A 52,326-nucleotide genomic window follows, 5' to 3' on the forward strand; every position below is an offset into this window, starting at 1 on the left:
TACAAGCGCCCGGGCGATTTCCATCCGCCGCCGGTGGCCGCCATTCAGCGCGCGAACCTTTTCCCCCGCACGTTCGCGCATCTGCAGCCGGTCGAGCGCCGCGTCGATCCGCCGCCCGGCATCCCGCCCCGACAGCCCGTGCAGCGCCGCGAAATAGCGCATGTTCCGCATCACGCTCATGTCCAGATCCAGCGTCGGCTGCTGGAACACCACACCGATGGAGGCCAGCGCCGCAAGCGGTGCCCGGGCAATGTCGTGCCCGGCGACCTCGATCCGGCCCTCCCGCGCCACGCGCAGACGGGTCAGCAGGGAAAAGAGAGTCGACTTGCCCGCACCGTTCGGCCCCAGCAGGGCCGAAAACCCCGGCTCCAACGCGAAGGACACGCCATCAAGCGCCTTCTTGGGCCCGTAGGACATGTTCAGATCGGTGACGCGCAGGGTGGTGGTCATGGCTTACTGAATCGTGATCTCGACCCGCTGGCTTTCACCGGTGGAGCCGGGAATGCGCAGCACGTAGCGGCCCGGCTTGATCGCGATGAACTCGATCTCCATCGTGCCCGCATCGTCGAATTCGACGCTTTCGATACCGAAGGGGCGCACTTCCAGATCGTTGATGACGATCTCGTTGATCCAGATGGCCCGGAAAAACCCCGCCCCTTCAAGGCCAAGCTCGCCGGTGCCGTCCGAGGTGATTTCAAGCTCATACCCGGTGCCGGATTTCAGGGTGATGGGACCATCGGCCAGCGGCTTGCCGACGCTCAGGGTGATCTCGGGCATCTCCTCCATATTGGTCGAAGACAGGATCCCGGCAAAGCCGAAGTCATGGGCTGTGGCGGGCGCCGCCTGCATTGCGGCCAACAGGGCGGCAAGGGCGAGGTGTTTCATCGGTCATTCCTTCCATTCGAGGTCAGGGTGGCGGGCTGGCCGTCCAGATACAGGATGCGCGTGGCAAGGCGCTCAGCCTCGGCCCGCGCATGGGTCACGAACAGCGTGGCGGGCCGGGTGTCGGCAATCAGCCGCTCGGTCAGCGTCAGCATGGTTTCCGCCGTCTCGGCGTCGAGAGAGACGAACGGTTCATCGAGGATCAGGAGGTCGGGCTGCCCGGCAAACGCCCGGGCCAGCGCAAGGCGGCGCTGTTGACCCAGCGACAACTGCCCCGGAAACGCATCGGCCTTGTCGGTCAACCCAACACGGCTCAACATCAGCCGCGCGTCACCCTCCGACAGGCCGGGATGAACAAGGGTCAGGTTCCGGACCGCGCTGCGCCAAGGCAGAAGCGTCGGCTCCTGAAACACCATCCCGATGCGGTCGGGGCGGACAACCTGCCCCTCGAAATCCTGATCCAGCCCCGCCACGATCCGCAACAGCGTCGATTTCCCGATGCCGGAGGGACCGAAGATCGCCAGCGTCTCCCCCGGCGCGATGTCGAAGCCGACCCGCCCCAGAACGGGGACGCCACCATAGGCCTTTTCCCGGATGTCCACACGGATCATGCGGTGCGCCAGCGCCGGACCCGGCGTTCCCACGGTTGCAGCAGAAGCCATTCGACCGCCAGCATCACCGCGATAAAGGACAGCGCATAGACCAGAACCATGCCGACGTCGAACAACTGGAAATACAGGTGGATCTGAAAGCCCACCCCACTCGACCGGCCCAGAAATTCCACCACCAGCACGATCTTCCAGATCACGGCCACTCCCGACCGCGCCGCCGCCGCGATGAACGGCGCCAGTTGCGGCATCAGCACATGCCGCAGCCGCGCCGTCCACGACATCCGATAGACCGCGGACATCGCGTCCAGATCGCGGGAGAACGCCCTCGCCCCCTCCCGGATCATCGTCGTGACCTGCGGTACCTTGTTCAGCGTCACGGCGGCAATCGCCGCCGTCTCGTTCAATCCGATCCACAGATAGCACAGAACGATCAGAACCAGCGCCGGAAGGTTCAGGAACACCACCAGCCACGGGTCCAGCCACCGATCGATCCGCGGGAACCGCCCCATGACCAGCCCAAGCGCCAGACCCAGCGTCATCGCCAGCCCAAAGGCCCAGACCACACGCAGCAGCGTGTGGCCCAGGTGATAAGGCAGTTCGCCCGACAGCATCTCGCGCCAGAACGGCCCGATCAGGGCGAAAGGTTGCGGCAGGATCTGCGGATCCGCCGTCAGTGCCGCCGCCCCGATCCACAGGGCCAGCAACCCCAAAAGGGAAATCGCCGGTACGCCGATCCGTTCTGGCATGCGCGCTCACTCGACCGCCACGAAGGTGCCCTCTGGCAGGGTCGTGGCCTCGCCGACGAGTTCCGCCCCGCCAAGCTCTGCCATCAGGGCGAGAAAGGCGTTCGCGTCGTCGGGGTCGACATTGCCCGCACCCGGGATCCCCGCGCGCCAGTCCGCGCGCAGCGCCTGGAACTGGGCGTCGGTCTTGGCATTCATGATCGGGCGGATCGCATCCCACGCGGTATCGTCATCGCGCAGCAATTCCTTAGCCTCGCGCGAGGCCGCGTACATCGCCTTGGCAATGCCGGGATGCGCGTCCACGAACCCTTCCTTCAGGATGTAGCTTAGCAGCGGGACATCGGGGTTCAGCCCCAGCGCAACCGACGCCGTCTCGGTCGAGATCAGTTCGCGCATGCCCGACGCCTTCATCTTGGCAAGGAAGTGCCAGAAGTTGATCGCGCCATCGGTCTCCCCCGACAGCCCGGTCTTGAACACCAGCGGCGGCGCGCCGAAGACCTGCTCGGTCTCTGCCTTCAGATCCATCCCGTATTCCTGTTCGGCATAGGCCCGCAGGATCAGCCAGCTCTTGTCCAGCGGCCCGCCCGCGATCCCGATCTTGCCGCCCGCCAGATCCGCCAACGTCTCGGCATTGCTGCCGCCGGGCACGACCAGTCCGCCCACCGCCTTGGAATAGGGGATGGCGACGTAGTCCTTGCCCGCCGCCCGCTGCCGCGCGACCCAGATCCAGTCGGCCACGGCCATGTCGGCCTCGTCCCCCTCAAGGGCCACGCGCGTCGCACCGTTATCGGCAAAGGGCTGCACCACCAGGTCGAAGCCGTGCTTGGCATCCAGCCCGTTGGCCTTGATCGTCTGCAATTCCCAGTTCACCGTGCCGATCTTCAGCACAGCGGCGCGGATCACCGGCAGATCGGCGGCCCAGCAGCCTGTGGCCAGCATCAGGCCCAGCATGGCCGCGATCGGGCCGGTCAGTCGTTTCAGCATGTCTTTCCTCCCAAGACTTGCGCGCGTCTCCGAATTTCAGTCTGGCGCCACCACGACGCCCCAGGGCTGTTGCCCCACCGGGATCGACCGGATCGCCTTTTGCGCGGCCACGTCGATCACCGTGATGTCGTTGGAATTGCCGTTGGTGGTCAGCAGGTATTTCTCATCCGGGGTAAAGGCCATCTGCCAGACCCGTTGGCCGACGATTATGTATTTCACCACCTCGTGGCTTTCGGCATCCACCACCGCCACCCGGTTCGCCGGCCCGAGCGCCACGAACATCCATTTCCCGTCCGCGGTCACCTTGACCCCCACCGGCTGCAACCATTCCGGCAGCACGCCGGGCACCGCGAACTCGACCTTGTAGCTGAGCGAGGGCGTGCCATCCTCGGCGATGTCGATCACCGAAACGGTTCCACCGATCTCGGCACTGACGAACAGCTTGCGCCCGTCGGGGGTATATTCGGCATAGCGCGGGCGCTGATCGACCAGCACGTTGTGCTTGATCTGGTAGTCGTCGGTCGAGATGAAATGCGCCATGTTCGTCGTCTCGGACGTGTTGACCACGAAGGCCCCATCGGGGCTTATCGCCATGCCTTCGGGTTCTACCCCAACGGCGATCTCGGCCAGAACCGTATGCGCCTGCGTGTCGACCACGGTGACAAGGTTGTCGTCCTCATTGGCGATGTAAAGCGGATTGCCGGTGTGATCGAGGACGAAGAGTTCCGGATCAGGGCCGGAGGGCAGCGTGTAAAGCTCCCGATAATCCCCGGTGTCGAAAACCCGCACCGTGTCGTCATCGGACGCGCAGACATAAAGCAGCGTGCCATCCGGGCTCATCGTGATGCCGCGGGGCCGGTTCCCGGCGTCGAATTCGGCCAGAACCTCCCAGCCGTCACTGTCGATGACGGTGACGGTGTTGCCCTTCTCGTTGCTGACGAACACCTTGTTGGCCAGCGCCGGGGCCGCGGTCAGCGCCAGCACGGCGGCATACAGGATCGGTTTCATCGCGGTCCCCTTCATTGGAAAGCCGTGCAGCCGGATTCGGGTTCGTCCAGCCCCAGCGTGTCCAGCGGCGAGCGTTGGTGCAGATACCCCTGCTGGGGTGACACGCTGACCGTGATACGCCCGTCAAACAGAAGGATCGGCTGCCGCATCTGGCCGTTCCACGGACGGAACGTCACCGGCACCCCCTTGAAGGCCGCCAGTTCGAACGCATCGCTCAGGATATAGTCCCGCAACACCGCCGGTTCGGCCGACGAGGTGCGCGTCACGGCCTCTCCGATCACGCGCAGCGCCAGCCAGACCTGATAATCTTCTTCGCGCACGTACCGGCCCGTCAGCGCCTCGAACCGGCGCTGGAACTGCGTGGCGCCCCAGGCCTCATGCGTGGCATGGAAGGTAACCGGGCGCAGCCCCGCCGCGCCCATGACCGGCCGCGGCGTCCACAGGTGGAACGGCAGATAGGGGGCGAAAACGTCAGAGGCATCGGCAGCCACCACGATGTCGTGCCGCTTCGGGTCCTGCATGAACACCGGCAACTGCCGTTGCACCAGCACATGCCCGGTATCGGTGCGCCGCCCGCCGCCGGTACCCTCGAACTCCCGCTCCTCCACGATGCGGGCCCCGAACTTGGCCGCGGCATCGCGATAGGCCTGCGCCAGGTCCCTGTCCGCGGGGTTGGAGCCCGCGACCAAGACCCAGCTGTCCCATTTCTTCCACATCGCGAATTGCGCCACCGCGTCGGCCAGCATCGCCTGGCTTGGCGCGACATGCAGCAGGTTGGCGCGACAATCCTGGCCACGCAGCGTCGTGCCCCGCGCGCCGGCATTGACCACCAGCACATCCTCACCGGCCAGATCGGCAAGGCGCAGCACGTCCTGATCTGCACCCAGAAGCACGATCAGATGAACGCCGTCCGCCAGAAGCCGCTCCAGTGCCTCGTCCGCCTGTTCGGGCGTCGCGGCAACCATGTCTGTGCTGTAGGTATGGCCCAGAAATCGGCCGGTTGTCTGATTGTCCTCGTCCGCCAGAAGCCCGCCCGCGAAACCGACATCCGCCGGCACCTCGTCAAAGCGGGAGATCGGGGCGACCCGCGGATAGTCTAGACGCAGGACGGCACTACGCACCTCGACCGCCGCGGCGGCACTCCCCGTGGCAATCATCGCAAGCACCAGAAGCACCCGCCAAACGATTGTCATGTCTTCCTCCCGAAAGGCCTCTCGCGTGCCCTGTAATGATGCTGCCAGATGGCACCGGGACTATGAAACCGATACTTAAGGCGCATTGCGGGAAACGGGCCTTGCCCTAGGCTTGCGCCATGTTGCGCCTCGTTTTCCTGTCCCTTGCCGCCTGCACCGTGCTTTCGACGGCCGCCGCCGCGCGGGTGGACCTGCCCCGGCTTGACCGGGCCGGGCCGGTGGCGTTCCTTGGCATCGTCTTTCTCGACACCTCCACCGAAGGGGCCTATTTCGGCGAACGCCCGGATGAACTGGCCCGCATTGCCCTGCTGGAGGACGCCGTGCGCGACCGTTTCGCCATGGAAGGGTTCACGCTGATGGACCTGTCGCCCATTGCCCAGCAGTTGGAAAACACCGTGAACCCGGCCAACTGCTATGGCTGCGAGGTGCGGATGGGCCGGAAACTTGGCGCGACCTATGTTCTGGTCGGCGAGGTTCAGAAAGTATCGAACCTGATCCTGTCGATGAACCTCGTGATGCGCGAGGTCGAGACCGGACAGATGGTGCGCGGTCAGTCGGTCGATATCCGGTCCAACACCGACGACTCGTGGCTGCGCGGCATCCGCTACATCCTGAAAAACCATTTCTTCAAGGAGTGAGGGAGGACTTCGTGAAACATATAGGACGACGCGCCGCGCTGGCGGGCCTTGTGACATTGGTGCCCGCGATGGCGCTGGCCCACGGGCCGACCCGGCAAAAGGTCACCGTCACGCGTGAGGTGGCCGCCGACCCCGCAACGGTCTGGGCCGCCATCGGCGATTTCCAGGACATGACTTGGCATCCCGCCATCGCCGCAACCACCGGTGAGGGCGGCAATGCCATCGATGCCACCCGCGTTCTGCATCTGGGCTCGTCGGACGGGCCGACCATCGACGAGGTGCTTTACAAATACGACGCCGGCAAGATGACCTATTCCTACCGGATCACGGATGTGAAGGTCGAGGTGCTGCCGGTCACCAACTATTCCTCGCATCTGACGGTCAAGCCGCGCGACGGCGGCGGGTCGATCGTGGAATGGCGCGGCGCGTTCTATCGGGGCTACCCCAACAACGATCCGCCGGCGGAATTGAATGACGAGGCCGCGATCAAGGCCGTGACGGGCGTCTATGAGGCCGGCCTCGACGCGCTGGTGGCGCGCTTTGGCGCGCCATAGACGACCCTTGGCCCTTATGGCTGCTTGGTCCCTCGCCGTGCCGGTCGCGGCGGGGGACCTGGCCTATGTGACCAACCAGAACAGCAGCGATCTCAGCATACTGGACCTCGACCTTCGGGCAGAGGTTGAACGCATCGCCGTGCCGGGCAAACCCGCGGGCGTGGCAGCGGCGCAAGGGGGCGGCTTCTTCACCGTGTCGCCCGACAGCAAGACGGTGCGCCGCTTCGATGCCAAGGGCCGCGAGGTCGCGCAAACCGTATTGGACGGCGGCCCCATCGGCATCGCCGTCACCCGGGACATCGCTTTCGTCTCCGACTGGTACAATGCCCGGATCTGGTTGCTGGATGCTGAGACGCTGACACAGACCGGAACCCTCGCCACTGGCAGCGCGCCCGCCGGTCTGGCCGTCTCGCCCGATGGCCGCTGGCTGGCCTCGGCCGACCGGGACGCCGATCAGGTTTCGGTCTTCGATCTGGGCACAGGCGCCCTGCGGCACCGGGTGGATGTCGGCACGCGCCCCTTCGGCCTTGCCTTCGCCCCGGATGGGCGGCTTTTCGTCGGCAATGTCGGAACAGATGACGTGACGGTTCTGGACGCTGCCAAGGGGCAAACGCTGGCCACCATTCCCGTCGGCGCCCGCCCCTATGGCGTGGCCTTCGCCCGCGGGCGGGCCTTCGTCACCAACCAGTATGCCGACACGGTCAGCGTGATCGACCTTGCCACGCTGGCCCCTGTCACCGAAATCGCCGTCGGCGAATACCCCGAAGGGATCGACACCGCCAGCGACGGAAAGACGGTGGTCGTGGCCAACTGGTTTTCCAACACCGTCAGCCTGATCGATGCCGAGCGGCTGACGGTGACGGGCGAGATCGCCACCGGCGACGGCCCCCGTTCCTTCGGCAAGTTCATCGCGCAGGGAGGATTGTGATGAAGCGACGCCTGTTTATTGGCCTGTGCGCCGCGCTGGCGGTCCCCGCCCCGGCGCTGGCCGTCACCGCGTGGGAGGATATTTCCAGCCAACTCTATGGTGACCGGCCGCTGATACCCGCCGGCGACCACATCGCGCTGGATGCCCCCTATCGCACCGACAACGACGCCCGCACGGTGATCGGCGCCCGCATCGACGGCCCCGATGGCCGCTTGATCGACAAGGTGACCTTGGTGCTGGACGAAAACCCGATGCCGGTATCGGCCGTGCTGGATTTCGCCCGCCCCCTGCCCCGCGTGCTGTTCGAACTGACCCTGCGGATCAATGGGCCGACCCCCCTGCATGTAATTGCGGAGACGACCGACGGAACGCTCTACGTCGCCGAAGGCTTCGTCAAGACCAGCGGCCAGGGCGCCTGTGCCGCGCCCCCGGGCACCAACCCGGACGATGCACTGGCGACGCTGGGCGAGATGACCATCGACCTGTCGCCGCTGTCGGGCAGTGAACTCGCGGCACGACTGGGCGCCCTGTCGCAAGCCGAAGGTCGGCTGGATGTCGGCATCAGCCATCCCAGCCTGTCGGGCCTGCAAAAGGATCAGGTGACGCTGCTGTTCATCCCGATGCGCTATGTCGAGACGCTGGAAATCGACCTCGACGGTCAACCCTATGTCGACATTACCGGAAGCATTTCGCTGGCCGAAAACCCGCGCATCGGGATCGGTGCGCCGTCATCCACGCGGCGGGCCGATGTCACGATGACCGATACCGACGGGACCGTCACCCATGCCGGCCGGTCGTTCCCGGGTTACTGAGCGACCGGTTCCCCCGGTTCGGCTTCGATCACCTCGGTCGGGTAGTCGGCAAAGGTCCAGCCATCGGTGCCTTCGGGATACCAGTAGACGGTGGTGTAGCCATAGTCCAACGCACGCCGCGCGGCGTTCCAGCTCATCCAGCAGTCATCTAGGCAGAAGAACAGCACCGGATGGGCGGGGTCGCCACCGGTGGCGCGGTCAAGCCCCGCGCGAAACCAGTCATGGGTAACCGGCGCAATCGCGCCATAGCCCACATTCGGCAGCCACATCGCGCCGGGGATCGAATGCCGCGGTTTCTCGCGCCAGATGGTGCCCGCGGGCAGGTTCGCCGGTTTCGGCGGGCGCGGCAGGACGTCGATGAAGGCGACCTCGCCGCTTTGCCACAGCGCATGGGCAGTTTCGGTATCGACAACCGTACCGCCGGACAGCGTCTCTGGCACCGGGGCGCGGTAATGGTCCATCCGGTATCCATCGGGCTCAGGCTCCTGCGCCAGGACCGGCGCGGCGGCCAACAGCGCGATCACCACCGCGCGCTGCATCAGTTGGCCGGGCCCAGAACCGACTGGCCCATATCGTCCAGCAGCGGCACTCCCGCCTCGCGCAGGATCGCGTCGATCTCACCCTGGTTGCGGCGGATCAGGGAGTTCAGCTTGCGCTGCCACACCTTTTCGCCCTGACGCACGCCCATCGTGATGCGATAGAACAGCCGCGGCGGCAGTTCTTCATGGATCAGGGGGATCACCTTGAAGCCGGGATAGCCCTCCTTCACCAAGGGGCCGCCGATGGGCCCCCACAGGATGGCCGCGTCGATGTCGCCTTTCGCCAGATCGTCCAGCATGTCGGGTGCGGGGGATTCATACCGTCGGTCAACGACAAGGTTATACCCCTTCGCGTTCCCGATCAGGCCATTGCGCGCCATATGCGTGGCGGGCGGGCTGCCCGCGATGATACCGATGCGCGTGTCCTTCAGCGCAGGGTCTGACAGGGCCTCCACCCCCGCCAGGGGGCCGTCTTTGGACACCACCAGAACGAAGGCCGAGGTGAAGTAGTGGTTGGTGTTCAGGACCATCTCGTGGCCCTGTGCATAGCCCATCACCACGTCGCATTGATTGGCACGCAGCGTGTTGCGGATGAACCCCGTCGCCATCGGGTACCACGTATATTGCACGGGCACGCCCAGCCGATCCGCGAACATATCCGCCAGACGGTTTTCGTACCCGCGGCCCCGGTCGTCCGACATCGGATAATTGGCCGGGTCGGCGCAAACCCGGAACGCGGTCCTTGAGACCAGGTCCGAGGTTTGCGCCGAAGCTGCGCCGGCAGCGGAGGAAAGCAAAGCCGCGCAGATCAGGCCAAGGCCGAGCCTAGCTCTGACCAAGGCAGGTGTCCTCGTTCGCCCGGATCTCGTCGGCCTTGGCCTCTTTCTTCGGCGGGCGGCCGCGCGGCAGAACCCCGTCACCCCGAGCCTTCAGATAGACATAGATATCATCGATATAGCACATGACGTTCTTGTTTTGCCCGAAGGACGGCATGACGTTCTTGTGGGATGTATCCACGTTCTCGCGCCCGTTCGAGACGATGTAGATGAAGTCGTAGTAATCCATCTGCTCGACCGCGTCCTTCAGCGGCGGCGCGTAGGTGGAGCCCATGCCGTCGGGGCCATGACAGACATGGCATTCCGAATGATAGCGGCGAAACCCCGAATAGGTCGCCCAGTCGACCGTTCCATCGTCACCGATATGGTACACGGGCGTGCCCTCGTCGGTGAAATAGCGTCCATCTTCCTTGTAAGCGGCCGGCCCGTTCAGGCCCTCGGTCGCCGCCACGGTCCCGGCACTCGCCGTCAGGAGAACCGCAAGCAGCAGGCGTCCCATTCTATTCATTTGCGCACCCAGATTTCCCTTTCCGGGATCGGCACCGGGAAACCGATGCCGATCCTTATTTGGTTTCGTGACGAAAGGGCCCGATCAGTCGGGCAGTTCGAACACGGTGAGCTGACCGCCAAGCGCGGTGTAGTCGCTGAGCGCGGCATAGCCGCCCACCGCGCCAAGACCGTCATTGGGGTTGGTCAGACCGGCCGCAAGACCGATGCCCGCCCAGCCGCCGACGCCCGACAGGATGCCGACATACTGCTTGCCGTCATGTTCGTAGGTCATCACGTTGCCGATGATCCCAGAGGGCGTCTTGAAGCGGAACAGCTCGTCCCCGGTATCGGCGCTGACGGCCTTCAGGTAGCCTTCGAGCGTGCCGTAGAAGACCACGTCGCCCGCCGTCGACAGCGCGCCCGACCAGACAGAGAACTGCTCGGGGATCGACCACTTGATCTCGCCCTCGACACCGTCCCAGGCGATGAAGTTGCCCATGCCGCCATGGCTGTCCGGCGCGGGATACATCGCAAGGGTTGCACCGACATAGGGCTGACCGGCGGTGTAGCTCACCCGGAACGGCTCGTAATCCATGCAGACATGGTTCGTCGGCACGTAGAACAGGTTCGTCTTGGGCGAATAGGATGCCGGCTGCTGGTCCTTGGAGCCAAGTGCGGCCGGGCAGATCCCGGTGGAGTTGACGTCCTCGCCGTTCTGCTCGGTCGAATACTCGGCCACCACGGCCGGACGGCCATAGGTGTCGGACGCGGGGTCCATATCGACGCCGGTGGTCCAGTTCACCGCCGGGTCGTATTTCTCGGCCACCAGCAGTTCGCCATTGGTGCGGTCAAGCGTATAGGCCAGACCGTTCCGGTCGAAATGGGTCAGAAGCTTGCGCATCTCGCCATCGACTTCCTGCTCGGTCAGGATCATCTCGTTGATGCCGTCGAAGTCCCACTCGTCATGGGGCGTCATCTGGTAGACCCACTTGGCCATGCCGGTATCGGCGTCACGCGCGAAGATGGTCATCGACCAGCGGTTGTCGCCGGGGCGTTGTGCGGGGTTCCAGGTGGAGGGGTTGCCGGAGCCGTAATAGACGAGGTTCAGGTCCGGATCGTAGGAATACCAGCCCCAGGTGGTGCCGCCGCCGATCTTCCACTGGTCGCCTTCCCAGGTCGCGGTACCGGAATCCGCGCCCACGGGCTTGCCCAGATGGGTAGTGTTTTCCGGGTCCATCAGCGTGTCGCTGTCCGGGCCCATCGAATAGGCGCGCCACTCCCGCTCTCCGGTTTCAAGATTGTAGGCCGTGACCGAGCCGCGGACGCCGAATTCGCCGCCCGAGATGCCGACGATCACCTTGTCCTTGACCGGCAGAACCGTCGCGGTGTTGGTCTCGCCGCGGGACGGGTCGCCGTTCTTGACCGACCAGATCACTTCGCCGGTTTCGGAGTCGAGGGCGACAACGGTGGTATCGGCCTGGTGCAGGATGATCTTGCCATCGGCATAGGCCACACCGCGGTTGACCGTGTCACAGCACATCACGGGGATGACGCTGGTGTCCTGCTTGGGCTCGTACTTCCACTTGATCCGGCCGTCATTGGCAAGGTCAAGGGCATAGACGATGTTCGGGAACGGCGTGTGCAGGTACATCGTGTCGCCGACCACCAGCGGCGACCCCTCATGCCCGCGCAGCACACCGGTCGAGAAGGTCCACGCCACCTTCAGATCACCGACATTTTCGGCATTGATCTGGTCAAGTTCGGAATAGCGATGATTGGCATAGTTGCCCATCTGGATCGCCCAGGTGCCCGGATCGCTCATCAGGTCCTGAAGGCCTTCGTTTGCCAGCGCACCGCTTGCGCAAAGTGCGACCCCGGATGTCAAAGCCAAGAGCTTCTTCATGTTCAACTCCCTTAGGTTGGTCTTTCGATTGGTCCGGCCGGGTCCGCAGCGGCGCACCGTCAGTGGAAAGGCCGGATCGGGCCATGCGCAACACCGGAACTTTTCAGTCCTCCCTTCGGTGCGACATGGATCCGTGGTTCAGACGTCGTCCCCCTCTTGTTGTCTTCGGTCCCGAATTCGCGGGCCGGGCCGTCGATGGCAGATCGCGGCACCGCCCCGTTTCGCGTTCATCCGTGCAACCGCTCCGCATGCCAAGCGACATGCTCGCCGGCAAAGGTCGACACGAAGAAATAGCTGTGATCATAGCCCGGATGCATGCGCACCTGACCGGCCTGCCGCCGCCGGGTCAAAACCGTAGCCAGCGCCTCCGGCCGCAGCAGGTCCAGGAACTGGTCGCCGGCCCCCTGGTCGATCAGGATGGAGTCCTTCCACCCCAACTCGTCCAGCAGCAGGCTGGCATCGTACTCCGCCCAGGTGGATTCATCGTCCCCCAGATAGGCAGACAGTTGCTTGCGCCCCCAATCCGACTGCGTGGGGTTGGCAATGGGCGAAAACGCCGTGACCGAGTCGTAGCGGTCGGGGTTTTTCAGCGCGATGGTCAAGGCGCCGTGCCCGCCCATCGAATGCCCGGTGATCCCATGCCGGTCCGCAACCGGGAAGTTGTCCAGCACCAGCCCCATCAGTTCCGATGTGACATAGTCATACATCTGGAAATGCGACGCCCACGGGGCGCGGGTGGCGTTGACATAAAACCCCGCCCCCTGTCCCAGATCATAGGCTTCGTCATCGGCCACCCCCTCGCCCCGGGGCGAGGTATCGGGGAAGATGACCGCGATGCCATGGTCGGCGGCATGTTCCTGAAAGCCGCCCTTGGTCATCGCGTTCTCATGGGTACAGGTCAGACCGGACAGATACCACAGGACCGGAACCGGCCCGTCCTCTGCCTGCGGCGGCAGATAGACGGCAAAGGTCATATCGGTCCCGCAGCATGTCGACGGGTGGGTGCAGACCATCTGCACCCCGTCGAAACAGCGGTTTTGCGACACGACATCCATGGCCGGCCTCAGTAGATCACGACCGAGCGGATACTCTCGCCCGAATGCATCAGATCGAAGCCCTTGTTGATCTCGTCCAGCGTCAGCGTGTGCGTGATCAGCGGGTCGATCTCGATCTTGCCCTGCATGTACCAGTCGACGATCTTGGGCACATCGGTCCGACCGCGGGCGCCGCCGAAGGCCGTGCCTTTCCACGTCCGCCCCGTGACCAGTTGGAACGGCCGGGTGGAAATCTCTGCCCCTGCGGGCGCCACGCCGATGATGATGCTTTCGCCCCAGCCCTTGTGCGCGCATTCCAGCGCGGCCCGCATGACGTTGACATTGCCCGTGCAGTCAAAGCTGTAGTCGGCCCCACCCTTCGTCAGATCGACCAGGTAGGGCACCAGATCGCCCTCGACCTCGGACGGATTGACGAAATCGGTCATGCCGAAGCGTTCGGCCATCTCGCGCTTGGAGTTGTTGAGATCCACGCCGACGATCTGGTCTGCCCCGATCATCCGCAGCCCCTGGATCACGTTCAGCCCGATCCCACCAAGGCCAAATACCACCGCGCGGCAGCCCGGTTCGGCTTTCGCGGTGTTGACCACCGCACCCACGCCGGTGGTCACGCCACAGCCGATGTAACAGACCTTGTCAAAGGGTGCGTCCGGACGGATCTTGGCCAGCGCGATCTCGGGCATGACCGTGAAGTTGGAGAAGGTCGAGCAGCCCATGTAATGGAATAGCTGATCGCCATCGAGCGTCTTGAACCGCGAGGTTCCGTCCGGCATCAGCCCCTGGCCCTGGGTGGACCGGATCGACTGACACAGGTTGGTCTTGGGGTTAAGGCAGTATTCGCATTCGCGGCATTCCGGCGTGTAAAGCGGGATGACATGGTCGCCCTTCTTCACGCTGGTCACGCCGGGGCCTGTATCGACCACCACGCCCGCACCCTCATGCCCGAGGATGGAGGGGAAGATCCCTTCCGGGTCGGCCCCGGAGCGGGTAAATTCATCCGTATGGCAAAGCCCGGTTGCCTTGATCTCGACCAGAACCTCGCCCTCTCGCGGACCGTCAAGTTCGACTTCGGTCACCTCAAGGGGCTCGCCGGCCTTCCAGGCCACCGCGGCACGCGTTCTCATGCGTTTCTCCTCCCAAAGATACGTCTTTTAGAATTCTCTTAAGTTCGGAGTATGCGAAGGCACACCGCGACCGGCAATCGATACCTTGGTTGGTATTCCGGGCCGTGGACTCCCCGATTGCGTGCGATAGACTTCCGCGCGGGAGGACCTTTCATGCCACGTATTACCGCCGCCGTTCTGATCGGCGCCCTCGGGTTTGCCACCGTGGGTGCCACGGCCGATTTCTCCGACCCGACATGGCCCTGCATCCAGCGCAAGGTGGCGCGCCTGTCCCCGGCGCTGATGTGGCCCTACCCCATTGAGGAGCGCACCTTCGATCCGGCGACCGAGGCTGATGTCACTGATCTTGCCGGGCGGATGGCACTCCGCCGGGTCACGCTCGACGCGCTGACACCACGCGTGGAGGCATTCGTTACGTCCCATGGCAATGACCCGGTCCTTCTGGGCCATGTCTTTACCCAGGCCTTCGACAGACTTGCCGGGCAGCGCCGGGAGATCATGGCGGGGATCGAGGAATATTCACTGAAACAGATCGCCCTGGCCAAGCGCATTGACGACACCCGCACCCGGATGGACCGCCAGATGGACGCCGAAAACCCCGATTTCGACAAGGTCGACGCGTTGGAGGAACAGCTTGCATGGGACGAGCGGATCTATACCGACCGCCAGAAATCGCTGACCTATGTCTGTGAAACGCCGGTCCTGATCGAGAAACGTCTGTTCGCCGTGGCGCAGATGCTGGCAGCGATGGTTGACGACTGACCGGGCCGATCGTCCCGCGTCACTCCCATTCCAGCTCCGTATAGGCCACCGTCGCGTTCCGCGCGTTGAACGCGTCGAATAGCTGCCAGTAGTCACGCTCGCCTTGGGCGATCCGCTCCACCGCCGCACCAAGGCGCAGCCCGTCGGCAATCGCTGCACGGGTGTCGGCGGCCAGAACGCCCAGATACCGGGCCGTGGCCGCGCCGCCCGCGGGCCAGGGCAAAACCGGGCCGCCATGCCCGGGCACAACCCGCACGGGCGGTTGGCCTGCCATCTGCTCTAGCACCGCCTGCCAGCCCGTGACCGACCCGTCGAGCGCGGGGATATGACCATCGAACACCAGATCGCCCGCCAGGAGCGTTCCGCTGACCCGGTCGACCACCGTCAGGTCGTTGCCGGTATGGGCCGTGGGCCACGTGGACAGTTCCAGCACCCGCCCGCCCAGATCGATCTCCATCTTGCCATCGATGGCAAGGTCGATGTCCGGCGGCGCAGTCCCGATCAACCGATCGGCCCCGATCAGGCTGGCCAGGCTTTCCAGATAATTCGCCTGCCGATCCGCCAGCGCGCGGGCCAGCCCCGCGTGCCCCACGACCCGAGCCCCGTCAAAGACCGACGCACCGAAGACGTGGTCGGGGTGCATATGGGTCAGGATGACATGGCTAACCGGCAGTTTCGTCCGCGCCCGGACCGCCCGCCACAGGGATTCGCCCATCCAGCGGGCGCTGCCGGTATCAATCACCGCCACCGAAGCGTCGCCGATCACCACCGCGATGTTGGAGACATCGCCCCCATTCACACGGTCAGGCTCTGCAATCGCGCCTTTGTGGACCCATAGGCGCGGCGCGATTTCCTGAAGGTCCAGCACCGGCCCGGCCGGTTGGCAGCGGGGCGCACCCGGCGCGATCACATCCGCACCGAATACGTCAAGGTCAGGCGCCGTATCGGCCAGCATCGCCGTGCAGTCGGCCATGGTCGCTGCTTCGTATCCCGGCAAGAGGACCGACCGGCATTCGGCCTCGGCCCCCGCAAGGCACAGGGTCAGGACCGCTTCGAACATCGCGCTCTCCCGCGTCAGGCGTGGCCCCTTCAGCCTGCGCGCTCCCGAAGGGTTGATCCATACAGACCTTTGGCCGATGTCAAACTGCCCGGTTTTGTGGCATCCTTCGCCATCGCGCACGCGCAACAGGGAGGACTGCCAGATGAAATCCGCACTCGCAGCGGCGCTGACCGCATTGGCCCTTTCCCCGGGGCTTGCCACCGGGGGCGAAATCTCCAACCCGATGACCGACAGCCCGATCTGGTCCGATCTCAAGGGCTATATCCTTGGGGAAGACGTGGTCACCGCCGACGGATCAGCCGTCTTCGACATCGACGCACCCTATCGGGCCCACGACGCGGCGACGGTTCCGGTTGTGATCCACCAGACCGACCCGAGCGTGCGGATCAAAAGCGCGAGGCTGGTAATCGACGAAAACCCCGCACCGCTGGCGGCAACGATCACCTTCGGCCCCGCCATGGCCCCCATTGACATGGAGCTTCGGGTGCGGGTGAACCAGTATTCCAATATCCGCGTGATCGCCGACACCGACCGGGGGCTGTTGATGACCGGCCGCTTCGTGAAAGCGTCGGGCGGTTGTTCGGCCCCGGCGACGAAAGACCCCGAAAAGGCGCTGGCCGGGATGGGTCAGATGATGCTGCGGACCTTTCCCGCCCAGGGCGCGATGTCGACGCCCCGGCGCGAGGCGCAGATCATGATCCGCCATCCGAACTATTCCGGGCTACAGCGCGACCCGATCAGCCAGCTTTTCATCGCGGCCCATTTCATCGACCTGCTTGAGGTCTGGCAGGGCGACGAGATGCTGTTCACCGTTGAGGGCGGCATCTCTGTCAGCGAAAACCCGGTGTTCCGTTTCAGCTATTCCGACAACGGCGCGCCCGACCTGCGCGTGGTCGCCCATGATACGGAAGGCAACCGGTTCGAGCGGACACTGGAAAAGGCCGGCAGTATCTGAGGTGGCTGAGGCATCTGCGGGGTGGCGCCGCCACCTCGCCCTCAAAAACACAGGATCTCCGCCTCCGCCTGGGCGCGCCGCAAATCGGCGACCAGTGCCTTGGCCGGGGCGGCTGTGCGAAAGATCGACATCCGCTCGCCCCCCACCTGCTGCATCGACAGCACGGTCTCGGCCTCCACATATTTCTCATATGGCAGGAGAGAGGCGATCACGTCGATGGAACAGGAACATTTCCGCAACACGTCGCGCCCCTGCCCGTTGACCGCCATGCAGCCAAAAACATAGTCCGCCCGCGCCTCGGTCGGATAGTCGTTCAGCCGGGCCTGAAGGTCCTGCGCCGCGGCGGACCCGGCCAGAAACGTCAGGACCATGGCGGCAATCGCACCCCTCATTCACCGCCCTCCACCGCGGTCAGCATCACGGTCGAGACATAGACAGGCCCGCCATCCTCCGTCCCCGGCACCTCGGCCCGCAGGGTGTGGTACCAGCCCGGCACGTCGTCGGACATGGTGACGGTCAACGCAATATCGGCAAAGCCGTACATGCGCTGGCGGTTGGGGTCATGCTCGAAGGGGCGCAGGGTCAGCGTCTGCGCCTCCACCCCGTGTCCGTCAAAGGCAGCCTGTACCTCGTGAACCTCGGCGGAGCGCACCAGAGCTTCTTTCAGTCGGTTGCGGATATAGAACGGGCTGCCCCCCGCGGTTTCGGCCATGTCGCGGGCGACGGTCTCGACGAAATACATGATCATCGGATTGCCGATACTGGCCGGGAAGGTGCCGATCAGCCGGCGCTTGTCGCCCTGCTCGAAGGTCATGACCACGTCATCTTCCGGCCCGGTGCCCACGATGATCCGGCCGCTATCGCGTTCGGCGGCCTGCGGCAGCAAGCTGTTTTCCACATCCCGGCGATAGACAAGCGCCGCACCCGCCGGCATGGCGTCAAGCGTGCCCGTCCTGAACAGCAGATGATAGGTTTCCACGCCCTTGGTATCGGCCATGGCCAGCGTGCCGCACAGGGTGATGGCGGCAATGGCGGAAACAAGCCGCTTGCGCATTTTCGATATCCTCCCTTTGCCGGTCAGCTTACCCCCGGGCCCCGCCCTGTCATGGCAGACTTTCGTCGGTAGCGGGGTTCTGGCGGCGGGTCTTCCAATCGATCAGCGGGCGCAGGCGAGAGACGTCCACCGGTTTGGTCATCACGGTGAAATCGTCCTGTGTTGCCGTGCGCAGCAAATCCGGGCTGCGGTTGGCGGTGATCATGATCGCCGGAACCGCCGCCCCGGTGCGCGCCCGCACGGCCCGGATCGCCGCAAGCCCGGTATCGGTGCCCTCAAGCTGATAATCGGCAAGGATGATATCCGGCGGCATGCCAAGATCGTCCACCAGCCCCAGCGCCTCTTTCGTCGACAGGGCGCCCAGAACGCTCGCCCCCCAGCGTTCCAGCGTTTCGGTCGTGGCAAACAGGACATCGGGGTCGTTTTCGACGATCAGCGCAATCAGGTCGAACGGGCCCGAGATGTCACCCGAGCAGGCCTCGGAAACCTGCGGACAGGGCGCCTGTGTCTCCGCGCGCTCGATCTCGATGGAAAAGACCGATCCGCGGCCGGGTTCGGACTGCACCGACAGGACATGGCCCAGATGCCGGCAGGTGCGGTCGACGATGGACAGCCCCAGCCCCATCCCCGTGCCCGGCACGGCGTTGCCCGCGCGGGCGAATTCCTGAAAGACGCGCGCCTGGTCAGCCGGCGAAATGCCGATGCCGGTATCCCATACCTGCAACAGTATCCGGTCTCCCCGCCGCCGCGCACCCACCAGCACGCGGCCGTTTTCGGTATACTGGATCGCGTTGACCACGAGGTTCTGGAGTGACCGCATCAGGAATTGCCGGTCGCTGCGCACCCAGACCGCGCAGGGCACGACGCGCAGGTCGATCCCCTTCTGCGCGGCGACCATGCCGTAGTCGTCGGCGACGGCGCGCATGATCTCGCCCAGGCAGAAATCGCCCGGCGTCAACTCGGCCCCCGTGCTTTCAAGCCGCGAAATATCCAGCAGCGAATGGAGCAGCCCCTCCATCGAAGAAAACGATCCCGCCAGCCTGTCGGCGGTCGGGGCCAGATCGGTGCCCCGCGTGCGTTCGGCAAGGGTCGAGATCAACAGCTTCGCTGCATTGATGGGTTGCAGCAGATCGTGGCTGGCCGCAGCCAGAAACCGCGTCTTGGAGCTCATCGCGGCCTCAAGATCGGTCTTGGCCTCGCGCAGCGCGTCCTCCACCCGGGCCTGTTCGGCGTGCTGATCCCGCAAGAGCCGGTTGGCCTCGGTCAGTTCGGCGGTGCGTTCTTCCACCCGCTTTTCCAGCACCTCGGTCGCGCGGGTTTCCAGCGTGATGTCGGCCATATACACCATGAACCCGCCATCGGGCAGCCGGTGCACCTGCAAATCCAGCACCCGTCCCCCCGCATGGCGCAGACGTTTGCGCAACCGCCCTTTCTTGCGCAACTGCACCGGCCAATCGTCGATATCCACGATATCTGCCGCCGCGATCAGGCGATTGTCCTTCACGAAACGCAGGATCTGCGCAAAGGGCGATCCCGGCTGCACAAGCATGTAGGGCAGGCCCAGAAGCTCCCGAAACCGTCCGTTGCAAACCGTAACGCCCCCGGCGCGGGAAAAGGTACAGATCCCCAGCGACATGTGATCGAAAGCGGCCTGCAGGTAGTGCGCCTGCATGTCGATCAGCAGGTCCTTTTCCTGCCGGTTCATCCGCACGACATCGGTGATCTCGGTCAGAAGCAGCACGATATTGTCGGACTGCGTGCGCTTCTGGCTGATCTGGTACCAACGGTCGCCCGTGAACTCGATCACGAAGGACAGGCTGGCCCCGTCCGCGGGCCCGCGGATGGCCGTTGCCAGATCGCGGCAGGCCTTTTCGGGATCGGCCAGATGGCGGCTGGACTGCACGGCGCGGAAATAGTCGGCCAGCGCAAGACCGGGCAGCAACCGGGCCGAGATATCGGGCAGCACCGACTTGAACAGCCCGTTGCAGGCCTGAAGGCGCCCCTCGATGAACAGGGCAAATCCGCCCTCCATCGACTCCAGCGCCTCGGTCAGGCGCTTTTGCGTGCGCTCCCGGTCGTCGCGGGCGATTTCCAGTTCGGTGAAGGTGCGTTCCAGATCGCGGGTCTTTGCCCAGACCTGCCCCTGCAACGCGATGGCCGACTGGAACAGGGCATAGGCGGAACTGCCGACCTCGTGCTGGCGGCTGGCGCGGCGGATCAGGGCGTCGATGATCTTCGCCTGCTTGGCGATGGTGACCTCGGGCGGATCCGACGGGTCGATCATGTCAGCGCCTGCGGAATCGGGTCGAAAAACGCGACGCCGACAAAGGTCTGGTTCACATGCACGCCGCAATGCTGTTCGCCATAGGTATTGAAGCCCAGAACCCGCCTGGCCCGCAGGATGTCGGAGGCCGCATCGGTCAACCGTTTCTGGCCGATCTCAAGCTTTCGCAGGAAGCAGTCGAACCCCAGAATGAAGTCCGGCTCGCGCTGGCGCGCATCTACCAGATCCAGTTCGGCATCAAGCGTGCGCAAGATTTCCTGCCCCCGCCCCAGCGTCAGCAACAGCCCGTCATCGATGGCCGACAGGAAGGCAAGTGCGCCATCACCGGCAACACCCTTGATCGCGCGCACATGGTAAAGGCCGTCATTGCGGACCAGAACGGGATGTTCGGCGAAGACCTCCGGCGACAGAAGGTCCACCGGGCAGCCGATCAGCCGGGAATACTCAGCCGCCGCAGGTGCACCGTTGAGTTCGAGGACCAGCCGTTCCTCGGGGATTGCATCGGTGACGACCATCCGATGCTCGGTCGGCAGGAAATGGTCGAAGCCCAGCCCGACGAATTCAAGATCGGTCTCGATCAGGATCAGCACCGCAGCGTCACCGTGAAACCGCCCGTTGTGCAAGACGGCCGTACTTCGAAATTGCAGCGCGTCGCCGGCTGACCCGCCAAAGACCGGCAGCCCGTCCAACCCCCGGCCAGCGCCGCCACCAGAAGGTCCTCTCGCATCGACAGACCGTCGGCAAAGATCAGGGCAAGGCGGTGCCAATGGGCCGATTGCGGGAACTGTGCCGACAGCCGCCGTGCATCGGCAGATACCTTTTCGATCGACAACGGGTTCAGCGGCGCGATCAGTTGCGTGGCACAGCGGAAATGGGCCCGCGGAAAGGCCAGCAGCAAGAGCGCGTCATCCTCATAGCCTTGCGGCGTGATCTGCCCCGCCGTGGTGCAGCCGATCACCTGCACACCGGCCAGGCATTCGTCGAAGGCAGCGGTCAGCGCGTCCCGGTTCAGCCGGTCGGGCACGACAGCCATGACAAAGCAGCAGCGGTCCGTGTCCAGATCGGCCGCGGCCTCACGCACGGCGGTGAGAGGATCGCCGGACCGGGACACGCCGACGCCGATGGCCCGCGGTCCAGGATCGGTGCGTTGCAGCATGCGCGCGGGCGCCCTTACTCGCTCAGAAACGCACGGGCGTCAGACTGGCTCAGCCCCATGGCCGATTCCAGATTGGCGCTTTCGACGAGAACCGCGGCCTGGGTCCGGTTCTGCACCCCCAGACGACGCAAGAGCGCGGTGATATGCGCCTTGACCGTTGCCTCGGCCAGCGACAGTTCGTATGCGATCTGCTTGTTGGGCTTGCCTGCACAGATCAGTTTCATGATACGCGCCTGTTGCGGCGTCAGGTCTGCAATGCGCTGGCTGATGTCCTGCACGCTTGGCGCGCGGGTGTCGCGGCTGACCTTGCGCTTTCCGACGGATGCGAAACCGGGTGGCAGATATTGCCGCCCCTCTCGGATGATCATCAATGCGGTTCGCAATTCCTCGGTCGAGGCGTCCTTGGAAATGAAGCCGGCTGCACCGCTGTCCATCAACGCCTCGACCACCTCGGTCGAACTCAGCGCCGATATGACCAGCACGGGCACATCGGGCACGCGTTCGCGCAGGCGCAAGAAACCGCTGATGCCCGTCACATCGGGAAGGCGCAGATCCAGCATCACCAGATCGGGGTCGAAATCCGGGCCGAGCTGGTCAAGCCCGTGCTGCAGGCTTGTTGCCGTGCGGATCGTGCAGCCCTCGAACACCTGCGAGAGCGCCCCTGCAAGAGCGTCGCCGTAAAGCGGATGATCGTCGATGACCAGCACCCCGCGAACGGCAGAAACGCCCGGAATGGCCGGGTCTTGTGTCATGAAAAGTCCTCCCTCACCCTATGCTAGCAACGGAGTCGGGGAGCGTGCAACTGCAATGAAAACATGACGGCGCGTCATGCGGTTTCACGCCGGGAGGGCCGACCGCCAGGGGGCTATCCGGCCGCTGCGCGATAGCACAGGTCCGCGGCATCATTCGCCGCAAAGGCATCGGCCCGGGCCTGCAGATCGACGTGATGGGGCGATTTGATACAGACGGGATCGGTCGCACTGGCATCCCCCACCAGCGCCATCGCCTGACAGCGGCAACCGGCGAAATCAATGGTCTTGCGCTCGCAGGACTGGCACGGTTCCGGCATCCAGTCGGTGCCGCGATAGGCATTGAAGGCCGCGCCCTCGTACCAGATGTCCCGCAGGCTCCTCTCCCGCACCGTATCGAAGGTCAGGCCCGGGATCGTCTGTGCCGCGTGGCAGGGCAGGACAAGCCCATCGGGCGCCACGTTGATCCCCGTGGAGCCCCAGCCGCCCATGCAGCGTTTCGGGTAGTCGGAGTGATAATCCGCCCGGACATAGTCGATCACCAGCGTGCCCTTCAGCCGCTCACGGGCTTCGGCCACGATGGCGTCGGCCTCGCGTGCCTGCGCCCGGGTCGGCATCAGGACGTCCCGGTTCTTCAGCGCCCAGCCGTGGAACTGTACGGTCGCGACCTCGATCCGGCGCGCGCCCATCTCGACCGCCATGTCCAGCGCCCGCGGCAACTGGTGCAGGTTCTGCCGGTGCAGCACGGCATTCAGCGTCAGCGGGAATCCGATCGCGCCGATCCATTCCGCCACCTGCATCTTGCGCGCATACCCGCCCTTGTAGCCGCCGATGCGGTCGGCCATCTCGGCATCGGTGCCCTGCAACGACAACTGGATGTGGTCGAGCCCCGCCTCGTCCAGCTCGCGCAGGCGCCGCTCGGTCAGCCCGATGCCGGATGTGATCAGGTTGGTGTAAAGCCCTGCCTCTCGCGCGGCGATCACCAAATCCACCAGATCGCGCCGCGTTGCCGGCTCTCCCCCCGACAGGTGAAGTTGCAGCACACCCAGATCCGCCGCCTGCCGGAACACGTCGCGCCAGGCGTCGGTGTCCAGTTCGGTCTCCTTCCGGGTCAGTTCGACCGGGTTGGAGCAATAGGGGCAGGACAGCGGGCAGCGGTGGGTCAGTTCCGCCAGCATCGCGATGGGCGGGTTGGCGGTCATGGGCGCACCTCAAGAAATCGCCGTTCGATCAGCGCACCAATGAACCGGGCGCTGTCGTCGGCAATTTCCTCGGCCGGCGCCTTGTATTTCGCCGCCAGCGCCGTTGTGATCGCGCCGAAAGAGCGGTTCCCGTCGATTTCCGACAGGATCGCATGGCCGATGTCGTCCAGCGCGACGGTGCGCTCTGGCGCCAGCAGGACCCAGCGGTCGCGCACCCGGTCGAAATGGGTGCGCACGCCCCGCGGAATGATGGGAATGTCGGTCTCCGCGATCATGAGGCCCGGGCCAGCGCAAGCCCCGTACCCGGCACCCACGCCCCCGGCGGAATGCGGGCCGGTTCGACATAGGCCGAATGAAGCGCATCAAGCTGCGACCACAGGACATCGGTCTTGAAGATCAACGCGTTGGCCGCCGCATCCTGCTTTTCCTGCGTATCGGCGTGATCCAGCACCCAGGCAAGGCCAAAGGCCACGTCCTTCGGCGCCTCGGTCAGGCGCTTGCGGAAATAGGACATGCTGACATCGTTGGCGAAATCGTAGTTTTTCAGCAGTCCCTCGATCCTTTCAGCGTGGATCTTCGGGGCGAATAGCTCGGTCAGGGAGGAGGCCACAGCCTCCAGCAGGGTCTTGTCGCGCACAAAGCGCACATAGGCATCCACGGCGAATTTGGTGGCCGGCAGGATGCCTTCTTCCGATGCCACATAGGCGGGGTCGAGCCCCACGGCCTCTGCCAGCTTCAACCAGCGCGCGATGCCGCCCTCGTTCTCGGCGGTGCCGTCATGGTCCTCGATCCGGCTGCGCCAGGCTCGGCGCAATTTCGGGTCCTCGACGCGCGACATGAAGGCCGCGTCCTTCATCGGGATGCGGGTCTGATAGTAATATCGGTTGATCACCCAAGCGCGCACCTGATCGGGCGTACAGCCCCCGCCATGCAGCAGCTTGTGAAACGGGTGCAGGTCGTGATAGCGCTCCGCCCCGATCTGGCGCAGGCGGGCCTCGAACTCTTCGCGTGTCTGGGTCATGGGGTGATCTCCATTCCGTCCTGTCCAATGATCCAGCCCGACGCCTCGGCCTCTGCCCGCTCGGCGGAGGCCGGGTTCAGCACCGGGTTGGTGTTGTTCATATGCACGAAGACCTTCTTGCCGACATTCAGGCCCGCAAAGGCGGCGATGGACCCATCCGGCCCGCTCATCGACATGTGGCCCATGCGCTTGCCCGTCTTCGGGCCCAGCCCCGCGCGCACCATCTCGTCATCGCGCCAAAGCGTGCCATCGAAAAAGACCAGCGGCGCATCGGTCAGCCGGGCGCGAAGGTCGTCGTTCAGGATCGCGCAACCGGGGATATAGAAGACGTCCTCCCCGCCCGCGGTCAGATGCACCCCGACCGTCTGTTCGCCGACAAGATCGGTCTCGACCGTTTCCCCCTCCATGTAGAGCGGCACCTTGCCGGGCACGGCGAACAACTTTGCCGTCAGGCCGGGCGCAAGGTCGAACGGCGTGTCCAGACGGATCGTCACCCGCTCCACGACCTCTGCATTCAGCGCGTCGAAAATCGGGTTGGCGGCCAGCACCGCGTGAATCTCCCGCGTGGCGAACAGCCGAAAGGCCTGCATCTCCCGCAGGGTCAGAAGGCCCGCGACATGGTCGATATCGCCGTTGGTCACCAGAACCGAGGCCAGCGGCATGTCGCGCAGCCCCGTGGGATGCAGGGCCGCGCAGTCCGTGAGTTGGTGACGTATGTCGGGGGAAGCATTCAGAATCGCCCAGTCCGTGCCGTTTCCCGTCACCGCCAGCGACGACTGCGTCTGCGGCGGTATCGCCCCGGACCGGGCAAGGGTGCAATTTTCACACCCGCAGTTCCATTGGGGCAGTCCGCCTCCCGCAGCGGCCCCAAGGATATGCGCGCGGAGTCCCATTTCCGTCGTCCGCGCGCGGCCGATCAGAACAGAACGCCGTGATCGTCGCCGTTGTCCGGCCCGTACATGTTGATTTCCATGCCGCACTCGATCTCGCGGATGACAGGCTTCTTCCAGCTCATGGTAGTCCTCCCTCTCAAGGTTTGCTCAGCGATGGGTCAATCTTGATCGAACCGACCCGATGCGTCAAAAAGCTTCTTCTAAGAAAAAATAAAAGCATATCTAGACCAAGGTCTTAGGGGCGCGGGCCCGGAATTGGATCAAGCATGAAACCGCGATTGCGCAACGTCTTGATCTCAAAGCCGAAGTCCTGCACCGGGGCAAGCTTGCGGCGCAGATACCCCAGATAGACATCGACCACGTTCTCGGAACTGGTTCCCTCACCTGCCCAGAGACAGTCGAAGATCTCGCCCCGCGGATGCACTTCGCCGCGATGGTCCCACAAATACAGCAGCAGCGCGAATTCACGCTCCGTCAGACTGACCGAGCGGCTGTCGGTGCGCACGATGCGCGCCGCCCTGTCGAACCGGACGGACGGCCCGCCCGCCTGCGCCGCGGCCCGCCTTTGCTGAACCTGCAGACGGGCGACAAGTTCGTCGAAGGAAAACGGCTTGACGATGTAGTCGTCGGCCCCGGCCTCCAGCCCGGCGGCGCGGTCATCCACCTCGGCCAGCGCGCTAAGCATCAGGATGGGCATCCGCCCGCCCCCCGCACGCATGCGGCGCACCAAGTCGATGCCGCTGTCGGGGCCGATCATGACATCGACGATGGCCGCGTCGGGCCCCCTGTCGCGCATGGCCGCAAGCGCCTCCTCCACCCGGTTCGCGGTCGTGGTGCCGAAGCCGTGAAGCTGCAATCCCCGCGACAGGGCGGAGGTGATTTCGGGGTCATCATCGACGATCAGGATAAGGGGCGCGTCGGTCATCGGGGCTCACTCCTCGGCCAGCGGGATCCGAAGGGTCATCATGGTGCCCGGCGCATCACCCAGGCGGTCGGGGTCTGGCACCGGGCTGGTCAGGGCAATCGTCCCGCCCTGCTCCTCCATCACCCAACGGGCCAGCGCAAGGCCGATGCCAAAGCCCTCGGTCGCCGTGTCCTGCCCCCGGTCGAACCGGTTGAAGACGCGGGTCTTGTCGGGCTCGGGGATACCCGGGCCGTTGTCGGTGACGTTCACGCAGCCATACCGCTCCGCCGAGGTAACGCACATGGCCAACCGCCCGCCATCGCGGGCATGGCGCACCGCGTTCCGGATCAGGCCGACAACCACCTGCCGCGACCAGTTGGCATCGCCCCGCACCAGAACGCCCTGAACACCGTCATAGGTCACGGTCAGCCCCGCACTTCTTGTTTCCGCCTCGGTCTCGGTCAGCGCCTCCTCGACAATCAGGTTCAGGGCGAAGGGCGTTCTTGCCAGGTCGATCTGCCCGCTTTCCGATCGTGCGATCCGCAACAGATCGTCGATCCGCCGGTTCAGGCGCCGGGCGCGCGCCTCGATCACCTCAAAGGCCCGGGACGGGTCTCCGGCGCCTTTCGCGCCCAGTTCCGCCTCCATCAGGATCACCGTCAGCGGCGTGCGCAATTCGTGCCCCACATCCGCGAAGAAGCGTCTGCGGCTTTGGTCGGTCCGGGCGAGCAGGTCATTTGCCTCGCGCAGCGCCTTTGTCCGGTCGGCAATCGTCTCGTTCAGTCGATCCCATTCGGCGGCGACCTCGTCCTTTCGTCGTGCCAGCGCGACGGCCATGCGGTTCGTTTCGGCAAAAAGCTGGCTGATCTCGTCAGTTCCGTCCTCGGGCAGCGCGACCGCGAAATCCTCCGCCCCGATCCGCCGGGATGCGGCCCGCGCCAGATCAAGACGGTTCAACTGCGGCCGAACCAGACCGAAATGGAACACCGCCAGCATCAGGGCCGCCAGCACAGACACCGCAACCGCAAGCGAGGTCAGGGTGCGCCGCAACGCCTCCACCCGCGCGTTCAACCGGTCACGGGTTCGGATTTCTTCGGTCACCGCCGCGTTCAACAGCATGTCGAAGCTTTGCGCGAAGACGTCGAGAAAGCCCTGAAGCCGTTCCGCATCTGCCCCTTCGGTCAGCAGGCCGTTGCGGGTGGAGGCAAACAGCGCCTCCATCCGGGCGATGGCAAGGCTTTGGGTCGCCCGTCGGGATTGTTCGTTCAGCCCCAGCGCGGCCGCCTCTGCCACCGCGGCCCCAAGATCGGTGCGGATCGTGGCAAAGCTGCGCGCCAGATCGGCCGCCACCGGGGCCAGCCTTTCGCGGCGCACCTCCAGCGGCACCCCGGCCTGAATGGCCTCGACCGCCACGACAAGGAACGATGACGCCTGCGTGGACAGAACGGCATAGCCCGCGATCCGACGCTCCGCGGCAAGTGATGCCTCGATCCGCTCTCCCATCCGCGCCATGCCGAAAACCGTCAGGCCGCCGGACAGCACCGCAACCGTCCCGATCAGCCCTGCCCCCAGCAACAGCCGCGCCTTGATCGTGCCGAACCCCAAGGCCGACCTCACCCTTGCCGCCCTGCAGCATTTTTTGCTGCACCGCAGCAAATACGAGCAGACAGCGCAAACGCTGCCTCTTTTTCGGCAATCGCCCTCATGTTCGTCTGCCAGTGGCCCAGTCGGAATGGCATATTCGCCGGCTCGCTTCAGACTAATTTCACCCACCTATGCGCCAAATACCAAGCATACCTTTGGATCTATTGACAGCAGGAGCAGCCCATGATGGTGCAACTTCTCTTCATCGCCTGCACTGGGTTGTCCCATCCCAGTTGCGAAGAACGCAGCATGATCTTTACCGACATCACCCCGATGACCTGTGTCATGGGGGCCCAGCCCGAACTTGCGAAATGGGCCGAGGAACATCCCAACTGGACCGTGTCGCGCTGGCGCTGCGGCTACATCAACACCGCCCAGAAGAACATCTGAGCACGCCTTCCGGGCTGCGAGGTTCGGCAGGTCGCTACCGCGGCCCTGTCCCTTCGTCGGGCGGCCATGTGGCGCCGCGTTTTTCCATGTAGGGCTTGAAGTAGTCCCGAAAGGCGGAAAAACCCTCGGCCAGCATCATGAATTCCTGACGGTTCATGACCAGAACCTTGGTATCCTCCGCGGCGCGCACTGTCGTCTTGCGGCGGGTGGCCCCAAGGATCAGCCGCTCCCCGAAATGGCCACCGGGGCCGATGATGCGTGTGGTCATCTTGCCGGTCTCGTCGTCCGGGCGCTCCATCTCGACCGAGCCGGAGACCACGGTGAAAAACCCGTCTGACCGGTCCCCCGCGCGATAGATGATGTCGCCGGCCCGGTAATAGACGTAGCGCAGCGGCGGCTTCGAATAGGCCTTGATCTGCACCACGCTGCGCGCGCCCAGCCCGTCCAGCACCCAGTTGAGCAGCACCTTGATCCGCGTGCCCATACCCGGCAACAGCGCAAGGTAATAGGACCGCCACAACAGCCACGCGGGAACGCCGGTGATCTCTTTGCCGAACACGTCGGCCACCCCCCGTTTGGCCCCCAGCGACGCGAGGGAACCCCGCGATTCATAGGCGAAGGTCTTCACCGGCTTGCCCCGGATCGCGGCGTTGACGTTCTGCGCGATCAGCTTGGCCTCCCGTACCGCGAATTGCGCGGTCGGCGGGGCGAAGTCGAACCGGTCCGTGGCGTTCTCCTTCAGTGGGATCAGCGCACAGTCGCCCAGCGCCCAGATGTTGTCGCGCCCCTTCACCCGCAGCGTGCGGTCGACCGAAACCCGGCCATGTTCCGATGGCAGCCCCATGCGTTTGACGACCGGCAGCGGGGCGTTGCCGATGGTGGCCACGACGGTGCGGGTATCGATCACCTCCCCGTCGGAGGTAACAAGCTGCCGGGCGGTGGCGCTGGCCACGCCGGTTTTCAACCGCAGGTCGATACCGTGGCGGGTCAGGTGGTCGGTGGCATAGGCGGCCAGCCCCTCTGGCATCTCGTTCAGAATGCGCGGCGCGAATTCCAGAAGCAGAACGCGCACCTCAGATGGATCGATCTCCGGGTAATAGGGCAGCGACCGGTCGATCAGCTCCTTCATCTCGCCCACGGTTTCCACGCCGGAGAACCCGCCGCCGATCACCGTGAAGGTCAGCGCGCCGCGGCGCGTTTCCGGCAGGGGTGTGACAGAGGCATGTTCAAGCTGCTGGATCACATGTTCGCGCAGGCGCCGGGCATCCTCCAGCGTCTTCATCTTCAGCGAATGCTCTTCCAGCCCCGGCATGCGCGACAGGTCCGTCCCCTGCCCCAGCGCGATGACAAGGTGATCATAGGGCACCTCCACCGGCATGCGCTGAATGCCCTGAAACACCGTGATCAGCCGGCGGTCGAAATCCACGCTGTCGATCAGCGCCTTGCGCACCATCACGCCTTTGAGAAGAAACCGCAGCGGCGACACCGCATGGCCCGGCGTGATGGACCCTGCCCCGACCTCCGGCAATAGCGGCTGGAAGACGAAGTAGTTCTCGGCGTTGATCAGTTCGACCTCCGCCGTATTGCCGAGTTTCCGTTTCAGCGCACGGGCGGCATACATGCCCCCGAAGCCACCGCCGAGGACTACAACACGAGTCGCCATGGTCATCTCCTGCCTTCTGCGTTGCAGCATAGGGACTGTTCTGCCGAGGGCCAGCCAATTTGCGCAAACGAACGACGATCACGCCGGCCCCGATTTCCGCGCCGCGACAATTACAGGTTGCAAAAGAAATGGCGGAGGGCACAAGGCCAATTTGCCCTGACAGGGGCGGCAAAGGCCCTCACCGTCAGGAAGCGGATCTTGATCGTTAACGTTTGACGCAATGGACCGCCGTTTCTAGACTAAGCCGGCAAAATTTCTCGGGGGGAGACAAGATGAAGAAGAGCATTGCGGCTGCGGCCCTTGCAATCGGCGTGGCCAGTTCGGCCCAAGCCGTCGAGGTCAACTGGATCGACTGGACGGGCTCCGACAATACGAACGGGTTCACCGCATACGGCACGATAACCTCTGACGGGGAAACCATCGATGTCGTCTACAACAATCCGCAGGGCGTGGGGTTCATCCAGACGGGGACCGGTGCGAACTATTTCGGATATTCCGGCGACTCTCCGTATACGAGCGAAGGGCCGAACGGCAATTCCAACGACCCCACCCCGGCAGAGATGATCGCCCTACGCTATGCCGGCACGCAAACGCTGACCTTTTCGCAGACCGTTCAGAACCTGTACTATTCCTATGTCAGCATGAACGGGAACGGCTACCGCTATAGCCAGGATTTCGAAATCCTCAGCAATACCGGCCAGAACTGGGATGGAACCGGCAATGACGGCCGGGGCTATTTCGGCAGCGGCCCGGTGGTACGGGTGGACAACAATGACGGGACCTACTCGCTGAATGCGATCTCGGGTGAACCGCATGGGACGATCCTGTTCACCGATACGTTCGACACCCTGACCTGGCAGAGCCTGACCAACGAATACTGGAACGGGTTTACGATCGGGGTCGAGGGCACGGACGCTCAGGTGCCGGACCCTGTACCGCTGCCGGCAGCGGCTTTTCTGCTGATCGGCGGTCTGGGGTCGCTGGCCGCCCTTGGAACGCGCCGGACGTCGTAAACCCGCAACGGGTTCAGATCACGATCTCATGGCCCGGGGCATGCGCCGGGCCAACAGCCATACACGCGCTGGCGCATTTCAAACCACTCAGATCCGCGCGCCGGTCTTCGCGTCGAACAGTTTCGCCTTCGCCATGTCCACCGCGAACCGGAAACTCTGACCGATGCCCACAGCGTCTTCGGGGTGGACGCGGGCGATCAGGTCTTCACCGGCAATCTGGAACACGATCATCGTGTCGGGGCCGGTGGGTTCCACCACCTCGACGGGCGCATCGAACACATAATGGGTCGGGCCCGGCGCAGCCCCCCGTGCCGCCACGATGGTCTCCGGCCTTATACCGAGGATCACGTCATGGCCGTCCGGCGTGTCGATCCGCGTGGCCTCCGGCGTTGGCAGGGGAAACTTCAGCGGCAGGCGCGCGCCCACGGGCACCACGGACACCGCCGCGCCCTCGCGCAAGACGCGGCCCTTGATCATGTTCATCGGGGGCGAGCCCATGAAGCCCGCCACGAACATGTCGGCGGGGTGTTCGTAGATCGTGGCCGGGTCGGCGAATTGCCGGATATGGCCGTTGTCCATCACTGCGATCCGGGTGGCCAGCGTCATCGCCTCGATCTGGTCATGGGTCACGTAGACGGCGGTCTTGCCCAGCCGCTGATGCAGCTTCTTGATCTCGGTCCGCATCTCGATCCGCAACTTGGCGTCGAGGTTCGACAAGGGTTCGTCGAACAGGAACACCGCCGGTTGCCGGACCAGTGCGCGGCCCATCGCCACCCGTTGCCGCTGCCCGCCCGAGAGCTGCCCCGGCTTGCGGTCCAGCAAATGGTCGATCTGCAGGAGTTTGGCAAATTCCGCCAGCGCCGCATCCTGCCGGTCATTCGGCACCCGGCGCGTCTGCATCCCGAAGGTGATGTTCTCGCGCACGGTCTTGGTGGGGTAAAGCGCGTAGGACTGGAACACCATGGCGATGTCCCGGTCGCGCGGCGGCACCTTGTTGACCTGCTTTTCGCCGATCACGATCTCGCCCGCACTGGCCGTCTCCAGCCCCGAAATCAGGTTCAGAAGGGTGGACTTGCCGCAGCCCGAGGGGCCGACCAGCACCACGAATTCGCCCGGATCGATCTCCAGGTCGATGCCCTTGATCACCTGGGTCGCGCCGAAATTCTTGCGCAAGCCTTTCAGCCGGATGCCCGCCGCCATTCCCTACCCCTTTACCGCCCCGGCCGACAGCCCGCGCACGAACCAGGCACCGGCCACGACATAAACCAGCAATGTGGGCAGGCCCGCGATGATCGCCGCGGCCATGTCCACATTGTATTCCTTCACGCCCGTCGACGTGTTCACCACATTGTTCAGCGCCACCGTCACGGGATTGGAATCCCCCACCGTGAAGGCCACGCCGAACAGGAAGTCGTTCCAGATCTGCGTGAACTGCCAGATGACCGTAACCACGATGGCCGGCAGCGACATCGGCAGCACGATCTTGAAGAAGATGCCGAAGAACCCCGCCCCGTCGACCTGCGCGGCCTGCACGATCCCGTCTGGCACGCCGATGAAGAAGTTGCGGAAGAACAGCGTCGTGAACGCAAGGCCATAGACCACATGCACCAGCACCAGCCCCGGCACCGTACCCGCCAGCCCCAACTGCCCCAGCGTCCGCGCCATCGGCAGCAGGATCACCTGGAACGGGATGAACGCGCCAAACAGCATCAGCGCAAAGATGATGTCCGCGCCCCGAAAGCGCCACTTGGTCAGGGCATAGCCGTTCAGCGCGCCCAACGCGGTGGACAGGAACACCCCCGGCACCGCCATCATCACCGAATTCATCATGTAGGGCTGCAACCCGTCGCAGCGCACGCCCACGCAGGCCGCGCCCCAGGCCTTGGCCCAGGCGTCAAAACGGATGGACGACGGCAGGCTCAGCAGGTTGCCCGCCCGGATCTCCTCCAACGACTTCAGTGAGGTGGAGAGCATCACGAATAGCGGGATCAGGTAGTACAGGCAGAAGATCCCGAGGATCGCGAAGAGGGCGAACCGCATCAGGATTGCCACCGGCCCCGAGGGGCGGACGATGTCAGAGGTCGCGCGCTGTCTCATGACCGTGGCCCGCCAGATTGGCAGAGTCGCCCTGTCGTGCTGCTTGGCCCAGCGTATCGAGGCGCGGAGTCATGGGCCGCAGGCCCGCCGCGCCATCGCCGGGCCGCCCCCTCGGCCCGGCGATCTGGTAATGCCAGCGAGACGTCCGCGGGTTCGGCGGATCTGCTGCCATAAATCGCGTAGAGCAATCGTCGGATCGCCGCGCCGCGGCCCGTCCACGACGCGGCTCGGCATGTCTTCGGAACTCGGGTTGACCCGACAAGGGCGCGACAGCTGCGACGGGCCACTGGGTTCATCGCCGGCTCCCCCGCAGTTCGGAATAAAGATAGGGCACGATGATCGCACAGACGGTCGCCAGCATCATCACCGCGCTCGCCGCCGCCATGCCGAGTTCGGAGCGCTGGAAGGCATAGGCATACATGAAGGTCGCCGGCATGTCGGTGGCATAGCCGGGGCCACCGCCGGTGAGCGCCACGACAAGGTCGAAGCTCTTGATCGCCAGATGGGCGAGGATGATGATCACCGACAGGAAAACGGGCCTGAGGGACGGCAGCACGATGCGCGTATAGGTCCGCCACGGCCCGGCGCCGTCGATGGCCGCGGCCTTCAGCACCTCGTCATCGACCGACCGGAGCCCGGCAAGGAACAGCGCCATCGCATAGCCGGAGCTTTGCCAGACCGCCGCGATCACCACGGTGTAGATCGCGTAATCGGCGTTCACCAGCCAGTCGAACCTGAACCCTTCGAACCCCCATTCATGCATGACCTTCTCAAGGCCAAGACCGGGGTTCAGGATCCATTTCCAGACGGTGCCGGTGACGATGAAGGACAGCGCCATCGGGTACAGGTAGATCGTGCGGATCACCCCCTCGATCCGGATACGCTGGTCCAGCAGGATCGCCAGCACCACCCCGATGGCCATGCTGATCCCGATGAAAAGCCCCGAGAACAGGAACAGGTTCTTCAGCGCCACATACCAGCGCGGCGTGTCCCACAGCCGGATATACTGGTCCAGCCCGTCGAAGGTGTAGACGGGCATCATCGTGGACTTGGTGACCGAGATATAGGCCGTCCACGCGATGAAGCCGTAGACGAAGAACAGGCTCAGCGCGAAGAGCGGCGAGACCACCAGAAGCGGCAGCTTGCGCTCGAACCAGCGCGAAAAAGATGTCAGCACCCCACCCTCGGCCATGACGGCACGGGCGGGCCGGGACATGCCCGGCCCCCCGCCCTTGTCTTACATCGCGCGCTTGACGGCGTCGGCCAGCCGGTTGGCGGCCTCTTCCGACGACATGTCGGAGTTGAAGAACTCCGTCACCAGATCAAGAAACTCCCCCCGGATCGAACGGGGGATGGCCATTTCGTGGGCCATCGACGGCACCAGCGCATCACTCGCCATCGCGTCCAGAAGGTCCGCATGGGACAGTTTTGCACAATCGTCGAATTCCTCCAGCGAGACGTCCGTCCGCGCGGGGATCGAGCCCTTGGCAAGGTTGAAGGTCTTCTGGAAGTCGGGCGACATGATCAGGCTGGCCAGAAGATTCTGACCTTCGATGTTGTCGTCACCCTTGACGTTGAAGAAGGTAAAGCTGTCGGCGTTCAGCACGAAGCCATTACCCGGTGTCGGCGCGCAGACGAAATCCTTGCCCGGCACCTTGCCGGCGGCGAGGAATTCGCCCTTGGCCCAGTCGCCCATGATCTGGAACGCGGCCTCACCATTCATCACCATCGACGTCGCGAGGTTCCAGTCGCGGCCCGGGAAGTTCGGATCGACATAGCCGCGCAGCTTGCGCAACTGATCGAACGAGGCGACCATCGTCTCCGACCGCAGGGCCGTGTCGTCTAGGTTGACCAGCGACGCGCGGAAGAAATCGGCCCCGCCGATCCCCAGCACCACGTTTTCAAAGATCGTCGCGTCCTGCCAGGCCTGCCCGCCATGGGCCAAGGGCGTGATGCCTGCCGCAACCAGCTTTTCGGCCACGGCGTTGAAGTCGTCCCATGTCGTGGGCATCTCTGTCACGCCGACCTTGGCCAGAACTTCGGGGTTGGCCCACATCCAGTCGACGCGGTGGATGTTAACCGGGGCGGCCACATAGTCGCCATCGTATTTCATGATCGCTGCCAGAACCGGCGGCAGCACATCATCCCAGTGCTCATCGGCGGCAACGCTGTCCACGTTGTTCAACGCGCCCAATTCTGCCCATTCCTGAATGCCGGGACCTTTCAGTTGCACCGCCGTCGGCGGGTTGCCGGCCACGACGCGGGCGCGGAGCGCGGTCATCGCGGCATCGCCGCCCCCGCCTGCGATGGGCGAGTCGATCCATGTGCCGCCCGCGGCCTCAAAGCTGTTCTTCAGTTCGCCGACGGCCTTGGCTTCGCCGCCCGAGGTCCACCAGTGCAGGACCTCGACCTTGGGTTCGGCCCAGACCGCGCTTCCCAGGGCCACGCTCGCCACTGCCGCCAGGGGCAGGATTGTCTTCGACTGCAACATGGGATGTCCTCCTCTTTCGTCCGTGGTCCGCAAACCCACCCACGGGAACGGTCTTGCCAAGGCAGCGGATGTGACAGGCCGCCGCACTTTTAGGCTTAATTCCACGTTAGTGCTGCAAATCGAGTCGCGTCAACGACGACGAGGCCTGACCTTGCGGCAGGCCCCGCGTTCAGCGCGGCGAAAGATGAGAATGCGCGGGATCACGCCGGGTGGAGCACGACCCGCGTATGCATCGGCACCTGTTCGTACAGATGGGTGACATGGCTGTTGGCCATGCGCACGCAGCCGTTGGAAACCGACCGGCCAAGACCCGACAGGTCATTGGTGCCGTGGATGCGCAGCATGCTGTCCGCGCCGCCTTCGGTGAAAAGATAGATCGCCCGCGCACCCAGCGGGTTGCCGGGACCGCCGGGCATGCCGTCCTCGTACCGCTTGTAGGCCCGGGGGTCACGCTCGATCATCTCGGGCGTGGGCTTCCACTTGGGCCATTCCTTCTTGGCGCCGACATAGAACACACCGGGTTCATAAAGGCCGTCGCGCCCCACGGCGACCGGATAGCGGAAGGCCCGGTTCTTGGGCAGCGTCCAGTAAAGCGCGTGGTCGCGCGCCACGACGTGGATCTCGTTCGGGCCCGCCCCGCGCATCCGCACGATCCGGGCGTTGAATTCGTCGGGGAGTTTCTTCGGGGCGTCTTCTGTCTGCGCATGCGCCGCGGTGCCAAGAAGAGCGACGGCCCCTGTCTGGATAAGAAATGTTCTGCGTTTCATGTGTTCAACCTGGGTAATTCAGTCCCTGTGATACAATACCACAGCAGCCGGATCAGACATATAGCCCGCCGAACCGGATTGTCAGAACAGGTCGGTGGCCGATCAGCGCCCGGACAGCGCGTCCTCCAGCACGGCACGCAGTATCCCTGCATCGACGTCGGAGGTCACGAACGCCTCTCCGATCCCGCGGGCAAGGATGAAGCGCAGCTTGCCGTCCTGCACCTTCTTGTCCTGCGCCATCAGCGCGATCAGACCCTCGGCGTCGGGCAAATCGCCCGGGATATCGGCCAGGTCCTTCTTCATGCCCATCGCGGCCAGATGCGCCCGCACCCGCGACGGCTCTTCCTGGCTGCAAAGCCCCATCCGGGCGGAAAGTTCAAACGCCAGCGCGCAGCCGATTGCCACCCCTTCACCATGCAGCAGACGGTCGGAATAGCCGGTCGCGGCCTCCAGCGCATGGCAGAAGGTGTGACCGAGGTTGAGCAGCGCGCGCTCCCCCTGCTCGGTCTCGTCCCGCTCCACGATGCCCGCCTTCATCTCGCAAGACCGACGCACGGCGCGGATCCGCGCCGCCCGGTCGCCCGCGGCCAAGGCGGGGCCGTTGTCTTCCAGCCAGTCGAAAAAGGCCGCATCACCCAGCAGCCCGTATTTCACCACCTCGCCATAGCCGGCCAGGAAATCGCGCGGGGTCAGTGTCTCCAACACACCGGTATCGGCCAAAACGAGGCTTGGCTGGTGAAACGCCCCGATCAGGTTCTTGCCCAGCGGCGAGTTGATGCCGGTCTTGCCGCCGACCGAGCTGTCCACCTGCGCCAGCAATGACGTCGGGATCTGCACAAACCGCACGCCACGGCGCAGCACCGCCGCGGCAAAGCCCGCAAGATCGCCGATCACCCCGCCGCCAAGTGCCACGACGATGTCGCGACGCTCGACCTTCTCGGCGATCAGCCATTCGACAGCGCGGGAAAACTGCTCCCACCCCTTTGTGGCCTCTCCGGGCGGCAGGGCCAGCGCCGACATCTCGATCCCCGCGGCGGCCAGGCCCGCCCGCAACGTGTCCAGATGCAAGCCCGCCACGGTCTCATCGGTCAGCACCGCAACGCGGGGGCGTTGCAGCAGCGGCGCGATCTCGGCCCCGGCACGGTCCAGCACCCCCGTTCCGATGCGGATATCGTATTCGCGCCCCGGCAGGGCCACATGCACGGTTTCAAAAGTGTCGGTCATGCTGCCTCCAATACGTCGGGCCGGGCGCCAAGGGCCTTCACCACCGCGTCGGCCGTGTCTTCGATGGTGAATTCGGGATAGGTTCGCACCGCGACATCGGCCATCGCGTAGAACGGCAGACGCTTGTGATACAGGTCGTGCAGCGTCGCATAGGGGTCAGGCGTGCGCAGAAGCGGCCGGGTGTTCTTGTGTTTCACCCGGTTCCACAGCAGATCGAGATCGGCATTCAGCCACACCGACGCCCCGTGTTCGGAGATGATGCGCCGATTGGCTTCGGACAGGAAGGCCCCGCCGCCGGTCGACAATACGCAGGGCCCCTCGGTCAGCAACCGGGCCAGCACTTGCGATTCCTTGCGGCGAAAGAACGCCTCCCCGTCGCGTTCGAAGATCTCGGCAATCGACATGTTCGCGGCTTTCACGATCTCCTGGTCGGAATCGCGAAAGGGCACGCCCAGCTTTCTTGCCAGCGCGGTCCCGACAGCCGTCTTTCCCGCGCCCATGAGCCCCACAAGCGCGACGGTCTTCTTCAACTTGTCGCCCACCTTGGGCAACCTCCCGCCACAGATATCGAATTTCTGACACTCAATGGCGTGAACTCGCGCGGAATGCCAGTTATAATACTCAAAAAGCGTGTCGCACGCAGGTCGTCACAACAAGGCAGAGCAGCATGGTGCGTCTTCTCAAGGCACTGTTTTTTCTTCTGATCGTCGGATTCGTGGGTCTCGTCGGGTTTGCCTATCTGGGCGATCTCGACCCCAGCCAGACTGAGATCAACCAAAGTTTGTCGCTGGATGTGGACTAGACCGCTCCGGCTGGGCGTCGCGATCGGTGTGATGGTCGCGGGGGCCGCGGCAAAAGCCGAACAGCCGCTTTCAGCCATCGACTGGCTGTCCGATTCCATCGCAACGCCGGCGGGCCGTCCCGACGGCCCGGTGATCAATCGCGTCCCCGAAACCGAACCGATCTCGGTCGCGCCGCTGGGCGCCACAAGCCGCGATGCCGTCGGGCTGATGCCCGCGCGCGTGGCCGGACTGCCGGAAAACCTGTGGGGGCCGGGCGACAGTGTGACCATTGCCCGGGCGATCCGGGCGGAGCGGTTCGACACACTGCCCGCGGCCCAGACCCTGCTGTTCCGGATACTTCTGATGGAACAGGCCCCGCCCACCGGCGAGATGGAAGAGGGGCAAATCCTGCTGGCCCGGCTGGACAAGCTGCTGGACCTCGGGGCGCTCGACCAGGCGCAGGCCTTGGTGGAACGGGCGGGCCCCACCGATCCGGCGCTCTTTCGCCGTTGGTTCGACATATCGCTTCTGACCGGGCAGGAAGACCGCGCCTGCGCCGCGATGCGCGCCAATCCCGGGGTCGCGCCGACCTTTCCGGCTCGGATCTTCTGCCTTGCCCGCGGGGGCGACTGGAACGCAGCCGCGCTGACGCTGGAAACCGGGCGCGCCCTGGGCTTCATCACCGATGAAGAAGACGCGCTTCTGGCCCGGTTCCTCGACCCCGACCTGTTCGAGGGCGAGCCCCCCCTGCCCGCGCCGGTCCGCCCCAGCCCGCTGATCTTCCGCATGCGCGAGGCGGTCGGGGAATACCTGCCCACGACGACCCTTCCAGTCGCTTTCGCCCGCGCCGATCTGCGCCCGACCGCCGGATGGAAGGCCCGGATCGGCGCGGCCGAGCGCCTGGCAAGAACCGGCGCCCTGACGCCCAACCAGCTTTTGGGGGTATGGACCGAACGGGAACCGGCCGCCTCCGGCGGATTGTGGGACCGGGTGGGCGCGCTTCAGGACTTCGACCTCGCCATGCTGTCCGGGGACCGGGCAGAGATCGCCCGCACCCTGCAACCCGCGTGGGCTGCCATGGTGTCGGCGGAGCTGGAGGTCCCCTTCGCACAGCTTTACGCCGCGCGACTGGCCGGCCTGCGGCTGAAGGGCAGCGCCGGGGCGCTCGCCTTCCGCATCGGGCTGTTGAGCGACGACTACGAGGAGATCGCGCAGGCCTACAAACCCCAGACGACCGAGGAAACCTTCCTCGCAGGACTGGCCCGCGGCGAGGTTACAGGCCTTTTGCCCCTCAACAGCCTTGGCGAGGCGCTGCGGGACGGGTTCAAGGCAACCCCCGCCCCGACCCAGGACCGCCTGCTGCGAGAGGGCCGCGTGGGCGAGGCGATCCTGTCGGCCATCGACCTTATCACCACCGGCGCCGGCGGCGACATCGCCGACGTGACACGCGGCCTTGCCCTTTTGCGACAACTCGGGCTGGAGGAGGTCGCGCGCAAATGTTCCCTGCAAATGATGCTTCTGGAGAGGCGCGGATGACCCCGGACGATGCCCGCTGGATCGAAACCTTTCTGGAGGCCCAAGCCGCCGAACAGGATGCTGCCCGGAACACCCAGCTTGCCTATGCCCGGGACCTGAAGGACTTCGCCGGCTGGCTCGCCCGCCGGGCGCGCAGCTTTCAGACAGTGGCCGAGACGGACGTGACCGCCTATCTCGTCGATTGCGAGGCAGAGGGGCTGTCGGTCGCCACGCGCGCCCGCCGGCTGTCCGCCATCAAGCAGCTATACCGCTTCGCCTATGAAGAAGGCTGGCGCAGCGACAACCCGGCGATCCAGATCAAGGGGCCGGGCCGGGCCAAGCGGCTGCCCAAGACCCTGACGCACGAGGAGGTCGACCGCCTGCTGGCCGCGGCAGAGGCCTCCCCGAGAGAGGCCACGCGCAATGCCTGCCTGATGCAGGTGCTTTACGCCACGGGCATGCGGGTCAGCGAACTGGTCTCGCTGCCGGTATCTGCCGCACGGGGCGATCCGCGCATGCTGCTGATCCGGGGCAAGGGCGGCAAGGAACGCATGGTGCCCCTGTCGCCGCCCGCAAGACAGGCGCTTGTCGACTGGCTGGCCGAACGCGATGCCGCCGAGGACGCCGCGCGCCAAAAGGGCCGCCCGGCCAGCAAGTTCCTGTTCCCCTCGCGCGGCAAGCTGGGTCACCTGACCCGGCACCGCTTCTACAGCCTGATCAAGGAACTGGCCGTCACCGCCGGGGTGTCCCCCGACAAGGTCACCCCACACACCCTGCGCCATGCCTTTGCGACGCATCTTCTGGCCGGCGGGGCCGACCTGCGCTCGATCCAGATGCTCTTGGGTCATGCCGATCTGGCCACGACGGAAATCTATACCCATGTCCTCGACGACCGTCTAAAGGAGCTGGTGTTGCACCATCATCCACTGGCCCGCGACCCCGGACCGACTTGAATCGCGGCGCGACGCCCCCATAACTTGCACTGACATCCATATCAGAGTTCCCGATGGACAGCCTTGCCTCGCTGCTTGACGCGGCCTTTTTCGCAACCGCCGCCGCCATTCTCGGCCTTCTTCTCATGTCAGCCTTTTTCTCGGGGTCCGAGACCGCCCTGACCGCGGCGTCTCGCGGCAAGCTGCGCGCCCGTGCGGACAAGGGTGAAAAGGGGGCCGAAACCGCGCTGAAGATCACCGAGGATAACGAACGCCTGATCGGGTCGGTTCTGCTGGGCAACAACCTCGTCAATATCCTCGCGACGTCGCTGGCCACGGCGATGTTCACGCGGATCTTCGGGGAATCCGGTGTGGCGCTGGCCACGCTGGTGATGACCTTCCTCGTGCTGATCTTCGCCGAGGTCCTGCCCAAGACCTATGCCATCACCAATGCCGAACTTGCCGCGGCGCGGGTGTCTCCGGTGATCCGTCTGTTGATCCTTGTGTTTTCTCCGGTGGTGGGCGCGATCCGGGCACTGGTGCGCCAGATCCTTGCCGTCTTCGGCGTCAAGACCGACCCCGACAGTCATATCCTCGCCGTGCGAGAGGAAATCGCCGGCGCCCTTCAGATCGGCCATGCCGAAGGCGTCGTCCACAAGGAAGACCGCGACCGGATCCTCGGCGCGCTGGATCTTGGCGAGCGGGCGGTGGAGGAGATCATGCGCCACCGCTCCAACATCGAGATGGTCAATGCCGACGACCCGCCCGAGGCGGTCCTGTCGCAATGTCTGGAAAGCTCTCACACCCGGCTGCCGATCTACAAGGACGACCCCGAAAACATCGTCGGCGTGATCCATGCCAAGGACCTGCTGCGCGCGATGGACCGGCTGGTGCGGGGCCCCGATGCCTGCCCCGAGCGGTTGAAGGAGTTCAAGGTCCTCGACGTCGCGATGAAACCCTATTTCGTGCCCGAGACGACCACGCTGGACGACCAGATGCGGGAGTTCCTGCGCCGCCACACCCATTTCGCACTGGTCGTGGACGAATACGGCGCGCTGCGCGGGCTGATCACGCTGGAAGATATCCTTGAGGAAATCGTGGGCGAGATCACCGACGAATTCGACGTCGACGCCGAGAACCCGGTCCGCCGGGCGGAAGATGGCAGCGTGCTGGTCGATGGCGCCATGACGATCCGCGACTTCAACCGCGCCATGGACTGGAACCTGCCGGACGAGGAAGCCAACACCATCGCCGGGCTTGTGATCCACGAGGCCCAGACGATCCCCAACCAGGGGCAGGTGTTTTCCTTCCACGGCTTCCGGTTCGAGGTCACCCAGCGGCAAGCAAACCGGATCACCCGGTTGAAGATTCGCCCGTTGTAAGAGGCATCGCCACACCCCCTTCCGCCCAATCGTTTCATCGTGAAAAGGCGGCGGTCCGGGCGGTGCTGAAAGCCGCACGCGACGGTATGAGGCGTAGCGGCCCAACGGATGCGCGGCGTGACTTATCCTGAAATGGGCGGAACCGCTTTGACCGTGGTGCTGCGGTTGACCAATCCCCCGACCTTCCGGGCCGCGAGGTGGATGCTTGTCGCAATGCAGGCCCGCAAGCTTCTGAAAACACGAAGGGCCGCGCAGATGCACGGCCCCTGTAATCCTTGTCCGACGCCTCAGCGCTTGGAGAACTGGAAGCTCCGGCGGGCCTTGCGGCGGCCGAATTTCTTGCGTTCCACCACGCGGCTGTCGCGGGTCAGGAAGCCCGCGGCCTTCAGCGGCCCGCGAAGCGTCGGGTCGTAAAGTTGCAGCGCCTTGGAAATCCCGTGCTTCACGGCACCGGCCTGACCGGACAGCCCGCCGCCCTTGACCGTCGCCATGACGTCGAACTGGTCGACGACACCGGCCACCTGGAACGGCTGGCGCAGGATCATCTGCAGCACCGGGCGCGCAAAATACGTGTTCAGTTCCTTGCCGTTCACCGTGACCTTGCCAGAGCCGGGCTTGATCCAGACACGGGCGACCGCGTCCTTCCGCTTGCCGGTGGCGTAAGACCGGCCAAGGCTGTCACGAACGGGCTCGCGCGGGGTTTCGACCTCGGTCACGACGGCGGCCTCGCCGGAGACGACCTCGTTCAACTGGTCGAGGGATTTGACTTCTTCAACCATCATGCGCTCCGGGTGTTCTTCTTGTTCATGGACTTCACGTCCAGCACTTCGGGGTTCTGCGCCTCGTGCGGGTGCTCGGCCCCTGCATAGACACGCAGGTTGGTCATCTGCTTGCGGCTCAGGCGGTTGCCCGGCAGCATGCGCTTGACCGCGGCGGTCACGACACGTTCGGGATGCGCGCCTTCCAGGATCTGGCCCGCGGTGCGGTGCTTGATCCCGCCGGGATGGCCGGTGTGCCAGTAGTATTTCTTGTCGGCGCGCTTGTTGCCGGTCATCTGCACCTTGTCGGCGTTGATGACGATCACGTTGTCGCCCATGTCCATATGGGGCGTGAAGGACGGCTTGTGCTTGCCGCGCAGGCGCATGGCGACGATCGAGGCGAGACGACCGAGAACAACGCCCTCGGCGTCGATCACGATCCATTTCTTCTCGATATCCGCCGGGGTAGCGGTGAAGGTTTTCATGGGTCTGCCCTATCGGCTGAGTTTGTCCTTGGGTGCGCGGGCACAGGCCCTGCCCCATTCGGGATGGCGGAGTTCTAAGGATTTCGCGCATCCAGTCAAGGGCCATCTGTCCATTTTATCGAATGTATTTCAATGACTTGAAAATACGGTATCATAAAACCCCATGAAATCGCGCGTGTCACGGGTGCCGAACGATCCTTTGGCCAAGATCGGCGGCGGCCAGACGCAGGCCTTTGCATGCCGGCTGCAAGAACGGCGCCGGCCTTTGCCCGCAGGGCGCCAGAGGTCGATGCCGTTCATGGCACGAGAAGTCGCCAGAACCTTGAACCAGAAAAATTTGAACCAAGTGCGCCCACCTTTCGACTATCCTTTGTCAATGGGGTGATTTGGGCCCGGATTGGCAACCGACGGTCAAGAATGACCGCCGGAAAATGTTGATAGAAAAGGACAGACTCTATGAAACAGTTCAAATACGGGCTCGCCGCCGCGATGGTGCTGATGTCCCCGCTGGCCGCGAACGCCGGTGTCCTCAACGTCTTTTCGGCCAATGAGGACACGGCCGCAGCCCTCACGCCGACCGTGGATGCGTTTCGCGCGGCGCTCGGCACACTGAACAGCAATGATCCGGTCAATGGGGACGCCAACGGCCGCCGCCAGATCAACTGGGACGCCGCGCCGGACGCGGTTTCGGACCCCAACGCGTTTCCCGGTGACTTCTTCAACGCAAATGTCGCGCCGCGCGCCCGAGGCATCGAATTTCGCGCGGCTGGTAACACGACCGGCTTCCAGCTGTCCTCAACCGCGGCGTCGGGCGAGCCGGTGGAGTTCGGCTTCCCCGCAGGTTTCACCTTCTTCAGCGCCGAACGGCTGTTCACGCCGGTCGGGGACACCGTCTTCGACGTGGTTTTCTTCGATCCGGCCGACCAGGTGACCCAAGCGGTGACACGCGGCCTTGGCGTGGTGTTCACGGACGTGGAATCGAATACCGGCGCGACGATGTCCTTCTATGACATCGACGACACCCTGCTGTACGAGCAGAACGTCCTGTCCGGCAGCAACGCGTCGCTGTCCTTCCTCGGCGTGACGTTTACCGATGCCGAAGTCGCCCGCGTGCGCATCAATGCCGGCATCGAAGGCTTCGATTCGATCGTGATGGACGACTTCATCTTCGGTGAACCGGTGGCCGCGACGAATGCCGTGCCGCTGCCGGCGTCGCTGGCGTTCCTGCCGGCCGGTCTGGCGGCCTTGGGCCTGATGCGTCGCCGCCGCCCCGGTGCAATCGACCCTGTTGTGTAAAATTATCCCGAAAATTGGTCCCGACCGGCAACGGTCGGGACCCGCGCTAAAGGAATCGTAACGCGGGGCGTGGAAATCTCTTGATCGACTCGGCCATAGGTCTTAGGTGCGCTCCACGATCGGAACCGATCCCAACTTCGGATCTCCCGGGGGGGCGCTAAGGGACCGACTGGATTCAATCTACTGGTAGAAGGGGCGCGCCATGACTGACGCCAACCTCTTCCAACTGGGGATCGGTCTGGAGACAGGCGCCCATGCGGAAGATCACCGCAGCTTTGTTGCTGCACAGAAAACACGTGACGTCTTCGACGAAGACCGCGATGACCATTTCATCCGCCGCGACGGCCGGGTGTTCGCCGGCACCCATCTCATTATCGAGGTGGTGGACGGTCACGGTCTGGATGACGAAGATCGCATCCAGAACGCGTTCCGCGATTGCGTGGACGAATGCGGCGCCACGCTGCTGCACATCCATACGCACAAGTTCAGCCCCCAGGGCGTCAGCGGTGTGGCCGTGCTGGCCGAAAGCCACATCTCGGTCCATACGTGGCCCGAGATCGGCTATGGCGCGTTCGACGTGTTCATGTGCGGCGATGCCGATCCCTGGCGCGCGGTGGACGTGCTGAAGGCCGCCTTCCACACGCAGGACGTCCGGGTGAAGGAACTGCTGCGCGGCGACGGTCTGGTCAGCGAAGAACAGGCCGCCTGATCACCCCGACCAGAAGGGGCGCGCGGCCTCCCGCCGCGCGGCTTCTTGTGTCAGCCCGATATCGTTCAGGGTGTGCGTCGACATCCGCGCAAGCTGACCGCGTGTCCGGGCGTTGCGCCACCAGCGGCGGAACATGTTCCCCCAACGGATCGCGCAGGATGCGGCGTGGGGAATGGTCAGATCGTCCATCGGGTGGGTCCTTTTCTCTGTGACACCGGCACCCTGCCACGCTGCGGGACGGCGATGTTTCGGCCCGGGCCGAAATGTCGGCCCTTGACCTGCGGCCGCCACTTCCTGACGGTCTGCCCATGAAAGATGGCCCTGACATCACGCGCATCGCCGCGCTTATCGGCGATCCGGCCCGTGCCTCGATCCTGTCGGCGCTTCTGTCGGGGCAGGCGCTGACGGCGGGCGAACTTGCCGCCGAGGCCGGGGTCAGCCCGGCCACCGCCTCGGGCCACCTGTCGCAATTGGCCGAGGCAGGGCTTTTGTGGGCGCGCAAACAGGGCCGGCACCGCTATTTCGCACTGGCCGATGACGAGGTCGCCCGGACGCTGGAGGCGCTTGCCGGGCTGGCCGCCGCACGGGGACATTTGCGCACCCGCCCCGGCCCGCGCGATGCCGCCCTTAGAGAGGCGCGCGTCTGCTATGACCACATGGCGGGGGCCCGCGCCGTACAGATCTTCGACAGCATGGCCGACCGCGGGTTCCTGACCGTCGCGCGCGAAGACGTGGCGCTGACCGCTGCGGGCCATGATTTCGTGGCCGGGCTGGGGATCGACCTCGCCCCGTATGAGGCCGCACGCCGCCCGCTTTGCCGGGTCTGCCTGGACTGGAGCGAACGACGTTCCCACCTTGCCGGGGCGCTTGGCGCGGCGCTCCTGTCCCACGGCCTTGACGGCGGCTGGCTGCGCCGGGCCGACACCGGGCGCCACCTTGCCATCACCCAAAAGGGCGAAGGAGCCCTTGCCGCGGCCTTTCCGCTTTGACCAAATGCCGGCAACGGACCGACCGTGCCGATTGACTTCCAAGGAGACCCGAGATGACCGATGACACGATGCCCGGATGGACGGTGGAGCGCCTGCACAACGGCTGGGGCCAGGCGTTGGAAGAATCCGAGGTTCTGTATGACAACGAAACCGACCATCAGCGCCTGCGCGTCTTCACCAACCCGCGCTTCGGGCGGGTACTGACGCTTGACGGTGTCGTGCAAACCACCGAGGCCGACAATTTCATCTATCACGAGATGCTGACCCATGTTCCGATCCTCGCCCACGGCGCGGCAAGGCGCGTCCTGATCATCGGCGGGGGCGACGGCGGCATGGCGCGCGAAGTGTTGCGCCACCACGGCATCGCGCATGTGACCATGGTGGAGATCGACGCGGGCGTGGTCGAGTTCTCCAAACAATATCTCCCGATGCTCAGCGCGGGCGCCTTCGGCGATCCGCGCCTTACCCTCGTGATCGACGATGGCGCGGCGTTCATGAAAACGACCGAGGACAAGTTCGACGTCATCATCGTGGATTCCACCGATCCCATCGGCCCGGGCGAGGTCCTGTTCACCGACACGTTCTATGGCCATGCGAAGCGCGCGTTGACGCCCGGCGGTATTCTCGTCACCCAGAACGGTGTGCCCTTCATGCAGGGGGACGAGTTGACCAACACGCTGCGCGCGTTCAAGGCGCTGTTTTCCGACTGGGGGTGCTATCTGGCAACCGTGCCCACCTATGCGGGCGGCCCGATGGCCTTTGGCTGGGGCACCGATGGCGACGGGCGGAGCGTGGATGTCGACACTCTTCGGCAACGCTATACCGCTGCCGGGCTCGAAACCGACTATTACACACCAGCAGTCCACAAGGGCGCCTTCGCCCTCCCCGGCTATGTCGAGCGGCTGATGCCCTGAGCCGGACCAGCGGAGAGGGGGCGGGCCGCCGCCTTCTCTATCGCGGTGGGATCGAATAGGTAAGCCCGGCCCGCGCCACCGCGCCCTCCATCCCCTCGGAAAACAACAGCGCGTCGCCCACCGCCAGCACGCGCCCCAGCTTCAGCAACCGCGCCTCGCACAGCATATCCCGCCCCGCCGCGGGTTTGCGCATGAAATCGATGGAGCAATTCGTAGTGACCGCCAGCGCCTTCGGCCCGATCATCGCCAGCACCGCCAGATAGATCCCCACATCGGCCAGCGCGAACATCGACGGGCCCGAGACCGTGCCGCCGGGCCGCAGGTGCCGTTCCGCCACGGGCATCCTGACCCGCACCTGCATCGGCGCCACGTCCTCAACACTGAAATCGCCCGTCACCTGCGGAAATTCGCGCGCCAGAAATTCTTCCAGCGCCGCCTTGTCCATCACCGGCTGCATACCCTTCCCCCTGCTCCCTTTGCCGCGTAGTCTGCGCCGCAAAGGGGAGGAGACACAAGATGAGCGACATCCTGTTACGCAACGACGAAGACGGCATCGCCACACTGACGCTGAACGCGCCTTCGCGACTGAACGCTCTGTCCGATGCAATGCTGGCCGCGCTGCAGGCCCAGATCGATGCCCTGTCGGAAGACCGCGACACCCGCGTCGTCATCCTGAAAGGCGCCGGCAAGGTGTTTTGCGCGGGCCATGACCTGAAAGAAATGCAGGCCGGTCGTCAGGCAGAGGATGGCGGGCGCGCCTATTTCGCCGATCTTTTCGCCCGGTGTGCGAAGGTGATGACGGGTATTACGCGCCTGCCCCAACCGGTCATCGCCGCGCCCCACGGCATTGCCACCGCCGCGGGCTGCCAGCTTGTCGCGTCATGCGACCTGGCGATTGCGGCAGAGGGAACGCGCTTTGGCGTCAACGGTGTGAATATCGGGCTTTTCTGTTCGACCCCCATGGTCGCGCTGACCCGCAACGTGCCGCGCAAGCACGCGTTCGAGATGCTGACCACCGGCCAGTTCATCGAAACGGGAAGGGCCGAGGCGCTGGGCCTGATCAATCGCGCCGTGCCCCATGACATGCTGGAAAGTGAGACCGCGGCCCTGGCCAAAACGCTGGCCGAGAAGTTGAACACCGCCGTTCGGATCGGCAAGCGTACCTTCTACGAGCAGATCGCGATGGATATCGACGCGGCCTATGCCCATGCGGGCGCTGTAATGGTGGAAAACATGATGATGCGCGATACCGACGAGGGTATTTCCGCCTTCATCGAAAAGCGCAAACCCGACTGGCAAGCGTAGATCGCATCGGGGCCGGGCATCGTGCCCGGCCCTGATCGGTGCATCCGGTCAGTCGGCACCCACGGAGCCACGACGATCACGCCGCTTCTGGCTCGCACCAGACCGATCACCGGTCTGAACCATGTTGATGTAGGTGAATGCCGACAGAAAGCCGACCGTTCCAAGCATCAGGGGCGCAATCAGATCCATTTCTCGTCTCCGTTGGTCGATGTCGGGTTACTGTGCCGGGACGGTGCCGGTCTCACGCCGCTTGCGCGACTCTTCCAGCTTCTGTTCGGTCTGGCGCAGGTTGATGTAGGCAAAGGCCAGCGCGAAGCCGAGCGAACCGAAGGTCAGGATGAACATTTCCATATCTCGTCTCCTTACGTTGGGGTGGTCGGGTTACTGGGCGGCGGCGGTACGCTGCTCGCGGCGCTTGCGCGTTTCTTCAAGCTTCTGCTCGGTCTGGCGCAGGTTGATGTAGGCAAAGGCCAGAGCGAAGCCGAGCGAGCCGAACGTCAGGATGAACATTTCCATTGTGAGTTCCCTTTCCTGTTTGGTTGTTATGCAAGGGATACGCGCCCCATTCCTGACCGGATCACCGGGCATCGGAAAAAACCTGCGTATTCAAATGCATACGGATGCACACGATGCCCAAGGCCCTGAAATACGGCACAAAATTGCCATTCTCTCGCCCAGTTCAAACGAATGTGAGCGGCCTCAAGTCTGGCTCCACCTCGCCTGAACGCGCAGGAATTCGGCCCCGCTTTCGACCAAGAACCGGACGCTGACCAACGGCCACAGGCCCGCCGCAGCAGTGCCAAGCTGGCCGTTTCCCGACCGTCTTCGGTTTCAGTGGATGATCAGAACGACCAGCAACAGAAAGACCAGCATGCCGATCAGCCCGAAATGCGCGAACAGGAGGCTGGTCAGGAACAGCCCGGCCAGCACGGCGATCACGATGGCCGTCTGTTCCTTGTCGGGGCGTCGGGAAATGCGCGTCTCGATATCCTCGGCCGAGTGACGGCGCCAGAACCCGGCGAGGATGGCAAAGGCCACCCGCCGGGCCCGTTTCCATATCTCGCGCAAGATCTGGTCATTCCGCGTCATGACCGACTTTGTAACAGCCGATCTGGAACGGTTCCAGCGCGATCGCGCCTCACAGCCCGTAAAGCGCTTCGAACTTCGCGTCGAGATAGTCCAGCAGCGGCCCTTCATGCGGGGCAAAACCGCACGCCCGTTCGATGACCTCGGCGGGCTCGAACAGCCCCCCATGCCGCTGAAGGTTGTCGCGCAGCCATGTGGTGGCCGGTTCCGCATGCCCTCGTGCCAGATCGGCATCAAGGGTCGGCACCGCCTCGCGCAGGGCCACATAGAGACATCCGGCATAGACATTGCCCAAAGTGTAGGTCGGGAAATAGCCGAACAGGCCAACCGACCAGTGCACATCCTGCAACACGCCGTTGGCGGGAATGTCCACTGCCACGCCGAAATCGGCCTTGAACCTTTCGTTCCACGCGGCTTCCAGATCGTCGACCTCCAGCCGCCCGGCGATCAGCTCCCGCTCCAGATCGAAGCGCAGCATGATGTGCAGGTTGTAGTGCACCTCGTCCGCCTCGGTCCGGATGTAACCCGAATACACCCGGTTCACTGCCGCGTAAAAGGCGTCGGCATCCGCCGCGCCTGCCGCGCCAAACACCTCCCTCATCCGCCCATAGAGCCAGCCACAGAACGCGCGGGAGCGGCCAAGCTGGTTCTCGTAGATGCGGCTCTGGCTTTCGTGAACGCCCATCGACACGCCGGTGCCAAGGGGGGTCAGCGCATAGGCCGGATCAATACCCTGTTCATAGGCGCCGTGGCCAACCTCGTGCAGGGTGGAGTAGAGACAGCCCAGCGGTTCCCTTTCATCGACGCGGGTGGTGATGCGCACATCCGTCCCCGCGCCCGAGGTGAAGGGATGCACCGAAAGATCCAGCCGCCCGTGCCGCCAGTCATATCCGAAATGGCTCGCCACCTCGTGGGAAATCGCCATCTGGCCGTCGGTGGCGAAAGTGCCCGTCAACCCGGCAGGCGTGCGTTCTGCGCCCATGATCCGTTCGCGCAGGGCCACCAGACGGGCCCGCATCCGGTCGAACATCGCGGCGATGTCCGCCGCCGTCGCGCCCGGTTCGTAGTCATCCAGCAGCGCGTCGTACAGATCGCCCCCATCCGCCAGCGCCGCGGCTTCCTCCCGCTTCAGGCGCACCACGTCCCGAAGCACCGGCAGGAAATGGGCCACGTCATTGCCGGCCCGCGCCTCGGCCCAGATGCCTTGCGCCCGGCTGGTCACGCGGGCGATCTCTGCCGACAACGTTTCCGGCAGGCGCGTCGCGCGGGCGTAGGACCGGCGGATATGGCGCAGTTGCGCCCGGCCGACATCGTCCAACGCCGCGTCGTCAATGGCGGCCAGCCAGTCCCCGATGCGGGGATCGGTGCGGCGGCGGTGCAGCACGCCCTCGATCGCGCCCATCTCCTCCGCCCGCTGGGCGGCGGCCCCCTTGGGCATCATGGTTTCCTGGTCCCAGCCGAGCTGTCCGGCCACTTGGGCCAGGGCCTCGGTCTCCCGCTGGAATGCCATCAAGTCGGTATAGGCGGTCATGGGCTTACCCCCGGATGGTGGATTGCTGAACCGGATATTGCGACAGGAACCGTGCCCGCAGGATCAGCCCCCACAGCAGCACGGCACCGATCTGGTGGGTCAGCGCGATATGCCATTGCGCGGCATAAAGAACGGTGCCGACGCCAAGGACGATCTGCCCGAACAGCATCACCGCCATCCAGTGGAACGCCCAGCGGACGGATTTGTGAACCGATCGCCGCCCCCGCAGCCACGCCACGATCCCGAAGATCAGCAGCAGATAGCCCAGCAGCCGATGGATGAACTGCACAAGCCCCGGATTGTCGAGCATATTGGTCGCGAACATGCCTTGCGGGAACACGCCCCCGCCCATCAGCGGCCAGTCGGTAAAGCCCCGCCCGGCATCCAGCCCGCCCAGAAGCGCACCGAAAAGGATCTGCAGAAAGGCAAAGTGCATCATCCCCGTCGCCATGCCGAATGCCTTGCCGTCGCGGGCCCGGCGCGCCTGGATCAGGTCGGCCTCGGGCCGGCCCAGCTTGAACATGAACCACGCCAGCACGCCCAGAGTCGCAAAGCCAAGACCGGATTGCACCATGCTCCGCAACCCGCTGCCGCCGAACGGTTCCGGCAGATAGGGCAGCCCGATGGACGACCCAACGAGGCCGAGGATCAGCGCCCCCGGCCAGATCAGCCGCCCGGCCCAGCCCTTGGGCATCTTCTTGGAAATCAGGAAGGCCAGATAGCCGCCCAGCCATGTCAGACCGGCCAGCCCCGTCAGGGCCCATCGACCCCAGCCCCACCAACCGCTGCCCTGTACCGGGGCCGTCGCCGTCTGGGCATGGGCCGCGCCGATCATCCACAGACCCGCCCCTTGCGTCGTCGCAGGCGGTTCCGGAACGATCCCCGTCACGCGCACGACCCCGTCGGCAATGACCATAACCGCCAGCGTCAGGAAGATCGCCAACAGCCATAGCCGCACAGGCCCACGCGCGCCCTGCCGCGCGCTGCGATCGATCACGCCGGGCTTGACCAGCGGCC

Annotated in this window: 63 protein-coding genes (2 of these 63 only partly in view); 18 read left to right on the forward strand and 45 right to left on the reverse strand. The window is 64.7% G+C overall.

Annotation, left to right across the window (positions count from 1 at the left end):
• The 7 genes in view from RGUI_RS04085 to RGUI_RS04115 are tightly spaced (at most 36 nt apart) and all read right to left on the reverse strand, a layout consistent with a single transcriptional unit that may run on beyond the window.
• Positions 1–450 carry the 5' portion of an ABC transporter ATP-binding protein gene (locus RGUI_RS04085; protein ID WP_081531880.1) on the reverse strand. 273 nt of this gene lie to the left of the window's left edge, so only the first 450 of its 723 coding nucleotides appear in the window; it begins with the start codon at positions 448–450; the stop codon falls past the left edge of the window.
• 3 nt (positions 451–453) lie between these two features.
• Positions 454–885: a hypothetical protein gene (locus RGUI_RS04090; protein ID WP_081531881.1), complete on the reverse strand. Its 432-nt coding sequence runs from the start codon at positions 883–885 to the stop codon at positions 454–456.
• Entirely contained in the window at positions 882–1,493 is a 612-nt protein-coding gene (locus tag RGUI_RS04095) for an ABC transporter ATP-binding protein (protein WP_081535959.1), read from the reverse strand. Before RGUI_RS04095 ends, RGUI_RS04090 begins: the two co-directional genes overlap by 4 nt.
• Positions 1,490–2,239 (reverse strand): ABC transporter permease, encoded by a 750-nt coding sequence (locus RGUI_RS04100; protein ID WP_081531882.1) that lies wholly within the window; start codon positions 2,237–2,239, stop codon positions 1,490–1,492. The genes RGUI_RS04095 and RGUI_RS04100 overlap by 4 nt, the downstream gene beginning before the upstream one ends.
• A gap of 6 nt (positions 2,240–2,245) precedes the next feature.
• Complete coding sequence (locus RGUI_RS04105) at positions 2,246–3,220, reverse strand: ABC transporter substrate-binding protein (RefSeq protein WP_081531883.1); 975 nt, start codon at positions 3,218–3,220, stop codon at positions 2,246–2,248.
• Positions 3,221–3,256: 36 nt separating this feature from the next.
• The gene (locus RGUI_RS04110) at positions 3,257–4,228 is read right to left on the reverse strand and encodes a PQQ-dependent catabolism-associated beta-propeller protein (protein ID WP_081531884.1); all 972 of its coding nucleotides are present in this window, start codon (positions 4,226–4,228) and stop codon (positions 3,257–3,259) included.
• A gap of 11 nt (positions 4,229–4,239) precedes the next feature.
• Positions 4,240–5,421 (reverse strand): ABC transporter substrate-binding protein, encoded by a 1,182-nt coding sequence (locus RGUI_RS04115; protein WP_081531885.1) that lies wholly within the window; start codon positions 5,419–5,421, stop codon positions 4,240–4,242.
• Positions 5,422–5,540: 119 nt separating this feature from the next.
• On the opposite strand from RGUI_RS04115, the gene RGUI_RS04120 reads away from it, so the two are divergent.
• The 4 genes from RGUI_RS04120 (at position 5,541) to RGUI_RS04135 (ending at position 8,353) form a co-directional block, all read left to right on the forward strand.
• Complete coding sequence (locus tag RGUI_RS04120; RefSeq protein ID WP_156882858.1) at positions 5,541–6,059, forward strand: DUF3280 domain-containing protein; 519 nt, start codon at positions 5,541–5,543, stop codon at positions 6,057–6,059.
• A gap of 68 nt (positions 6,060–6,127) precedes the next feature.
• Positions 6,128–6,613 (forward strand): SRPBCC family protein, encoded by a 486-nt coding sequence (locus tag RGUI_RS04125; RefSeq protein ID WP_172841212.1) that lies wholly within the window; start codon positions 6,128–6,130, stop codon positions 6,611–6,613.
• Between the two features lie 16 nt (positions 6,614–6,629).
• Complete coding sequence (locus tag RGUI_RS04130; RefSeq protein ID WP_156882859.1) at positions 6,630–7,541, forward strand: YncE family protein; 912 nt, start codon at positions 6,630–6,632, stop codon at positions 7,539–7,541.
• The gene (locus RGUI_RS04135) at positions 7,541–8,353 is read left to right on the forward strand and encodes a quinoprotein dehydrogenase-associated SoxYZ-like carrier (protein ID WP_081531887.1); all 813 of its coding nucleotides are present in this window, start codon (positions 7,541–7,543) and stop codon (positions 8,351–8,353) included. Before RGUI_RS04130 ends, RGUI_RS04135 begins: the two co-directional genes overlap by 1 nt.
• Here the strand turns inward: RGUI_RS04135 and RGUI_RS04140 are convergent.
• From RGUI_RS04140 to RGUI_RS04165, 6 genes are all read right to left on the reverse strand, one after another.
• Complete coding sequence (locus tag RGUI_RS04140) at positions 8,347–8,892, reverse strand: PQQ-dependent catabolism-associated CXXCW motif protein (RefSeq protein ID WP_156882860.1); 546 nt, start codon at positions 8,890–8,892, stop codon at positions 8,347–8,349. The two genes, RGUI_RS04135 and RGUI_RS04140, sit on opposite strands and share 7 nt — an antisense overlap.
• Complete coding sequence (locus RGUI_RS04145) at positions 8,892–9,704, reverse strand: substrate-binding domain-containing protein (protein ID WP_156883050.1); 813 nt, start codon at positions 9,702–9,704, stop codon at positions 8,892–8,894. The genes RGUI_RS04140 and RGUI_RS04145 overlap by 1 nt, the downstream gene beginning before the upstream one ends.
• A 13-nt stretch (positions 9,705–9,717) precedes the next feature.
• The gene (locus tag RGUI_RS04150) at positions 9,718–10,236 is read right to left on the reverse strand and encodes a c-type cytochrome, methanol metabolism-related (protein WP_081531890.1); all 519 of its coding nucleotides are present in this window, start codon (positions 10,234–10,236) and stop codon (positions 9,718–9,720) included.
• Positions 10,237–10,320: 84 nt separating this feature from the next.
• Complete coding sequence (xoxF5, locus tag RGUI_RS04155) at positions 10,321–12,120, reverse strand: lanthanide-dependent methanol dehydrogenase XoxF5 (protein WP_081531891.1); 1,800 nt, start codon at positions 12,118–12,120, stop codon at positions 10,321–10,323.
• 227 nt (positions 12,121–12,347) lie between these two features.
• The gene (fghA, locus tag RGUI_RS04160; protein WP_081531892.1) at positions 12,348–13,175 is read right to left on the reverse strand and encodes an S-formylglutathione hydrolase; all 828 of its coding nucleotides are present in this window, start codon (positions 13,173–13,175) and stop codon (positions 12,348–12,350) included.
• An 8-nt stretch (positions 13,176–13,183) separates the two neighbouring features.
• The gene (locus RGUI_RS04165; protein ID WP_081531893.1) at positions 13,184–14,296 is read right to left on the reverse strand and encodes an S-(hydroxymethyl)glutathione dehydrogenase/class III alcohol dehydrogenase; all 1,113 of its coding nucleotides are present in this window, start codon (positions 14,294–14,296) and stop codon (positions 13,184–13,186) included.
• A 153-nt stretch (positions 14,297–14,449) separates the two neighbouring features.
• Here RGUI_RS04165 and RGUI_RS04170 point away from each other — a divergent pair, with 153 nt between their 5' ends.
• Positions 14,450–15,058, forward strand: coding sequence for a hypothetical protein (locus RGUI_RS04170; RefSeq protein WP_081531894.1), 609 nt, complete (start codon positions 14,450–14,452; stop codon positions 15,056–15,058).
• A 19-nt stretch (positions 15,059–15,077) separates the two neighbouring features.
• Here RGUI_RS04170 and RGUI_RS04175 read toward each other — a convergent pair whose 3' ends face one another.
• Entirely contained in the window at positions 15,078–16,118 is a 1,041-nt protein-coding gene (locus tag RGUI_RS04175; RefSeq protein ID WP_081531895.1) for a quinoprotein relay system zinc metallohydrolase 2, read from the reverse strand.
• A 142-nt stretch (positions 16,119–16,260) separates the two neighbouring features.
• On the opposite strand from RGUI_RS04175, the gene RGUI_RS04180 reads away from it, so the two are divergent.
• Entirely contained in the window at positions 16,261–17,073 is an 813-nt protein-coding gene (locus tag RGUI_RS04180) for a quinoprotein dehydrogenase-associated SoxYZ-like carrier (protein ID WP_081531896.1), read from the forward strand.
• Positions 17,074–17,114: 41 nt separating this feature from the next.
• On the opposite strand, the gene RGUI_RS04185 is transcribed toward RGUI_RS04180, so the two are convergent.
• From RGUI_RS04185 to RGUI_RS04240, 13 genes are all read right to left on the reverse strand, one after another.
• Entirely contained in the window at positions 17,115–17,465 is a 351-nt protein-coding gene (locus tag RGUI_RS04185; RefSeq protein ID WP_081531897.1) for a hypothetical protein, read from the reverse strand.
• Positions 17,462–18,127 carry a hypothetical protein gene (locus tag RGUI_RS04190; RefSeq protein WP_081531898.1) on the reverse strand — a complete coding sequence of 222 codons (666 nt, stop codon included), beginning with the start codon at positions 18,125–18,127 and terminating at the stop codon, positions 17,462–17,464. The genes RGUI_RS04185 and RGUI_RS04190 overlap by 4 nt, the downstream gene beginning before the upstream one ends.
• A gap of 49 nt (positions 18,128–18,176) precedes the next feature.
• On the reverse strand, positions 18,177–20,411 hold the full coding sequence (locus RGUI_RS04195; RefSeq protein ID WP_081531899.1) for a PAS-domain containing protein: 2,235 nt from the start codon (positions 20,409–20,411) through the stop codon (positions 18,177–18,179).
• The gene (locus RGUI_RS22475) at positions 20,408–21,100 is read right to left on the reverse strand and encodes an FIST N-terminal domain-containing protein (RefSeq protein WP_371587188.1); all 693 of its coding nucleotides are present in this window, start codon (positions 21,098–21,100) and stop codon (positions 20,408–20,410) included. The genes RGUI_RS04195 and RGUI_RS22475 overlap by 4 nt, the downstream gene beginning before the upstream one ends.
• Complete coding sequence (locus RGUI_RS22480; protein ID WP_371587189.1) at positions 20,995–21,567, reverse strand: FIST N-terminal domain-containing protein; 573 nt, start codon at positions 21,565–21,567, stop codon at positions 20,995–20,997. The genes RGUI_RS22475 and RGUI_RS22480 overlap by 106 nt, the downstream gene beginning before the upstream one ends.
• Before the next feature lie 14 nt (positions 21,568–21,581).
• Positions 21,582–22,319, reverse strand: coding sequence for a response regulator transcription factor (locus tag RGUI_RS04205; protein ID WP_081531900.1), 738 nt, complete (start codon positions 22,317–22,319; stop codon positions 21,582–21,584).
• Positions 22,320–22,432: 113 nt separating this feature from the next.
• Positions 22,433–23,518, reverse strand: a complete 1,086-nt coding sequence (gene pqqE / locus RGUI_RS04210; RefSeq protein ID WP_081531901.1) for a pyrroloquinoline quinone biosynthesis protein PqqE — start codon at positions 23,516–23,518, stop codon at positions 22,433–22,435.
• Entirely contained in the window at positions 23,515–23,793 is a 279-nt protein-coding gene (gene pqqD / locus RGUI_RS04215; protein WP_081531902.1) for a pyrroloquinoline quinone biosynthesis peptide chaperone PqqD, read from the reverse strand. Before pqqD ends, pqqE begins: the two co-directional genes overlap by 4 nt.
• A complete protein-coding gene (gene pqqC, locus RGUI_RS04220; protein ID WP_081531903.1) occupies positions 23,790–24,539 on the reverse strand; it encodes a pyrroloquinoline-quinone synthase PqqC in 750 nt (249 codons plus the stop codon). The genes pqqD and pqqC overlap by 4 nt, the downstream gene beginning before the upstream one ends.
• Positions 24,536–25,432 carry a pyrroloquinoline quinone biosynthesis protein PqqB gene (pqqB, locus tag RGUI_RS04225; protein ID WP_081531904.1) on the reverse strand — a complete coding sequence of 299 codons (897 nt, stop codon included), beginning with the start codon at positions 25,430–25,432 and terminating at the stop codon, positions 24,536–24,538. Before pqqB ends, pqqC begins: the two co-directional genes overlap by 4 nt.
• A gap of 23 nt (positions 25,433–25,455) precedes the next feature.
• On the reverse strand, positions 25,456–25,554 hold the full coding sequence (pqqA, locus tag RGUI_RS04230; protein WP_081531905.1) for a pyrroloquinoline quinone precursor peptide PqqA: 99 nt from the start codon (positions 25,552–25,554) through the stop codon (positions 25,456–25,458).
• 113 nt (positions 25,555–25,667) lie between these two features.
• Positions 25,668–26,357, reverse strand: coding sequence for a response regulator transcription factor (locus RGUI_RS04235; RefSeq protein WP_081531906.1), 690 nt, complete (start codon positions 26,355–26,357; stop codon positions 25,668–25,670).
• Between the two features lie 6 nt (positions 26,358–26,363).
• Positions 26,364–27,953 (reverse strand): HAMP domain-containing sensor histidine kinase, encoded by a 1,590-nt coding sequence (locus tag RGUI_RS04240; protein WP_253798835.1) that lies wholly within the window; start codon positions 27,951–27,953, stop codon positions 26,364–26,366.
• 210 nt (positions 27,954–28,163) lie between these two features.
• Between RGUI_RS04240 and RGUI_RS04245 the strand changes: the two genes are divergently transcribed.
• Positions 28,164–28,370 (forward strand): hypothetical protein, encoded by a 207-nt coding sequence (locus tag RGUI_RS04245; RefSeq protein ID WP_253798837.1) that lies wholly within the window; start codon positions 28,164–28,166, stop codon positions 28,368–28,370.
• Positions 28,371–28,404: 34 nt separating this feature from the next.
• Here RGUI_RS04245 and RGUI_RS04250 read toward each other — a convergent pair whose 3' ends face one another.
• On the reverse strand, positions 28,405–30,033 hold the full coding sequence (locus tag RGUI_RS04250; protein WP_156882861.1) for an FAD-dependent oxidoreductase: 1,629 nt from the start codon (positions 30,031–30,033) through the stop codon (positions 28,405–28,407).
• Between the two features lie 272 nt (positions 30,034–30,305).
• Here RGUI_RS04250 and RGUI_RS04255 point away from each other — a divergent pair, with 272 nt between their 5' ends.
• A complete protein-coding gene (locus RGUI_RS04255) occupies positions 30,306–31,046 on the forward strand; it encodes a VPLPA-CTERM sorting domain-containing protein (RefSeq protein ID WP_081531908.1) in 741 nt (246 codons plus the stop codon).
• An 87-nt stretch (positions 31,047–31,133) separates the two neighbouring features.
• Here RGUI_RS04255 and RGUI_RS04260 read toward each other — a convergent pair whose 3' ends face one another.
• The 7 genes from RGUI_RS04260 to RGUI_RS04290 form a co-directional block, all read right to left on the reverse strand.
• Complete coding sequence (locus RGUI_RS04260) at positions 31,134–32,246, reverse strand: ABC transporter ATP-binding protein (RefSeq protein WP_081531909.1); 1,113 nt, start codon at positions 32,244–32,246, stop codon at positions 31,134–31,136.
• Between the two features lie 3 nt (positions 32,247–32,249).
• The gene (locus tag RGUI_RS04265) at positions 32,250–33,143 is read right to left on the reverse strand and encodes a carbohydrate ABC transporter permease (RefSeq protein WP_081531910.1); all 894 of its coding nucleotides are present in this window, start codon (positions 33,141–33,143) and stop codon (positions 32,250–32,252) included.
• Positions 33,144–33,435: 292 nt separating this feature from the next.
• Positions 33,436–34,359: a carbohydrate ABC transporter permease gene (locus RGUI_RS04270; protein ID WP_081531911.1), complete on the reverse strand. Its 924-nt coding sequence runs from the start codon at positions 34,357–34,359 to the stop codon at positions 33,436–33,438.
• A 21-nt stretch (positions 34,360–34,380) separates the two neighbouring features.
• Positions 34,381–35,634 (reverse strand): ABC transporter substrate-binding protein, encoded by a 1,254-nt coding sequence (locus RGUI_RS04275; protein WP_081531912.1) that lies wholly within the window; start codon positions 35,632–35,634, stop codon positions 34,381–34,383.
• A gap of 200 nt (positions 35,635–35,834) precedes the next feature.
• Positions 35,835–36,401 (reverse strand): L,D-transpeptidase, encoded by a 567-nt coding sequence (locus RGUI_RS04280; RefSeq protein ID WP_081531913.1) that lies wholly within the window; start codon positions 36,399–36,401, stop codon positions 35,835–35,837.
• A gap of 102 nt (positions 36,402–36,503) precedes the next feature.
• A complete protein-coding gene (gene aroB / locus RGUI_RS04285; RefSeq protein ID WP_081531914.1) occupies positions 36,504–37,625 on the reverse strand; it encodes a 3-dehydroquinate synthase in 1,122 nt (373 codons plus the stop codon).
• Positions 37,622–38,167: a shikimate kinase gene (locus RGUI_RS04290; protein WP_081531915.1), complete on the reverse strand. Its 546-nt coding sequence runs from the start codon at positions 38,165–38,167 to the stop codon at positions 37,622–37,624. The genes aroB and RGUI_RS04290 overlap by 4 nt, the downstream gene beginning before the upstream one ends.
• A gap of 125 nt (positions 38,168–38,292) precedes the next feature.
• Here RGUI_RS04290 and RGUI_RS22340 point away from each other — a divergent pair, with 125 nt between their 5' ends.
• Genes RGUI_RS22340 through RGUI_RS04305 form a run of 4 tightly spaced genes read left to right on the forward strand, consistent with a single transcriptional unit; the run spans position 38,293 to position 42,236 of the window.
• Positions 38,293–38,427 carry a hypothetical protein gene (locus RGUI_RS22340; protein WP_256387874.1) on the forward strand — a complete coding sequence of 45 codons (135 nt, stop codon included), beginning with the start codon at positions 38,293–38,295 and terminating at the stop codon, positions 38,425–38,427.
• On the forward strand, positions 38,417–39,943 hold the full coding sequence (locus tag RGUI_RS04295; RefSeq protein WP_081531916.1) for a hypothetical protein: 1,527 nt from the start codon (positions 38,417–38,419) through the stop codon (positions 39,941–39,943). The genes RGUI_RS22340 and RGUI_RS04295 overlap by 11 nt, the downstream gene beginning before the upstream one ends.
• Positions 39,940–40,875: a site-specific tyrosine recombinase XerD gene (locus RGUI_RS04300; RefSeq protein ID WP_081531917.1), complete on the forward strand. Its 936-nt coding sequence runs from the start codon at positions 39,940–39,942 to the stop codon at positions 40,873–40,875. Before RGUI_RS04295 ends, RGUI_RS04300 begins: the two co-directional genes overlap by 4 nt.
• A 53-nt stretch (positions 40,876–40,928) precedes the next feature.
• Positions 40,929–42,236 (forward strand): HlyC/CorC family transporter, encoded by a 1,308-nt coding sequence (locus tag RGUI_RS04305; RefSeq protein WP_081531918.1) that lies wholly within the window; start codon positions 40,929–40,931, stop codon positions 42,234–42,236.
• 287 nt (positions 42,237–42,523) lie between these two features.
• Here the strand turns inward: RGUI_RS04305 and rpsI are convergent, their stop codons facing one another.
• Both rpsI and rplM read right to left on the reverse strand, forming a co-directional pair.
• The gene (gene rpsI, locus RGUI_RS04310) at positions 42,524–43,015 is read right to left on the reverse strand and encodes a 30S ribosomal protein S9 (RefSeq protein ID WP_081535964.1); all 492 of its coding nucleotides are present in this window, start codon (positions 43,013–43,015) and stop codon (positions 42,524–42,526) included.
• Entirely contained in the window at positions 43,015–43,479 is a 465-nt protein-coding gene (gene rplM, locus RGUI_RS04315) for a 50S ribosomal protein L13 (RefSeq protein ID WP_081531919.1), read from the reverse strand. Before rplM ends, rpsI begins: the two co-directional genes overlap by 1 nt.
• 163 nt (positions 43,480–43,642) lie before the next feature.
• Here rplM and RGUI_RS21085 point away from each other — a divergent pair, with 163 nt between their 5' ends.
• The 3 genes from RGUI_RS21085 (at position 43,643) to speD (ending at position 45,484) form a co-directional block, all read left to right on the forward strand.
• A complete protein-coding gene (locus tag RGUI_RS21085; RefSeq protein WP_156882862.1) occupies positions 43,643–43,864 on the forward strand; it encodes a hypothetical protein in 222 nt (73 codons plus the stop codon).
• Between the two features lie 71 nt (positions 43,865–43,935).
• Entirely contained in the window at positions 43,936–44,775 is an 840-nt protein-coding gene (locus RGUI_RS04320; protein WP_081531920.1) for a VPLPA-CTERM sorting domain-containing protein, read from the forward strand.
• A gap of 202 nt (positions 44,776–44,977) precedes the next feature.
• Positions 44,978–45,484, forward strand: coding sequence for an adenosylmethionine decarboxylase (gene speD, locus RGUI_RS04325; protein ID WP_081531921.1), 507 nt, complete (start codon positions 44,978–44,980; stop codon positions 45,482–45,484).
• Here the strand turns inward: speD and RGUI_RS04330 are convergent, their stop codons facing one another.
• The gene (locus RGUI_RS04330) at positions 45,485–45,673 is read right to left on the reverse strand and encodes a DUF1127 domain-containing protein (RefSeq protein WP_081531922.1); all 189 of its coding nucleotides are present in this window, start codon (positions 45,671–45,673) and stop codon (positions 45,485–45,487) included.
• Between the two features lie 119 nt (positions 45,674–45,792).
• Here RGUI_RS04330 and RGUI_RS04335 point away from each other — a divergent pair, with 119 nt between their 5' ends.
• Together RGUI_RS04335 and speE are read left to right on the forward strand one after the other, a co-directional pair.
• Entirely contained in the window at positions 45,793–46,473 is a 681-nt protein-coding gene (locus tag RGUI_RS04335; protein ID WP_081535965.1) for a helix-turn-helix transcriptional regulator, read from the forward strand.
• Positions 46,474–46,526: 53 nt separating this feature from the next.
• Positions 46,527–47,387, forward strand: coding sequence for a polyamine aminopropyltransferase (gene speE, locus RGUI_RS04340; RefSeq protein WP_081531923.1), 861 nt, complete (start codon positions 46,527–46,529; stop codon positions 47,385–47,387).
• Between the two features lie 37 nt (positions 47,388–47,424).
• Here speE and RGUI_RS04345 read toward each other — a convergent pair whose 3' ends face one another.
• The gene (locus RGUI_RS04345) at positions 47,425–47,844 is read right to left on the reverse strand and encodes a PaaI family thioesterase (RefSeq protein ID WP_081531924.1); all 420 of its coding nucleotides are present in this window, start codon (positions 47,842–47,844) and stop codon (positions 47,425–47,427) included.
• Positions 47,845–47,903: 59 nt separating this feature from the next.
• Here RGUI_RS04345 and RGUI_RS04350 point away from each other — a divergent pair, with 59 nt between their 5' ends.
• Positions 47,904–48,692: an enoyl-CoA hydratase gene (locus tag RGUI_RS04350; RefSeq protein ID WP_081531925.1), complete on the forward strand. Its 789-nt coding sequence runs from the start codon at positions 47,904–47,906 to the stop codon at positions 48,690–48,692.
• A 48-nt stretch (positions 48,693–48,740) separates the two neighbouring features.
• Here RGUI_RS04350 and RGUI_RS21090 read toward each other — a convergent pair whose 3' ends face one another.
• From RGUI_RS21090 to RGUI_RS04365, 6 genes are all read right to left on the reverse strand, one after another.
• Complete coding sequence (locus RGUI_RS21090; RefSeq protein ID WP_156882863.1) at positions 48,741–48,881, reverse strand: hypothetical protein; 141 nt, start codon at positions 48,879–48,881, stop codon at positions 48,741–48,743.
• A gap of 27 nt (positions 48,882–48,908) precedes the next feature.
• The gene (locus RGUI_RS22345) at positions 48,909–49,043 is read right to left on the reverse strand and encodes a hypothetical protein (RefSeq protein ID WP_256387875.1); all 135 of its coding nucleotides are present in this window, start codon (positions 49,041–49,043) and stop codon (positions 48,909–48,911) included.
• Positions 49,044–49,073: 30 nt separating this feature from the next.
• Entirely contained in the window at positions 49,074–49,208 is a 135-nt protein-coding gene (locus RGUI_RS22350; protein WP_256387876.1) for a hypothetical protein, read from the reverse strand.
• A 315-nt stretch (positions 49,209–49,523) separates the two neighbouring features.
• Complete coding sequence (locus tag RGUI_RS04355) at positions 49,524–49,781, reverse strand: hypothetical protein (protein WP_081531926.1); 258 nt, start codon at positions 49,779–49,781, stop codon at positions 49,524–49,526.
• A gap of 49 nt (positions 49,782–49,830) precedes the next feature.
• Positions 49,831–51,309, reverse strand: coding sequence for a carboxypeptidase M32 (locus tag RGUI_RS04360; protein ID WP_081531927.1), 1,479 nt, complete (start codon positions 51,307–51,309; stop codon positions 49,831–49,833).
• A gap of 4 nt (positions 51,310–51,313) precedes the next feature.
• Positions 51,314–52,326: the 3' portion of a heme A synthase gene (locus RGUI_RS04365; protein WP_081531928.1), read on the reverse strand. Its footprint extends 70 nt past the window's final position; 1,013 of the gene's 1,083 nt are visible here — the last part of the coding sequence; the start codon falls outside the window, past its right edge; it ends in the stop codon at positions 51,314–51,316.

The organism is Rhodovulum sp. P5 (assembly GCF_002079305.1).
In the GTDB taxonomy this organism is placed as follows: Bacteria; Pseudomonadota; Alphaproteobacteria; order Rhodobacterales; family Rhodobacteraceae; genus Rhodovulum.

Excerpts from the sequence above, each read along its gene's own strand:
- RGUI_RS04125 (WP_172841212.1), top strand. The coding sequence starts at position 6,128 with ATGGCGCTGGCCCACGGGCCGACCCGGCAAAAGGTCACCGTCACGCGT.
- RGUI_RS04170 (WP_081531894.1), top strand. The coding sequence starts at position 14,450 with ATGCCACGTATTACCGCCGCCGTTCTGATCGGCGCCCTCGGGTTTGCC.
- RGUI_RS04130 (WP_156882859.1), top strand. The coding sequence starts at position 6,630 with ATGGCTGCTTGGTCCCTCGCCGTGCCGGTCGCGGCGGGGGACCTGGCC.
- RGUI_RS04270 (WP_081531911.1), bottom strand. The coding sequence starts at position 34,359 with ATGTCCCGGCCCGCCCGTGCCGTCATGGCCGAGGGTGGGGTGCTGACA.
- RGUI_RS04250 (WP_156882861.1), bottom strand. The coding sequence starts at position 30,033 with ATGGCGACTCGTGTTGTAGTCCTCGGCGGTGGCTTCGGGGGCATGTAT.
- pqqE (WP_081531901.1), bottom strand. The coding sequence starts at position 23,518 with ATGACCGCCAACCCGCCCATCGCGATGCTGGCGGAACTGACCCACCGC.
- RGUI_RS04280 (WP_081531913.1), bottom strand. The coding sequence starts at position 36,401 with ATGAAACGCAGAACATTTCTTATCCAGACAGGGGCCGTCGCTCTTCTT.
- RGUI_RS04120 (WP_156882858.1), top strand. The coding sequence starts at position 5,541 with ATGTTGCGCCTCGTTTTCCTGTCCCTTGCCGCCTGCACCGTGCTTTCG.
- RGUI_RS04305 (WP_081531918.1), top strand. The coding sequence starts at position 40,929 with ATGGACAGCCTTGCCTCGCTGCTTGACGCGGCCTTTTTCGCAACCGCC.
- RGUI_RS04190 (WP_081531898.1), bottom strand. The coding sequence starts at position 18,127 with ATGCGCAAGCGGCTTGTTTCCGCCATTGCCGCCATCACCCTGTGCGGC.
- RGUI_RS04265 (WP_081531910.1), bottom strand. The coding sequence starts at position 33,143 with ATGAGACAGCGCGCGACCTCTGACATCGTCCGCCCCTCGGGGCCGGTG.
- RGUI_RS04350 (WP_081531925.1), top strand. The coding sequence starts at position 47,904 with ATGAGCGACATCCTGTTACGCAACGACGAAGACGGCATCGCCACACTG.
- RGUI_RS04195 (WP_081531899.1), bottom strand. The coding sequence starts at position 20,411 with ATGATCGACCCGTCGGATCCGCCCGAGGTCACCATCGCCAAGCAGGCG.
- RGUI_RS04235 (WP_081531906.1), bottom strand. The coding sequence starts at position 26,357 with ATGACCGACGCGCCCCTTATCCTGATCGTCGATGATGACCCCGAAATC.
- fghA (WP_081531892.1), bottom strand. The coding sequence starts at position 13,175 with ATGGATGTCGTGTCGCAAAACCGCTGTTTCGACGGGGTGCAGATGGTC.
- RGUI_RS04300 (WP_081531917.1), top strand. The coding sequence starts at position 39,940 with ATGACCCCGGACGATGCCCGCTGGATCGAAACCTTTCTGGAGGCCCAA.
- aroB (WP_081531914.1), bottom strand. The coding sequence starts at position 37,625 with ATGACCGACACTTTTGAAACCGTGCATGTGGCCCTGCCGGGGCGCGAA.
- RGUI_RS04105 (WP_081531883.1), bottom strand. The coding sequence starts at position 3,220 with ATGCTGAAACGACTGACCGGCCCGATCGCGGCCATGCTGGGCCTGATG.
- RGUI_RS04140 (WP_156882860.1), bottom strand. The coding sequence starts at position 8,892 with ATGCAGCGCGCGGTGGTGATCGCGCTGTTGGCCGCCGCGCCGGTCCTG.
- RGUI_RS04110 (WP_081531884.1), bottom strand. The coding sequence starts at position 4,228 with ATGAAACCGATCCTGTATGCCGCCGTGCTGGCGCTGACCGCGGCCCCG.
- RGUI_RS04330 (WP_081531922.1), bottom strand. The coding sequence starts at position 45,673 with ATGGACGATCTGACCATTCCCCACGCCGCATCCTGCGCGATCCGTTGG.
- RGUI_RS21085 (WP_156882862.1), top strand. The coding sequence starts at position 43,643 with ATGAAATCGCGCGTGTCACGGGTGCCGAACGATCCTTTGGCCAAGATC.
- RGUI_RS04165 (WP_081531893.1), bottom strand. The coding sequence starts at position 14,296 with ATGAGAACGCGTGCCGCGGTGGCCTGGAAGGCCGGCGAGCCCCTTGAG.
- RGUI_RS04275 (WP_081531912.1), bottom strand. The coding sequence starts at position 35,634 with ATGTTGCAGTCGAAGACAATCCTGCCCCTGGCGGCAGTGGCGAGCGTG.
- RGUI_RS04095 (WP_081535959.1), bottom strand. The coding sequence starts at position 1,493 with ATGATCCGTGTGGACATCCGGGAAAAGGCCTATGGTGGCGTCCCCGTT.
- RGUI_RS04180 (WP_081531896.1), top strand. The coding sequence starts at position 16,261 with ATGAAATCCGCACTCGCAGCGGCGCTGACCGCATTGGCCCTTTCCCCG.
- RGUI_RS04345 (WP_081531924.1), bottom strand. The coding sequence starts at position 47,844 with ATGCAGCCGGTGATGGACAAGGCGGCGCTGGAAGAATTTCTGGCGCGC.
- pqqA (WP_081531905.1), bottom strand. The coding sequence starts at position 25,554 with ATGAGCTGGAAGAAGCCTGTCATCCGCGAGATCGAGTGCGGCATGGAA.
- pqqC (WP_081531903.1), bottom strand. The coding sequence starts at position 24,539 with ATGACCCAGACACGCGAAGAGTTCGAGGCCCGCCTGCGCCAGATCGGG.
- RGUI_RS04115 (WP_081531885.1), bottom strand. The coding sequence starts at position 5,421 with ATGACAATCGTTTGGCGGGTGCTTCTGGTGCTTGCGATGATTGCCACG.
- RGUI_RS04185 (WP_081531897.1), bottom strand. The coding sequence starts at position 17,465 with ATGAGGGGTGCGATTGCCGCCATGGTCCTGACGTTTCTGGCCGGGTCC.
- RGUI_RS04355 (WP_081531926.1), bottom strand. The coding sequence starts at position 49,781 with ATGACGCGGAATGACCAGATCTTGCGCGAGATATGGAAACGGGCCCGG.
- speD (WP_081531921.1), top strand. The coding sequence starts at position 44,978 with ATGACTGACGCCAACCTCTTCCAACTGGGGATCGGTCTGGAGACAGGC.
- RGUI_RS04320 (WP_081531920.1), top strand. The coding sequence starts at position 43,936 with ATGAAACAGTTCAAATACGGGCTCGCCGCCGCGATGGTGCTGATGTCC.
- rplM (WP_081531919.1), bottom strand. The coding sequence starts at position 43,479 with ATGAAAACCTTCACCGCTACCCCGGCGGATATCGAGAAGAAATGGATC.
- RGUI_RS04100 (WP_081531882.1), bottom strand. The coding sequence starts at position 2,239 with ATGCCAGAACGGATCGGCGTACCGGCGATTTCCCTTTTGGGGTTGCTG.
- speE (WP_081531923.1), top strand. The coding sequence starts at position 46,527 with ATGACCGATGACACGATGCCCGGATGGACGGTGGAGCGCCTGCACAAC.
- RGUI_RS04255 (WP_081531908.1), top strand. The coding sequence starts at position 30,306 with ATGAAGAAGAGCATTGCGGCTGCGGCCCTTGCAATCGGCGTGGCCAGT.
- RGUI_RS22480 (WP_371587189.1), bottom strand. The coding sequence starts at position 21,567 with ATGCTGCAACGCACCGATCCTGGACCGCGGGCCATCGGCGTCGGCGTG.
- RGUI_RS22345 (WP_256387875.1), bottom strand. The coding sequence starts at position 49,043 with ATGGAAATGTTCATCCTGACCTTCGGTTCGCTCGGCTTCGCGCTGGCC.
- RGUI_RS04150 (WP_081531890.1), bottom strand. The coding sequence starts at position 10,236 with ATGAATAGAATGGGACGCCTGCTGCTTGCGGTTCTCCTGACGGCGAGT.
- pqqB (WP_081531904.1), bottom strand. The coding sequence starts at position 25,432 with ATGGGACTCCGCGCGCATATCCTTGGGGCCGCTGCGGGAGGCGGACTG.
- RGUI_RS04245 (WP_253798837.1), top strand. The coding sequence starts at position 28,164 with ATGATGGTGCAACTTCTCTTCATCGCCTGCACTGGGTTGTCCCATCCC.
- RGUI_RS04260 (WP_081531909.1), bottom strand. The coding sequence starts at position 32,246 with ATGGCGGCGGGCATCCGGCTGAAAGGCTTGCGCAAGAATTTCGGCGCG.
- RGUI_RS04090 (WP_081531881.1), bottom strand. The coding sequence starts at position 885 with ATGAAACACCTCGCCCTTGCCGCCCTGTTGGCCGCAATGCAGGCGGCG.
- RGUI_RS22340 (WP_256387874.1), top strand. The coding sequence starts at position 38,293 with ATGGTGCGTCTTCTCAAGGCACTGTTTTTTCTTCTGATCGTCGGATTC.
- RGUI_RS04135 (WP_081531887.1), top strand. The coding sequence starts at position 7,541 with ATGAAGCGACGCCTGTTTATTGGCCTGTGCGCCGCGCTGGCGGTCCCC.
- RGUI_RS21090 (WP_156882863.1), bottom strand. The coding sequence starts at position 48,881 with ATGGATCTGATTGCGCCCCTGATGCTTGGAACGGTCGGCTTTCTGTCG.
- RGUI_RS04205 (WP_081531900.1), bottom strand. The coding sequence starts at position 22,319 with ATGACACAAGACCCGGCCATTCCGGGCGTTTCTGCCGTTCGCGGGGTG.
- rpsI (WP_081535964.1), bottom strand. The coding sequence starts at position 43,015 with ATGGTTGAAGAAGTCAAATCCCTCGACCAGTTGAACGAGGTCGTCTCC.
- RGUI_RS04295 (WP_081531916.1), top strand. The coding sequence starts at position 38,417 with ATGTGGACTAGACCGCTCCGGCTGGGCGTCGCGATCGGTGTGATGGTC.
- RGUI_RS04335 (WP_081535965.1), top strand. The coding sequence starts at position 45,793 with ATGAAAGATGGCCCTGACATCACGCGCATCGCCGCGCTTATCGGCGAT.
- RGUI_RS22350 (WP_256387876.1), bottom strand. The coding sequence starts at position 49,208 with ATGGAAATGTTCATCCTGACGTTCGGCTCGCTCGGCTTCGCTCTGGCC.
- RGUI_RS04175 (WP_081531895.1), bottom strand. The coding sequence starts at position 16,118 with ATGTTCGAAGCGGTCCTGACCCTGTGCCTTGCGGGGGCCGAGGCCGAA.
- pqqD (WP_081531902.1), bottom strand. The coding sequence starts at position 23,793 with ATGATCGCGGAGACCGACATTCCCATCATTCCGCGGGGCGTGCGCACC.
- xoxF5 (WP_081531891.1), bottom strand. The coding sequence starts at position 12,120 with ATGAAGAAGCTCTTGGCTTTGACATCCGGGGTCGCACTTTGCGCAAGC.
- RGUI_RS04360 (WP_081531927.1), bottom strand. The coding sequence starts at position 51,309 with ATGACCGCCTATACCGACTTGATGGCATTCCAGCGGGAGACCGAGGCC.